The sequence below is a fragment of the Streptomyces sp. MCA2 genome, assembly GCF_023544705.1.
Lineage (GTDB): Bacteria > Actinomycetota > Actinomycetes > Streptomycetales > Streptomycetaceae > Streptomyces > Streptomyces decoyicus.
Map to the genome: position 1 here is coordinate 55,445 of NZ_JAMJFM010000012.1, position 55,235 is coordinate 110,679.

The following is a 55,235-nucleotide window of genomic DNA, read 5'->3' on the forward strand; positions in this document are numbered from 1 at the left end:
GACGGCTGCCGGATGCCGGAGACCGCGGGCCGTAGTCCGCCCAACCGCCCGTCCGGCCGTCCGACCGCCCGTCCGGCGCTAGCGCACCACCGCCATCTCCCGCGCGGTCAAGTTCAGCCGCCGCCCGCCCGAGTCCGTACACGTCACGATGTCCTCGATGCGGACGCCGAACCGCCCCGGCAGATAGATCCCCGGCTCGATCGAGAAGCACATCCCGGGCACCAACGGCAGATGCTCGCCCTCCACCAGATACGGCGGCTCGTGCGTGGTCACCCCGATGCCGTGCCCGGTCCGGTGGATGAAGTACTCGCCGTACCCGGCAGCCTTGATGATCTTCCTGGCCACCCGGTCGATGTCCTGGCACGCGACGCCCGGCCGGACCGCCTCGAACGCCGCCTGCTGCGCCTCCCGCACGATGTCGTGCACCTTGCGCTCCTCGGCGCCCGGCTCCCCGACGTGCACGGTCCGCGAGGTGTCCGACCCGTACCCGTCCTTGAGGCCACCGAAGTCGAGCACGACCATGTCGCCGTCCTCGATGACCCGCTCCCCGGCCTCGTGGTGCGGATTGGCGCCGTTGGGGCCCGATCCGACGACCGTGAAGTCCACCTGGCTGTGCCCGTGTCCGGTCAGCAGCCGCGCCAGGTCCGCCGCCACCTCGGATTCCCGCCGCCCGCCGAAGCGCACCCGCAGGATCTCCTCGTACGTCGCGTCCGCGGCGGCCCCGGCCGCGGCCAGCCGCGCCACCTCATGGGCGTCCTTGACGGCGCGCAGCATCGGCAGCACCTCCGTCAGCGCGGCGTACGCGGTCCCCGGCAGCGACCGCTGGAACCCCAGCAGATGCAGCGCCCAGGTCGCGTCGGACACCCCGTAACGCCCCTGCGGGTCCACCCACTTGGCGACCTCCGCATAGGGTTCCGACCCGTCGGTCCACCCCGACACCTCCAGCGCCCTGGCCCCCGGGGAGAGCTCCGCATCCGGGTACTCCAATACAGGCACCAGCAGCCGCGAGCGCCGCCCCGGCTCGATCACCAGGGCGGTCAGCCGCTCGGTGGCGGCGGGCGGCCGGTAGCCGCACAGCCACACCAGATCAGGACCCGGCGTCACGATCAGCCCGGCCAGCCCGGCGTCGGCCGCGGCCCGGCCCGCCCGGTCCATCCGCCGCTCGTAATCCTCATACGTCATCGAAGTCACCATGCCGGTGAACTTACGCCGGTAGGTCTCCCCCCGCCCGTCAAAACCCTTCCCCCACCGGCCCCTTCACCCCTCCAGTTCAGCCTCCCGTCACCACTCCGGTCCAGCCTCCCCTCACCTCTCCCGTCCAGCGCTCCGGTTCAGCCCTCCGCCGTCGCGAGCGGCGCCGCCTCGCTGCCGATGTGGCTGCGGTACCCGCGCAGGGCGCGTGCGCTGTTCCAGCCGAGCGCGCCCACCACGCGGCCGCGGTCCCGGTAGAGCGCGACGAACTTGCGTGCCCCCGGGTCGCCGTCGACGCATTCGGCCCGCGCACCGGGGGGACACCAGCCGTGAAACTGGATCTTCGCGTCGTACTGGTCGGTCCAGCCGAACGGGACCGGTGCGTAGGGCGTCGCCTCCCCGGGGCCGGCGAGCAGGTTCTTGGCGACGGCCAGGGCCTGTGTGGTGGCGTTCGTGCGTTGTTCGAGGCGGACGCGACCGCCGGTGGCCGGGTGCGGCCAGTTGGCGACGTCCCCTGCCGCGTAGATCCCGGGCGCGGCCCGGCAGTGGCTGTCGCAGAGCACCCCGTCGCCCAACGGGATCCCGGAGCCGGCCAGCCAGTCGGTGGCCGGTACCGAGCCGATCGCGACCACGACCACGTCGGCGGGGAGCCGGCTCCCGTCGTCGAGCACCACCTCGGTGACCCGGCCGCGCTCGCCGGTCAGGCCGCTGACCCCGCGTCCCATACGCAGCCGGACTCCGTGGTCCCGGTGCAGACCGGCCACCAACCCGCCCGCCCAGGTGCCGACTTGCGCGGCCAGCGGGGTGGGCGCGACATCGACGAGCGTGACGTCCAGGCCGAGCCCCCGTGCGGTGGCGGCGGTCTCACTGCCGAGGAATCCGGCGCCGATCACCACGACCCGGGGGCCGCTCAGCAACTGCGTGCGCAACGTCAGAGCGTCGTCGAGGGTGCGCAGCACATGCACACCGGCCAGGTCGTGGCCGAAGGGCAGCCGCCGCGGCCGCAGCCCCGTCGCGATGACCAGGCCGTCGTAGCGCAGCCGGTCCCCGTCCGCGAGGGTGACGGTGCGCGCCGCCGGGTCCAGGCCGGTCGCCCGGCAGCCCAGGCGCAGGTCCAGCGCCAGGCGCCGGAGGTCCGCGTCCTGGCGCAGCACGGTCGTCTCCGGTTCCCGTTCACCGGCCAGGACCTGCTTGGACAGCGGCGGCCGGTCGTACGGGGGCCGCAGTTCCTCGCCGACCATGGTCAGCGTCCCGGTGAAGCCCTCGCGCCGCAGGGCCTCTGCCGTGGTGAGGCCCGCGGCCGAGGCGCCCACCACGACGATCCGGTCCTTCGCGGGCACTACTTCAGCACCTCGATGGCCAGCGCCGGGCAGCGGGCCGCGGCGTCCTCCACCGAGGAGTGCAGCGCGTCCGGCGGGAGGGCGTCCAGGAGGACGACGATGCCGTCATCCTCCCGCTGGTCGAAGACCTCCTCGGCGGCCAGAACGCACTGACCTGCGCCGACGCACTTGTCCTCGTCGATGATGACCTTCATCGGATTTCTCCTTCTCCTGTCTCTCCGGTGATGCGGTGTCGCGTGGCGGCCGTGCCGCCGGCCGTGCGGGCGACGGCTACCAGGTCACGGGCAGTGCGTGGACGCCGTAGATGAGCATGTCGTCGCGCATCGGCACCTGGTCCGCCGGTACGGCCAGCCGCAGGGTGGGGAACCGGTCGAGAAGGGCGGACAGCGCGGCCTTCATCTCCACCCGGGCCAGCTGCTGGCCGATGCACTGGTGGGCGCCGTGCCCGAACGCGAGGTGCGGGCTGTGCTTCCGGTGCACGTCCAACTGGTCGGGGTCGCCGGCGAACTGTTCCGCGTCGCGGTTGCCCGACGTCAGGGAGGCGAGCACGGTGGTGCCGGCCTCGATGTGGTGGCCGTCCAGCTCCAGGTCCTCCCGTACCACGCGGCGCAGGCCGAACTGAATGATCGTCAAGTAGCGCAGGAGCTCCTCGACGGCGTTGTCCCACAGCGAGGCGTCCGCGCGCAGCGCCGCCAGCTGGCCGGGGTTGCCCAGCAGGCACATGGTGCCCAGCGCGATCATGTTCGCCGTGGTCTCGTGCCCGGCGAGCAGCAACAGCGCCCCGACACCGGCCATTTCCTCGTCGCTGAGACTGCCTTCCTGCACCAGGCCGCTGAGGATGTCGTCGGTGGGGCGGGCACGCTTGGCGAGGACCAGCTCGTGGATGTGCCGGTTCATTGCCAGGTGGGCCTGCTGGACCTCCTCCTGGCTCGCGTCGAGCCTGAGCATGGTGCTCGAATTGCGCTGGAAGTCCGCACGATCCTCGTACGGCACGCCGAGCAGCTCGCAGATCACCAGCGAGGGGATGGGCAGCGCGAAGGCCTGGACGAGGTCGACCGTCTGCTCGGCGGACGCCATCGCGTCGAGGTGCTCGGCGACGATCCGCTCCACCGCGGGGGCCAGCTGCCGCATCCGGCGCACCGTGAACTGGCCGGTGAGCAGCCGTCGGATCCGGGTGTGCTCCGGGGCGTCCATCATGATGAACATCCCCGGCGGAGGCGGCGGCACCGGTGTACCGGCGGGCACGGCAGCGGCCCGCGCCGGCCGGCGGTTGGCGCCGAACCGCGGGTCGGACAGCACCGCCCGTACGTCCGCGTGCCGGGTGACCAGCCAGCCGTTCGTGCCGTCCGGGAAGGCCACCGGCGTGATCGGGGCCTCTTCGCGCAGCGTCCGGTACTCCTGCGGCGGGTCGAACGGGCAGGTCCGTACCGTCGGCTGGGGCGTGATGGCGGGCTGGGTCCGGGTGGTGGGCCGGGTGTCGGTCATCGAACGGTCCTTTCCAGAGGGTGTGCAGGGTCGGCGCCGGCAGTGGCGCCTTCACTCAGGGGCGGGTCGCAGCGGTGCGCACCGGCGGAGCGCCGGTAGACGCGCCACCCCAGCAGTGCGCCGAGCGCGAAGACGAGGGGCCCGAAGACATCGACCGAGCCGAGGGCGACGGCCTGGCCGGACAGGAACAGCGGGAGCTGGACGGCCAGCATCAGGACGTTTCCGGTGAAGAGGACCAGGCTGCCCTTGGCGAAGGCCCGGCGGCGCACCGCGCAGCGGCGCCACCGGGTCCGCTCCCCCGTGAGCAGCCCCACCATCAGCCCCAGCGGCGGCCATCCGAGCAGGATCAGCACCGGCGCCACCACGGCCATCGCGCAGTGCAGCAGCAGGTGCGGGAGGAAGAAGGTGGTGGCCTGTCCGGTACGTGCGGCCAGCGCGCCCTGGACGCAGACGACGCCGAGGACGCCGAGTGCGCGCCATACGGGCTCCCCGCGGATCAGCCGGAAGACGAAGACCCCGGCCCCGGCGGCGAAGGCGAGCGCGAGGGCGACGCCGAGGCGATGGGTGAGGGCGAAGGTCACGGTGAATCCGAAGACGGGCGCGAGGTCGACCACGGCGCCGCGCAGCCGGTTCTGCACGGCGGTCCGGACGGCGTCCGCACCGCCGGCTTCGTGAGGTGCGGCAGGGTCCACGGGATCTCCAGGCTTCTCGACGGACGGTGCTCGGGCCGATGTCGTTGGCTCAAGAGAAACCGGCCCCGCTGACCCGCCCCGGTCGACAACCTGACCGTTTCCTGACCGCCTCCGCACGGCCCCGGGGAACGAACGCCGCCCGGGGGAACTGGTGCCCGGGGCGGCTCGTTGTCGTCGCAGACTCCATGACGTGATTGGTGCCTGCCATGCCCTCCGCCTCGCCGACGAGTGACGCACCGTTGCCCCGGGGAAAGGGGCAACGGCTGCTCGTCGTGGACGACGACCCGCGGATGACGGAGCTGCTGGAGACCACCCTGGGCCTTGCGGGGTACACGGTGGCGACCGCCGGGTGCGGCGCCGGGGCCCTGCGCGCGTACGAGGAGCGGCCCCCGGATCTGCTGGTCCTGGACGTCATGCTGCCCGACCTGGACGGCTTCGCCGTGTGCCGGCGGCTGGTGGAGAACGGGGCGCGGCTGCCGGTGCTGTTCCTGACGGCGCGCGACTCCGTCGAGGACCGGGTGACGGGCTTCGCCATGGGCGCGGACGACTACCTCACCAAGCCCTTCAGCCTGCCCGAGCTGCTGGCCAGGGTGCACGCCCTGCTGCGGCGGGCCGGCCGGTCCGCGGAAGCCGGCCCGATGCTGCGGTTCGCCGATCTGACCGTGGACGAGCGCAGCAGGCGGGTGCGGCGCGGGGACCGGCTGATCGCGCTGTCGCCGACCGAGTACAAACTGCTGCGTTATCTGCTCATCAACGCCGACCACGTGATGTCGAAAGAGCAGATCATGGACCACGTGTGGCAGCACCACTTCGGAGAGGGCGTCGTCGAGAAGCTGGTGTCCCGGCTCCGGGCGAAGGTGGACGCGCAGGACCCCGCCCTGATCCACACGATGCGCGGATTCGGCTACAGCCTGCGGCTCCCCGGAGACGGTTGATGGCCGGCGCCTGGCGCGGCTCTTTGCGGGCCCGGCTGATGGTGGGGGTCGTCCTGCTGGCGGCCGGGGGCATGGTGGCCGTCAACGCGGTGTCGCTGATCGGGCTGCGCCTCAACCTCGTCGATGTCGCCGATGCCACTCTCGCCAGGGCCCGCGACACCGTTCAGGACCGGGTACGCCACCAGACCGCCCCGTTCGACGAGGCCGACCTCAACACCCTCATTCCCGACGGCGTCTACATCGCGCTGGTCGACGACCACGGCCGGGTGGTCGCACGCACCTCGGGCCGGGACCTCGACGGGCAGCCCCGGTCCCGCCCCGACCTGCCGACGCCGGTCCCGGACGGATTCGCCGCGCACACCCGCACCGTGTCGGCCCGGGGAGCGCCCGTACCGCGCTACCGCGCCCTGAGCTTCTCCATCGGCCCCTCCGCCACGGTCCGCCACGCGCCGGGCACCGCGCCCCAGCCGTTCAGCAGGGTCGTGGTCGCCAAGAGTCTCCAGCCGGCCGAGGACGTCGTGTACTGGCTGATCGGCGCCGATGCCGCCGCCACCCTGGGCGCGCTCGGCGGCATCGTGCTCCTCAGCCGCGGCGTACTGCGCGTGGGCCTGCGGCCGTTGCGGGACATGGCCGCCACCGCGACGGCGATCGCCGACGGCGACGTCGACCAGCGCATCGAGGTCGCCCGGCCCTGCTCCGAGGTGGGAGAGGTCGGCACCGCCCTCAACCGGGCCTTCGACGAACGGCAGCGGTCCGAGGAACAGCTCCGGCAGTTCGTCGCCAACGCCTCGCACGAGCTGCGCACCCCACTGACCACGATCCGCGGCTGGGCCCAACTCCATCTGCACGGTCTGGCCCAGGACCCCGAGCTGATCGAGCGGGCGATGCAGCGCATCGAGGGCGAGGCCGCCCGCATGCACGCCACCGTCGAGGAGCTGCTGCTGCTCGCCCGCCTCGACCTGGGCCGCCCGCTGGCCGGCGAACCGGTCGATCTCGGCACGATCACCGACGAGGCCGTCACCGACGCCCGCGTCCGCGACCCCGGCACACCGATCACCGCCGAGGTGCAGGGCGAGGTCTTCGCCCGCGGCGACGAGGACCGGCTCCGGCAGGTGCTGCAAAACCTCCTCAGCAACGCCCTGCGCCACACCCCGCCCGGCACACCGGTATCCGTGGCGGCGCGCCCGCTGCCCGGCGGGACGGTGGAGCTGACGGTCGCCGACCGAGGCCCCGGCATGGCCCCCGACATCGCGCACCGCATCTTCGAACGCTTCTACCGCGGCGACGAGTCCCGCGCTCCGGCCGCCGGCGGCGCGGGCCTCGGCCTGAGCATCGTCCAGTCGATCGCCGAAGCCCACAACGGCACGGTGACCGTACGCACCGCCCCCGGCGAGGGCAGCACCTTCACCGTCACCCTGCCCGCGGCACGTTGAACGGGCGGGGGCTTCCCGCCTCGAACACTCGGACGCCGACGCTCTCAGGGGGCGGCTGCCGCCGGCTCGGCTTCGAAGGCCCGCAACGTCAGCCCCGTGACCTGGAGGACAGCGGTCCATTCGGCCTGGCGCAGGTCCGGGAACATCGTGCGCACACCGCTCGGAACAGGCGATCCCTCCGCGGCGAACAGCACCTGCGCACAGGCATGTCCCGAGCGGCCGAGAACCAGCCGCGCCCGCCGACCGGGCTGCCCACCACGCAGCACGGCGAGGTGCCGAACGGCGTCGAGGTTGTCCGGGGTCCGCGACCCGAAGTCGAGCAGGGCGGCGCGCAGTTGTGCGGTGAGTTCGTCCTGGTGGAGGCCCGGATGTTCCGCGACGGCGGTCAGTGCCCGGCAGAGCCGTCCGGCGACCACGGACCGGGCGGGACCCGCCGCGTCCCACAGGTGCGGCCGGGCCTCGTCGGCTCTCCGCCCGGCCTCCGACTCAAGTCCCAGGAGGACGAGCTTGGAGAGCAGCAGCACCGCTTCCCACTCTTCCTGGACCAGCGCCGGGCAGCTCTCCCGTACTTGAGGCGGAAGGTCGCTCTCGTCGGCACGCAGGAGGACCTCCGGCAGCCCGACGTCATAGTCCGCCAGACGAAGGCCCAGGCTCCGGCCCGCACGGTCATCCGCACCGCCGACCGTGACCAGCCCGGCACAAGAGCGCCCGCCCAGCGTCTTCGCGGCCAGTTCACACAACGCCGCACGCACCTCGGCGCCGATGTGCTCCTCGGGAGCATGGAGGTCCCCTCCGATGCGCAGCAGAGCCTCGCGCAGACGCCGCCGCGGTCCCACCACGGCCCTCCTTGTCTCCTGCACGCCCACGCCCTTTCTCCCACCAGCCGGACCGCCCGCACCCCCGGGGCCCTTCCGGCTCCACCGGATCCACGTGCATGTACCGAACAGCTCGGGGCATCCGCACCTCGAACGGGGCACGGCACAAGTACGGACGGGAGCAGACGTGGTCGTCAACAGCACAACGGCAACAAGGACCGGGCACGAAAGCGGGACGACGGCCGACGTGGCCCTCGCTCCGGCTCCGACCCGGGCGCCGGCGGAGGCTCTCCCCCTGATCGAGTCCCCCGAGACGCTCGCTCCGCGCGACGCCCGGGAGATGACCCGCCTGTTCTTCGCGCGGCTCGAAACTCTGGACGAGGGCACCCACGAGTACCAGTACGCGCGCAACACCCTCATCGAGATGAACCTCTCGCTCGTGCGCTACGCCGCCCGCCGGTTCCGCAACCGCGGCGATGACATGGACGACATCATGCAGGTCGGCACGATCGGCCTGATCAAGGCCATCGACCGCTACGAGCTCTCCCGTGAGGTCGAGTTCACCACTCTCGCCATCCCCTACATCACCGGCGAGATGAAGCGGTTCTTCCGCGACACCACCTGGGACGTGCGCGTTCCGCGCCGTCTCCAGGAGCTGCGCGTCGATCTCGCCCGCGCCAACGAGCACCTCGCCTGCGAGCTCGGCCGCGACCCCAAGGTCTGCGAACTCGCCGCGCATCTGGACATCACCGCGGAAGAGGTCGTCGAGGGCCAGGTCGCCGCCAACGGCTACAACGCCTCCTCCATCGACGCGCCCCTCAACGACGACGGCAACGACGCACCGCTCGCCGACCTGCTGGGCGAATGCGACCAGGACATGGACCTCTTCGAGGACCTCCACGCCCTGGCACCCCTCCTGGACCAGCTCGAAGAGCGCGACCGGCAGATCCTGGAGCTGCGCTTCGGCCAGGAGATGACGCAGTCCCAGATCGGCGACGCCCTGGGCATCTCCCAGATGCACGTCTCCCGCCTGCTCACCCGCTGCCTGTCCCAGCTGCGCGACGGCATGGCTGTCACCAGCTGATCCGCCCTTCGCCCGACGGGCGTCTGCGCCGCGGCGCAGACGCCCGTCGGTTCTTTCCCGCGCCCGTCAGTTCCGTCCCGCGCCCGGCAGTTCTGTTCCTCTCCCGGCAGTCCTGTCCCTCGCCCGGCAGTCCTGCTCCCCGCCCGTCAGTCCCGTTCCTGTCCTTGGTCTCCTTGATCTCCTTGGCCTCCCCGGTCTCCCCGGTCTCCCTGATCTCCCTGATCTCCCTGATCTCCTCGGTCGACGTGGCGCTGGAGCACGTCGCAGGTGTGCTGGAACTCCTCCATGAGGCGGGTGGACTCGACGACCAGGACCCCGTACGGGAGGGCCGGGTCGGCGAGCGGCAGTGCGGCCTGTTCCGCCTCCTCGGTCACCTGGCGGCAGCGTTGCTGAGCGGTGTCCGCCAGCCGGCACAGCTGCTGCGCCTGGTCGTGGAGGTCGTCCTCGTCGAGCGTGCCGAGGACCTGGGTGATGTGGGCGATGGCCTCCAGGAAGTCGGCGTAGCGTCCGAGGAAGGACCGGTAAGGGCGGCTCTCCTCCTCCTGCCACTTGTCGATGCTCCGGGTGAGCGACGCCATCTGGTACAGCGCGCGTTCCAGCGCCTCCAGCACCGCGCCGTACCCCTCGAAGGTGGTGTGCCCCCGGTTGCGGCGAAGGAGCCGCCGAGGGTTGTAGTAGAGGCTCTCCCTGGCGGTGCGCAGCCCGGACCTGGCCTGCGAGATCAGCTCTTCGGTCTGTCCGGCCCGGGTCCGCCAGTGGCTGCTGCGCTCCTCGTCGAGTTCGCCCTCGCGCAGCACCGGATACATGTCACTGACCAGGTCGCACAGGGCGTGGGCGAGGGTGCGGATGCTGTGCTCGGCACTGCGGTAGCGCATGGGGGGCACCACCGCGACGTTCACGATGACACCCACGCCGCAGCCGATGAGGACCAGCAGAATGATCTGCCCGAGCTCGGTGACCTTCGCCAGGTCCGAGGTGGCGGAGATGTAGGTCGAGAAGGCGAAGAACGCCGCGGTGACGACCTGGGAGCCCTGCGCCCCGAGTGCCGGCCACCGCCCGATGACCAGCGCGACCAGTGCCACCAGGACGAACGCCGGCAGGCCCGGCCCGACCAGGAACCCCAGGGCGGCCTGCACCGCGACGCCGGTCACCACGGCCCCCACATAGCGCAGCGACTGCAACAGCGACTGGTAGACGGTCACCTGCATGATCAGCACCGCGGAGAACGGCGCGAACGCCGGCGACTGCGCCTGGAGCAGGTAGTACGAGATCACCCAGGCCACCGTGGCGGCCAGCGTGCTCTTGCCGATCAGGAGCAGGGTGTCGCGCTCGTAACCCGCCGATCCCCACGCCCGCCGCCACCACTGGCCCGCCCGGTGGACCCGCCCCTGCTGTGCGGGCCGCTCCCGCCGCTCCTCACCCTCGGCCATACGCCCTCTCCCTTCCTGCCGATCCGGTACCACCGACGGGACGGCACTCGCCCTCGCCACTCTGCTGCGGGATCACTGTTCCCACGGTGCCGGTCCGGTACCGGCCGCCCAGTTACTGAGGGCCGGGTGGCCGAAGCACAAGATGCCGCACCGGTCGGCGTACTCCACCGCCGGTTCGGTGAAGTCGCTGGTGGTGATGACGGCCGCGACATCCGCTCCGTGCACGGCGAAGCAGGTGCCGCCGAAGCGCTGGAGTTCCTGCGAGCCGACCTTGTTGGTTCCGCCGTAGCGCTTGCACTGAAGGACGACCGTGCGGCCGTCGGGGGCCACGGCCACCACATCCGCGCCGAGGTCGTTCGCCCCGCCGACCACGCGGACGTCATGGCAGCCGTCGCGCTCGCACAGCCGGGCCACCGCATCCTCGAACGCGTCGGCATCCATGGCAGCGAAGTCGCCGCCGTCCGTGGCAGCGAAGCCGCCGGCATCCATGACGTCGAAGCCGTCGGCGTCCATGACGTCGAAGTCGTCGGCCCCCGCATCCGGCCCGGGAGGGCTTTCGACGGCACGTGCCTCGGGTGCCACCGGAGCCGGACCGCCAAGAGCGGTGCGGGCGGCGCGCCTTCGCGGTCCCCAGCGCAGGAACGCCACCACCGCCGCCAGCACCACCACGCCGACGATGACGGAAGAGCCCGGGTGGGCGCTCGCCCCCTCGACGGCCTTCTTCAGGGTCAGGCCGACGCCGACGACACCGATCACGACCACGCCGAAGGAGGCCGAAAGCTTCCGCAGGCTGAACGCCTTCCGGGTGGGCGGGGGGCCTGACCGGCGTATGGGGGTCACCATGACTGTGCTGACTCTCCAGAGGTCGACGAAGATCGTTTGAACCGTGTGCCCCCAACTCGCCGGCTCATCGCACCGCCCGGAGCAATCCCGCGCTACGGAGCAATGCCCGCGCTACACGGCATCCGTCTGCCGACGCTCCTCGACCACGTCGTCCAGGTCCTTCCGAGCGCGACGGGCCCGCACCCGGTCGGCGACGGACGCATCCGTGACGTCGAGGAACAGCTGGTCGAGCTCCGGCCACCGCTCGCGCAGCTCCTGCTTGGTGCGCACCAGAGCCTCTTCGACCTCTTCGCTGTCGAGACCCGCCACCAGGTCGACGCGGGCCGCGAGCATCACGGAGTCCGGCCCGAGCCGCATGGTCATCGCGGCGGTGACGGCATCGACCTCCGGCCGGCCGTCCAGGAAGTCGCGGATCTCCTGCTGCATCTCCGGCGCCGCGGCCTCGCCGATCAGCTGCGCACGGGCGCTCTTGCCGAGGATGTACGCGACGTAGACCAGCAGCGCACCGATCAGCAGCGAGGCCCACGCCTCGTAGACGCCGTTCCCGGTGGCCATATGGAGTGCCATGCCGAGGATGGCGAGCAGCACGCCCAGACATGCCGTGCTGTCCTCGGCCAGGACCGTGCGCAGCGTCGGGTCGTCGTTGACCTTGATCTCGTGCAGCGTGCTGCGGTGGTGGGTCTTCGCCTGCGCGCGCACCTGGGACAGCGCCCGCAGCAGCGACGTGCCCTCGGCCAGCAACGCGACGACGAGCACGACCAGGCCGACGACATAGCCGCCGAGCGACTCCGACTCCTCGGACCGGAACGCCTCGATGCCCTGGAGGAACGAGAAGCAGCCGCCCGTCACGAAGATGCCCACGGCGGCGAGCAGGGACCAGAAGAATCGCTCCTTGCCGTAGCCGAAGGGATGGAGCGGGTCCGCCGGGCGCTCACTGCGTCTGAGGGAGGCCAGCAGGAACACTTCGTTGAGGCTGTCGGCCACCGAGTGCGCGGCTTCGGACAGCAGAGCCGGCGAACCGGCGATCGCGCCCCCGACGGCCTTGGCCACCGCAATCCCGAGATTCGCCCCGAGCGCGACCCACACCGTCTTACGGGTCTCCCCGTCCTGCTTGTCCGACCCCTGCTTGCCCGATCCCTGATTCCCTGAGCCCTGCTCGCCCGACTCCGGCTTGCCGGACTCCTTCCCGTCGAGGTCCTGCTTCCCTGCCCCCTGCTCGCCGGACTCCTGCCCGTCGAGATCCTGCTTCCCTGCCCCCTGCTCGCCGGACCTCTGCTCGCCGGGCTCCTGCTCGCCATACGTGGGACCGACCGCATTCCGCGCCTGATCAGCACTCATCTCAGACCTGCTCCGTTCCCGCCGGGGCGTCATGCGCATCCGAAAGACACCGTGAAGGGGGCCGCACTCCGCCGCCCTCAGCGCGGGTGCCCCGCAAGGTGGCTCCCACTCCCCGGCCGCGCGCCGCACGCGCGGGCCGACGGTCAGCGGCGGCGCAGGACCTTCATCCCGTCTCTCCGGTCGGGCGGCCGGCGGGTACGCCGAGCGCGAGGACGGCGGTGTCGTCGTCCAGGCCGTCGCCGAAGCTGTCCAGGAGCTCCCTGACGGCGGTGACGACCGCCTCCGCACCGGCGGGGGCCAGCGCGGTGGCGAAGACATGCAGGGCGTCGTCGCCGTAACGGGCGTCGGCACCGGCGGTCCGGGCCTCGGTCAGCCCGTCCGTGTAGAGCAGCAGCGTGTCGCCGGGCGCGAGTACGGCGGTGGCCGTGGTGAAGCGGGCGTTCGGCACGACGCCCACGAGCAGTCCGCCCGGGGTGGGCAGGTAGGCGGCCGTCCCGTCGGCGCGCAGGTGCAGTGCCGAGGGGTGGCCGCCGCCGGCGAGGGTCACGGTGAAGCCGTCGCCCGCGGCGCGCGGAGTGAGGACGCCGAAGATGAGGGTGCAGTAGCGCGGGTCGTCACCGCTGTAGGCCTCGTGCAGGGCGGTGTTGAGGGTGCCGACCACGGTGACCGGGTCGGGATCGTGGATGGCGGCGGCCCGCAGGGTGTAGCGGACCAGCGACGTCACGGCGGCCGCGGCCGGCCCCTTGCCGCACACATCCCCCAGGAAGAAGCCCCAGCGCCCGTCCCCGAGGGCGAACAGGTCGTAGAAGTCGCCGCCGAGGTTGTCGCGGGAAGCGGTGTGGTAGTGCGCGGCGGCCCGCAGCCCCGGGACCGTCGGCAGGGACGGCGGCAGCAGACTGCGCTGGAGCGTGGCGACCACTTGCTGGAGGCGTGCGCGTTCACGGTCGGCCTCCTGCCGGGCGCGCAGCAGTTCCGTCTCGTAGGCGCGGCGGTCCCGGGCGTCGAAGAGGGTGGTGCGGACCAGCAGGGGTTCCCCCTCGGGACTCGTCTTGAGCGTGGAGGTCACCAGCACCGGAAGCCGGGTGCCGTCCGCGGCCTTGAGCTCCAGGGCGATGCCGCTGACCTCGCCCTGGAGGCGCAGCAGCGGGGCGAAGTGGGTCTCGTGATAGAGCCGTCCGCCGACGGTCAGCAGATCGGCGAAGGGCATCCGGCCGACCAACTGCTCGCGCGAGTGGCCCAGCCAGGTCAGCAGCGTGCTGTTGACCTTGGCGATCTTCCCGTCCAGCAGGGTGGACAGGTAACCGCAGGGGGCGTACTCGTACAGGTCCTCGGCACTGTCCTCGAGCAGAGCGCTGAACGCGGCGTCCTGAAGGGAGCCTCCGGCCGGACTCCCGGGCTGATCCGCCTCCCGTCCGGCGCTGCACATCACGGCGCTGCCGCGACGAAGGACGCGATGGCCTCGGCGGTGATCCCCGGCGCACTGAGCTGGGGGCAGTGCCCGGTGGCGTCGAGGGTGACGCGCGTGCTGTGCGGTATGGACGCCTGGACGTACGCGCCGACCTCGGGGGGTGCGATCGCGTCGTGGGCGCACTCCAGGACCAGCGTGGGGGCGGTGACCTTCGGGAGGTCGGCGCGGTTGTCGGACAAGAACGTGGCGCGGGCGAAAACCCGGGCGATCCGCGGGTCGGTGGCACAGAAGCTGTTCGTCAGCTCCTCGCCGAGTTCGGGACGCTCCGGGTTCCCCATGATCACCGGCGCCATCGACGCCGACCAGCCGAGATAGTTGCTGTCCAGCGACTCCAGCAGCTCGTCGATGTCCCCACGGCTGAAGCCGCCCCGGTAGGTGTCGTCGTCGACGTAGCAGGGGGAGGGGGTGAGCAGCACGAGCTTGGCGAAGAGGTCCGGCTCACGGTTCGCGGCCAGGACCCCGATCATCGCGCTCACCGAATGCCCGACGAAGACCACCTCCCGCAGGTCCAGCTCGCGGCAGATCTCCCGTACGTCGTCCGCGTAACCGTCCAGGGACGCGTACCGCTCCTCCCGCCAGGCCGAGAGGTCCGAGCGGCCCGAACCCACATGGTCGAACAGCACGACCCGGAACCGCTCGGCGAGGACCGGAGCCACCAGACGCCACATGTTCTGGTCGCAGCCGAACCCGTGCGACAGCATGACCACCGGTCCGTCCGCGGGCCCGAGTTCCACGATGTGGTTCCTGCTGCGAACGGTGCTGACGCCCATCGTTCCGCGCTCCTTCATCCTGGTGTGCTGTGGTGGCGCCGATCGCGGCGGACGGTCGCGTGTTGCGCCGTCTACGGCGGGCCGTCGGGGGCCCGCGGCCCGGCAATGCCCCGGCCGGTGGACGGATGGAGATTACATGGACCCGGAAAAAAGATAAATCTGTTGCGGCCGCAGTAGACATTGGACGTCGGCATGGCTAGAATTCCTGGCGTAACGACGAAGTCAGGAAGCTGCGGCAGAGGCGAACTACCGCAGCAGGTTACGGCGCGAATGCGGAGCCCAGGGGCCGGGATGAACAGAGGGTCCCTGGACTGGCTGCCGCGCCGGGCGGCTCGCAGGGCCGCCGTGCAAGATCAGCTGAAGAGAAGGGAGAGGAGCAACCGCCATCAGGATCGCCCGGACCGTGAAGTAGCCGGTTCGGGTACCGCAGACCCCGGATTGGCAGGTGGTCCCCGGTCACGCATCCGCGATCCCCGCATGTCCGCCCTCCCAGGCGATCACGCGGAAAGAAGAAACCGGCGCAGTCAGCCGGTTAGATGGTGTTGATCCGCTCGGGTCCCTGGTGCCGTACGGCACCAGGGACCCTCGACGTGCGTGAAGAAAAGGTGCAATGACTTCCAAATACCCAGCGAGCCTCGCCAACAGCCTTGATGATGACGACTACCCCGCCTACACCATGGGCCGCGCCGCCGAGATGGTCGGCACCACCCCGGCATTCCTCCGGGCGCTGGGCGAAGCGCGTCTGATCACCCCACTGCGCTCCGAGGGCGGCCACCGCCGCTACTCCCGCTACCAACTACGCCTGGCGTCCCGGGTCCGCGAACTCGTCGACAGCGGCACGCCCATCGACGCCGCCTGCCGCATCGTCATCCTGGAAGACCAACTGGAAGAGGCCCAGCGCATCAACGAGGAGCTTCGCCAGGCCGCCGACCCCGCCACGCCCCACGAGGCCTCCTGACGACCGGACGCACGAGAGCTCCAGGCCATGGCCGGCCCCGACGGGGCGACAGCGCGGTCGCGGCGGACCCGCACCCACCGCGCTGCCCCCCAGTTCAGGCACCCCTGGCCACTCCGGCCTACGGCTCGCGGACGCGCACGCGCACGACCGGACGGGCGGCGTCAGCCCTCCGCCAGCAGCCCTTCCCGCAGCGTGCGGCAGGCACGGGACAGGAGGCGCGAGACGTGCATCTGGGAGAGGCCGAGTTCGGCGCCGATCTCGGACTGCGTCCTCTCCGCCCCGAAACGGAGTTCGATGATGCGACGGTCCCGGTCGTCGAGCTGCGCCAGAAGCGGCTTGAGGGCATGGAGGTTCTCGGCGAGAGCCAGCGCGGGGTCCTCGTCACCGATCAGGTCGGCGATCAGCCCGCCGCTCTGCCTGCCGCCGCCGGAGTCAACCGGGCGGTCCAGGGAATCGGCGTGGTAGCCGTTGCCGGCGACGAGCCCCTCGATGACTTCGTCCTCGCCCAGGCGCAGATGCGCGGCGAGGTCGGCCACGCTCGGCTCGTGATTGCCCGCGGCTGCCAGCTCTTCGCGGGCGCGGGCCATGTTGACGCGTAGTTCCTGGAGGCGGCGCGGCACGTGTACGGACCACGTGGTGTCGCGGAAGAAGCGCTTGATCTCGCCGACGATGTAGGGGACGGCGAAGGTGGTGAACTCGTTCCCGAGGGAGATGTCGAAGCGGTCGATGGCCTTGATCAGGCCGATCGTGCCGACCTGCACGATGTCGTCCATCTCCTGGGCGCTGCTGCGGAAGCGGCTCGCGGCGTAGCGCACCAGCGACAGGTTCATCTCGATGAGCGTGTTGCGCGCGTACTGGTGGTCGGCGGTGCCTTCCTCCAGCTCCCCCAGCCGCTCGAAGAACAGCTTCGAGAGCCGGCGCGCGTCCTTGGGTGCGACGCGGTGCGCCTCCTCGATCGAGGGCAAGTCCCCTGCCGGCGGGGCGTCCTGGACCTCTGCCCGGCCCGTAGCCCTCAGATCCTGCGCTGCTGCGGTCGTCATCTCCTGCCCCTCCCTGCTCTTGCCACCCGTGAGCGGCGCTTGCGTGCCCACTCCTCCTCAAGGCCCCGCGCCCCGTCCACACAGGGAACCAACAGCCCCGGGACCTGAAGCAGTGATACCGAAGGGAAGATTACCTCTCACGAGGCAGAAATGAAATCTACTGCCACCACTACAGACATGAGGTTCTGACGCACCGGGCCCCGGCGCCCGCCGCGGAGTGGAGCAGATGCCGGAGTCAGCACGTCCGCCGTACCTGACGCGGGCGCCGCACACGACGCGGCGGTGGCCCGGAGGACAAGCCTCCGGGCCACCGCCTCAATCTCTGAACGCAGGGCCACCTCTGCCGGCCGGGCTGCGTGCCGCCGTCATCGGTGGAAAGCGTCCTTGCCCTTCGCCGCGGCCTGGCGCATATCGCCCTTGGCGCGCTCGGCGCGGCCTTCGGCGGTCATCCGCTCGTTGCCCACGGCACGGCCCACGGCTTCCTTGGCGGCACCCTTGACCTGCTCGGTCTTCGCAGCCTTTTTGTCGGTGGCGGTCATGGTCGCACTCCTCATGGAATCGGCGTGTTTCCCTGACGCAAGATCGCGTGCCCGTGGGGACACCGCTCAAACACCCGGGAACAACCGCCGGGCACCGCTCGTCAGCCGGTGGGTGCGCCTACCAGGGTGACGTAATACGCCCCCACTTCGGTCAGATAGGCGGGGTCGGTGGTCTGGCTGTCGACGACGAACCGGGGCGCGGCCTTGATCTCGTCCTTGGCACGGCCCACGGTCACCTTCTTCGCGTGCCGGTCGATCTGCGTCACGGCTCCGGCCGGAATCAGCACGCTCTTGCCGAAGACCCAAACGCCGGTGTCGACGACCAGATGCTGCCTGCCGGGCTGGTCCACCTGCCGGTCCACGGTTCCGATCGTTCCGTCGGAGGCTTGCACCGTGAACCCCGTCAAGGGCTCCTGGCCCTGGTAGCCACTGTCCTCGGGGTAGGCCCAGATGTAGTCCACGACGTGTCACTCCTCTCTCGCATGTGCCATGGCGGGGCTCGACACAAGCGCGCCATGCAGCCCCGACCGCACCGCCCGTGTACCCAGGTAACGGTCAGGTCACGCCCCCGCGCCGACACGACCTGCCGCGTACCGGCCGGGCGGCATCGACCCGGTGCGGCACACGCTTCGGCCGGCACACCAGGAGACAGGCCGGGCACTCAGAGATCAGGGAGATCAGGCGAGATGAATGTTCTCCGCGTACGGGCCTTTGGGGCTCTGCGCGAGATCGAAATGCACCTGCTGACCTGCTTGCAGTGCAACAAGTTCGGGGGCCGCAATGTGCGAGTAGTGGGCGTACACATCGACGCCTCCCTGCGCCCCTTCGATGAATCCGAAGCCCTTTGCCGCGCTGAACCACTTCACAATTCCGGTAGCCATTTCACCCTCTCCTCACGAGGTAGTGACCGGGGCCCACCTTGTGCGGGCCCGGCGTCGCCGCGATGATCACCTGGCCCGGAGAAACACCGAAGAATGGAAGAACATCCCGGCGAACCGGAAGGTCAGGGGCGTCCTTTTCGGCTGCGCAGGATAAGGCGGCAGCGAATCTCAGACCGTAGCACGGAGCGGACAGCAGGGCGTCAAATGTGATACCCCTCCCCACTCCGACCCATAAACTCTCCGCACACGCTGCGCTAATTCCTGTGCCGAGCGCCGAACATATTCTTCTTCGGACACCCGGCCGGACTCCCGGCGGCCGGCGCCCGCCACGACGGGCGCGAATCGCCCGACGGCTGGTCAGGGGGCCGCCCCGGACAGACCGGAGGGCACCGGCGGACAATATCTGGTTCCGCGACAGTAGAAATAGAGGGCGCAGCATGGGCATTTTCTTGCGGCTCAAAGCGCCGGTGAGAATGTTCGTGCACGGTCGGCCGGGCCGTGCTACCGTCGATCTCAGTTGCAGTTGTGGTTCCCAAAGACTTCAAGTGCCCTCGCCGACTTGCGCGGCGGGAGCGCTTTTGCATTTCCGGGGTATTTCCGGACGGGCAATCATCGCGGCGACGCGGGGTCCGCACAGTGCGGTCCCCGGGCACTGCCCCGAAGGAGATATGACATGGCTACTGGCACCGTGAAGTGGTTCAACGCGGAAAAGGGCTTCGGCTTCATCGAGCAGGACGGTGGCGGCGCTGACGTCTTCGCCCACTACTCGAACATCAACGCCCAGGGCTTCCGCGAGCTCCAGGAAGGCCAGAAGGTGAGCTTCGACGTCACGCAGGGCCAGAAGGGCCCGCAGGCCGAGAACATCGTTCCCGCCTGACGCTGACGCGTAGAACACAGCTGGGGCCCGCACCTTTGGTGCGGGCCCCAGTTCGTTGTCTCCGGGCGTCTCAGTCCGCTGCCTTCAGGCCTCCGGCTCGCCGTCTGTCAGAACCCCGGCCCGCTGCCTTCAGAACGTCAGCCCGCCGTCTCCAGGATCCCGGCCCGCCGCCTTCGGACCCCTCAACTCGCCACCGCCGGCCGCCTCAACTCGCCGCATCCGGAGCCCTCAACTCTCTGTCTCCGGACGCCTCGCGTACGCCTCACGGCACATCAGTCCCCTCACTGCTCAGCGGCAGTCGTGAGGTCTCGCCGAACACCCCCCGCGAAAGGGTGCGCACACCTACCATCCGTAGGTGACGGTCCGTTCATTGAGGGGGGACAGATGGACTCGCAGTCAGAGCCGTCCGGCGGGCATCCGGACGACGACACCGGTGTGCTGGTACGGGACATCGTCCGCGAGGTCGTGGCCGCCACCGCACCGGACGAGATGGTGCTGCTCGAAGGGCTGTTGCGGTCCGACGACGACAGCGCCGTAGCCCGCCTGTCGGGCCGCCGCCGGTCACGCGAACCACTCGGCTTCGGCCTGCACGAGGTCACCGCTCTGGTCACCCCGGTGGTGTGGCTCGTACTGGACGAGGCGGCACGAAAGGTCGTCGGCACCGTCGTCACCGGCGCGGCCACCCGATCGAGGACACTGCTGCGCAGAATCTCGCGCAGGCCCTCGGCCCCCACGGTCATGCCTCCCCTGACTCCGGACCAGCTGGAGTCGGTACGCCTACGGGTTCTGGAGCTGGGCACGGAGAGCGGACTGGAGCCGGATACGGTCACCGCGCTCGCCGAACGAGTGGTGGCGAGACTGGTGCTACGCCCACCGGACCAGCTGACGGGCGGGGGCACCGCGACGGAGGAACCCGAGGCCTAGGGTCTGCTCTTCAAAGTCCCTAGGCGGCGGGCCCCGTGAGCGGCGCACCACGGTCTTACCGCCGCACTCGGGCAGCGTCGACGAGCACACCTTCGGCGCGGGCACCGGCCTGCGCTTCACCCTGCTGTCGCCGTACTCGCCGTCCTCGCCGTACTCCCCAAGAGGCCGCGAAGGCCCGCCCGCCACAGATGCCAGAAGCCCCAGGCAGGTGATGGCCTGGGGCTTCTGGCATCTGCTCCTGCTCCATCACCACCGGGGTGCGTGCCGGTGGCCACGGCCGTCTGTCCGTGCGCCGACAAATCGGGGGGCCGCTCACACCTCTGGGCTCACACTTGGGCTCAGTCCTGGGCTCATCCCTGGGCCCAGGCCTCTTCTTCCTCGCGGGCGGTGTCGTAGGCGCGACGGGCGGCGGATACGGCCGGGAGGTTTGTCACGGACCAATCCGTGATGGCGCTGAAGAGCGGCGTCAGGGTGCGGCCCAGGTCGCTGATCTCGTACTCGACCCGCGGGGGGATTTCGGCGTGGTACGTGCGGATGACCAGGCCGTCGCGTTCGAGCTGGCGCAGACGCTGGGTGAGGACCTTCGGGGTGATGGTCGGCAGGTGCCGCTGTAGCTCGTTGAAGCGGAGCCGGCCGTGGTGATCGAGGACCCACAGGATCGGTGTGGTCCAGCGGCTGAACACCAGGTCGATCACCGGGTTGATCGGGCACGCCTGCTCCACGGCATCCATCGCGGCTCCTCCTCTCCTCCCAGGTCCGTGATCACGACCAGGGCACTTTCCTATGGGAAACCACTATACCCAGGAAACTAGCCTTGGAGTGTGCGCAGCGGACCGGTCACGCCGGAGCCGCAGACGCCGACCGCCCCTCGCAGCCGAGCGGCCCCGTGACACCCAAGGAGGCACCACCATGACGTTCCCGGCACTCCCCACCCGTGAAGGCGACCGGCCGCAAACGGGCCCCGAGGTCCCCCACCTCCAGTTGAGCCAGACCAGCCCCGCCCAGGTCAGGGGCGAGCTGTTGCGGTGGATGGCCGCCACGCTGCCCGGTACCGCCTGGGGACGGAGCAAGGTCTCCGCCCCCAGCTCCCGCGCACTGTTCCTCGACGGCGCGGCCCCCGCCCGGGGTGCGGTGCTGATGCCGCCGCGCGGCGACGAGGAGTTCGCGCACGTGCACGCCGACGGCAGTCTCCACCTGGCGCTGGACCCGGCCGACCATGCGGCTTTCCTGTCCTCCGGCTGGGGCGAGAAGCACCCGCTCTACGACCACGGCATCAACGTCGTGATGCTCTACGCCCCGCGCGACCGGGCCGAATTGGCCGTGGCCAAGAAGGTCATAGGCGCCTCCTACACCTACGCAACGGGCCGCACACCGGCGCCGGACGTAGCTGCGGCCTGACGCCCCTCCCTGCCCGCGCCTACCTCTCTCCCTCTCTCCCCCCGCAAGCCCCCGTCTGTACGCCCCATCCGTGTTCCAGCGGTCGGCCGCGCCCAGCCGCCTGGCCACCCGGCCACCCGGCCACCCGGCCACCCGGCCACCCGGCCACCCAGAACGAATTGAAAGGCCTTTCCCAATGCGTAACTCGTCCCCGTCCGCGCCGGTTTCCGCCGAAGTACTTGCCCGGTCCGCCGTCGGACCACGCACGATGGCCGGCAAGGTGCTGCTCTCGCTGGTCGCCGTCTTCACGGCCGTCTCGCCCTACCTCGCCGACTGGAACGACACGCACGTGCTCAATCCGCTCTGGCCCGCGCACGCCAAGTTCCACAACGGCCAGACCATGGCCATGGGCACCTTGCTCGGCCTGGCCACCCTCTACTTCGCCTGGCGCCGCCACGGCGACGCCGGCTCCAACCTGCGTGCCGCGATCACCTTCGCCGCCCTGTACTGGGTCAGCCAGGCGGCGGCCATCCTCTACCCGGGAGCCGCCTACTTCGACCCCCAATTCGACACCCCGGACATGTACATCGCCGGTCTCCCCGTACAGGCCGCCATCGAGATCGTCGCCTTCGCACTGATCGCGGCCGCGGCCCTGCTCGCGCGTCCGACACCGGCCTCCGAGACCCCGGCGAGCAGCAACTGACTCCCCCAGCAACTGCCCCTCCCCCCACCCGCCCTGCCCGGAGGGTCTGTCGACACTCGGCCTCGCCACGACAAAGCCGCAGGCCGGCTCCGTCAAGAAGCAACTTCGGCAATCGGCCTATGCCGACGCCGTAGTCTGCGGCTGCGGCTGCGTCCGAGCCGGGAAGCCGGGCTGAGTTCCACTGCCCGCACCCGGCCAAGGGGTCCGACCCCGCACGCGCGGGGATGGCGGGCCCCCTATAGCCATCCCTCCAGGGCGTCACGCAGGCGGTTGTCCGGATCGCGCAGGAACGGTGCGGGGATCTCGGTGTCCGGTGCGGTCGCGGGCCGGTCGTCGTCTTCGTCCAGGCCGTCGTCACCAGGGCCGATGATGAACGGCCGGTCGCTGGGGTCGTTGGTGGGGCGCCGTTGCCAGACCATGGCGTGATTGCGGACGAAGACTTCGCCGAAGTACCAGTAGGCGACCTGCACAAACGGGCTGTCCTCGGCGTCCTGGATTTCCTCGTAGCTGGTGAACCGGTCGCGGATCGCCTCTTCCAGCCGGTCAAGGGAGTCCATGGTGAAGTCCCACACTCCGCCCACCTCGGCCTCCCACGCGGCGAAGGCGTCCTTCTGGGCAGCCAGCCAGTTGACCAGTGTGGCGTTTGCGGTCCAGCTCTCGTTCCCCGTCATGCCGGCGACCATACGGACCGCACGCGCGGAACGATAACAACCCATAAATGAAAGTGCGTTGGCCCTCAGCGCATCCGAATTCCCTTGCGAGACCCGCGAGTTGATCCCCTAGGGTGGGGCGCTTGGTGGCGCCAACGACCACGGGGCCCTGGCGCCACACGGAACCACACCACACCTTGCTGGGCCCTCACGGGAGAACCCTGAGCACCGCAACCTGCCGCGCACCACGACCCACAGCATCAAGGTCATGGCCGACGATGCTGAGCACGACAGCATGCTGTACCTGGGCGGGAACACTGCCAACAACGCCACCGGCGGAGGAGGCGCCCCCACCCCCACCCCGACGCCGACACCCACGGACACCGGCAAGACCGGGAAGATCCGCCCGTACCGCTGCCTCTGATCTACCTCGCCGCTCTCCGTCGGCAAAGGCTCCGGCAGACGGACGCCACAGCAAAGCGCGGGGCGCCAAGCTTGATCACGCCGGGCACGTCTTCACCACCCGTGCCCGGCGGCGCCCCTCGCGTCCTCATGGAGATCCTCGGCCACAGCCGAATCAGCTTGACCATGGATGTCTGTACGCACGTGACGCGGGACACCCAACGGGAAGCGATCAGCCACATGAACCGGCTACTGAAGCGGCGGCTCGACCGAGACTGATCACGGCTGACGGCGATCCGACCGCCCCGTTGACGTCACCCATAGATGTCAGAAGCCCCAGGCCACCACCGGCCCGGGGCTTCTTCCCTGTTCAAGCTAAGAGCCCCCTGTCGGATTCGAACCGACGACCTTCGCTTTACAAGAGCGGTGCTCTGGCCAGCTGAGCTAAGGAGGCGTGCGTGAAGCAGTGTACCCAGGCGCGCCGGATGCCGGTTCCCAATTCGTGACTGCCGGGCTACTGACACCGGGGGCCGCCGCGGGTAGCGTCACGGAGAGTCCATATCAGTGGACTACACCACTCCTTTTACTCGGATCGTCCGGCACGTTCCTGCCGGTGAAGGGATTCACCATGGCTACGGTCACATATGACCAGGCAACCCGTATCTACCCGGGTTCCGACAAGCCCGCCGTCGACAAGCTGGACATCGCCATCGAGGACGGCGAGTTCCTCGTCCTGGTCGGCCCCTCCGGATGCGGCAAGTCCACCTCGCTGCGGATGCTCGCGGGGCTGGAGGACGTCGACGGGGGCGCCATCCGCATCGGGGACCGCGATGTCACCCACCTTCCGCCGAAGGACCGGGACATCGCCATGGTGTTCCAGAACTACGCGCTCTACCCGCACATGACGGTCGCCGACAACATGGGCTTCGCGCTCAAGATCGCCGGTGTGCCGAAGGCCGAGATCCGGCAGAAGGTCGAGGACGCGGCCAAGATCCTGGACCTGACCGAGTACCTGGGGCGCAAGCCCAAGGCGCTGTCCGGTGGCCAGCGGCAGCGGGTCGCGATGGGCCGGGCGATCGTCCGGGAGCCGCAGGTCTTCCTGATGGACGAGCCGCTGTCCAACCTGGACGCCAAGCTGCGCGTCCAGACCCGTACGCAGATCGCGGGGCTCCAGCGCCGGCTCGGCATCACGACGGTGTACGTCACGCACGACCAGGTCGAGGCGATGACGATGGGCGACCGCGTCGCCGTGCTCAAGGACGGCCTGCTCCAGCAGATCGACTCACCGCGGAACATGTACGACCGGCCGGCGAACCTGTTCGTGGCGGGCTTCATCGGCTCGCCCGCGATGAACCTCGTCGAGGTGCCGATCACCGACGGCGGTGTGAAGTTCGGCAACAGTGTCGTCCCCGTCAACCGTGAGGCGCTGTCCACGGCCGCCGACAAGGGCGACCGGACGGTGACGGTCGGCGTCCGCCCCGAGCACTTCGAGATCGTCGAGCAGAACGGCGCCGCCGCGAAGTCGCTGTCCAAGGAGTCCGCCGACGCACCGGCCGGTCTGGCCGTCACGGTCAACGTCGTCGAGGAACTCGGCGCCGACGGCTATGTGTACGGCACCGCGGAGGTCGGCGGCGAGGTCAAGGACCTCGTCGTACGGGTCAACGGCCGCCAGGTCCCGGCCAAGGGCACCCAGCTGCACGTCGTGCCGCGGGCGGGCGAGACGCATGTCTTCTCGACGTCGTCCGGGGAGCGCCTCACCGACTGATACGGGATGAGCGATGCGTGAGAGCAGCGCGTGAAAGCGGCGTGTGAGAGCGGCGGCGGTAGCGGGTGGTACCCGGTACCGCCGCCGCTGCGCTGTCGGCCGCGCCGTAACGTCACCATGGGGACATAACCGCACTTTTCGTACCAGTGCGTCAACATCGAAACCGCACCGACGAGCCATTCCGTCCCTCGATAAGGTGACCAAATGTCGCCAAATCATCACTCCTCGCTACCATCTCGACCGTGAACTCCGCAGCCCGCCGCATCGGCAGAACTCTCGCCCTCGTCCTTCCCGTCGTCCTCGTGCTGTCCGGGACCCTCGCGGTCACCCGCGTCCCGTGGGCATCGACGGCCACCGACTCCCAGGTGCTGACCGCCTCCTCCGGAAAGGTCTCCACCAAGGCCGGCCGCCTCGCCCCCGAGGAGGCCCTGCGCAAGCGCCTCCTGGTCGAACTCCAGGAGAAGGACCCCGGCGTCGCCCTGACCCACCTCCAGGAGGCGACCACCAAGCGGCCCTCGCTGGCCAAGCACTGCGTCTCCATCGCCCGTGACCTCGGCCGTGCCGCGGTCACCAAGTACGGTGCCGCGCACCGCGCCCAGGCCTTCTCCCGCCCGGTCTGCGACACCTCCTTCGCCACCGGCGTCGCCGCCGCCCAGTGACCCCCGCTCGCACCGCATAGGGTGCGAACCATGACAGGTGCCCAGCATCAGTACCCCACGCAGGCCGTGGTCCTGGCCGGCGGCCAGGGCTCACGTCTCCGCCCGTACACCGACGACCGCCCCAAGCCGATGGTCGAGATTCCCGGCACCGGGACCCCGATCATCGGCCATCAGCTGAACTGGCTGGCCGAGGAGGGCGTCACGGACGCCGTCATCTCCTGCGGGCATCTCGCCGGGGTACTCCAGGACTGGCTGGAGCGGGCCCGACTGCCGTTGCGCGTCACGACCGTTGTCGAGACCGAGCCACTGGGCCGCGGCGGCGGACTCAAGTACGCGGCCCGATCACTCCCCCGCCCGGACGAGCCCTGGTACGCGACCAACGGGGACATCTGGACCCGCTTCCCGCTCCGTGAGATGGCCGCCTTCCACCACGAGCGCGACGCCGAGGCCACCCTCGCGCTGGCCCGCCCCCGCATCCCCTGGGGCGCCGTGGAGACCGACGCGTTCGGACATGTCCTGGACTTCATCGAGTCGCCGCCCTCGCCGTATCTCATCAACGCCGGCGTCTACGTATTCTCCGCCGCCTTCACGGAGCTGCTCCCCGCCCGCGGCGACCATGAGCGCACGACCTTCCCGCGCCTCGCCCGGGAACGCCGGCTGGCCGGTTTCCCGCTCCCCCAGGGCTCCTACTGGCGCGCCATCGACACCGCCAAGGACCTCACCGAGGCCGCCGAGGAGCTGAACGCGCACGGGGGTTGAGGGCCCGCCGGCCTGCTTCCCCCCGGGGCGCTTGAGAGGCGCCAGGGCCCGTTACGCGACGCCCAGGGACGCCGTCGGGCCACGTGTCGAGCCACGAGGCGGCCCACGTGACGGGACGGGTTCGGGGGCCGCACCTAGGGGTGTTGAGCGGCACGCAGGGACGGACGACACCGGGCCGCATGACGGGACGAGTTCCCACCCCGCCCAGGGGCGTGAGCCACCCCCAGGGGCGTGAGCCACCCAGGAACGTTGAGCCCTCAGGGACGTTGAACCGCCCCCAGGGCCCCGGAAGCGGCACCCGGCGGCTGCTTGCCCAGTGAGTGCGCCCCGGGCCGTCAAGGCCCCGAGGAAGCCCCCAAAGGCCCATCACGGCCCCCAGCCGTCCACCCCAGCGTCCCACCCCGTCGCCTTCAGCCACTCCCACCGCAGCGCCGCCCTCACCGCCTCAGCACCCACGCCCCACTCCCCGCCCCAGACCCGTCGGCCACCCCCACCACGGCCCCGCCAGCCAGCCTGCCCCTCCCCCACACACGCACAGCCCCCGCGCCTCCCTCCCCCAAACACACCCGTCCCCGACCGCTCCCCCTCCCCATAGCGGCCACGCCAGTGATTCCAGGCCACACGGAGAGATCGGGAACGATCGGGGACAGGTGCAGGCAAGCGGGGGAAGCGGAAGGTCAGCCGAGGAGGCCGCCCAGGGCGTTGTCGCGGCCGGAGTCGCCTCCGGAGCCGCCGGTGCCGGTGCTGCCGGTGCCGGTGGTGCCGCCGCCGGTGCCGCCCGTCGACGTCGGTACATGGGTCGGTACCGGGGCGCGGGTCGGCACGCTCTGCTGCGGCGCGCTGGTGGTCGCTCCCGGCTGCTGCGAGAGCCCGCTGGAGCTGCCCGCCGACCGTCCTGTGCCGGAGGTCGACGCGGACGGGGTGCCGGGCTTGCGGGTCTTGTGGGAGGCGTCCGCGGAGGGCGTTCCGGGGCGGGGGGCGGCGCTGCCCTTGTGCCGCTGGCCGGGCCGGGCGGAGTGCTTGCCGGGGCGGGGCAGCGGGGAGCCGGGCAGGTTGTTGATCGCGGGCTCGCCGGGGCGGGGGACGGTCGCGACCGTCGCGGAGCGTACGGCGCCGCCGAGCAGCGAGCCGACGATCAGGGTCAGTCCGGCCACCACCGTGGTCATCACGGCGCCGCGGCGCAGCACCCGGCGCCGCAGGTCGGCCACCTCGACGCGGGGGCCGAGACGCCGCCAGGCCTCGCCGGCCAGCCGTCCGTCCATGGAGTAGACGGGGGCGCCCGCGATGATCAGCGGGCTCCAGGCGGCGAGGTAGATGATGTCGGGGGCGTCGTAGGCGGGGACGGTGCGCCAGGTGACGGTCATCAGCAGCGCCGCGGACAGCAGCGCGCCGATGGACGCGGCGACGCGCTGCCACAGTCCGCAGATGGTCAGGACGCCGACGACGACCTGGAGGAAGGCAACGGTCAGACCGGCGCCGACGGGGTGCGAGACGGCGAAGTCACGCAGCGGTACGGCCAGCGCCCAGGGGTCGAGCGACATCAGCCACTTGACCATCGAGCCCCGCTCGCCGCCGTCGAAGTAGACGGGGTCGCAGAGCTTGCCCATGCCGGCGTAGACGGAGATCAGTCCGAGGAAGATGCGCAGCGGCAGCAGGACGACGCCGAGGTTCATCCGGCGGCCGGGGTAGTACGCGTGGCGCACACTGTCGGTGCCGCGCCGCTTGGCGTCGGGGTCGTAGTCGTCCCGTGCCTCGAACCGGTCGTCGTCGTAACCGTCGTCGGTGGGGCCGCGATCGCCGTAGGGGGGCCGGTAGGGGTGGTCGCGGTAGGTGTCGCCGTATGCGCTGCCCACGGGGCGTACGCCGCGCAGCAGCGGGCTGTCGGGGTCGACGGGGCCGCGCTGGCCGATCACGGTCTGGGCGGGGGCGGCGTCGCCGAGGCGGATCCGGGGCAGGACCTGGGTCGTGCCGACGTCCTCGGCCTGGCCGCCGTCGAGGCCGATGCCCGCGTTGCGCACCGCGTGCAGGAGTTGGGTGGTGGCGCCGGCCGTGCCGCCCGGGTCGGTGCGGCCGCTCCACACCACGGGCGCCCGGCGTCTGGCACCGGCGGACGAGCCCCTGATGACGGGGATGCGCGCGGTGTCGGCCATGGCGCCGCGCGCCGCGGGCGCGGCGAGCTGTACGCGGAAGCTGGCGTGGTTGACGATGACCTGCGCGGGATCGCACGGCACCTTGACCGAGCTCAGGCCCGGCTCGTCATCGAAGCCCGGCGAGCGTCCCCCCGTAGGCGTGCGGGGTGTTCTGGTGTCCACGCTCATCTAACCGAGTGACCCGCGTTTAAGACACTGCCTTGACCGGGTCGATCTGTCCGAGACCCGTCAAAAGATCACGGGATACCGGAAAGACGTACAGAGGGTCAGGTCTTGCCCCGGGGTGTGGCACAGCCGCGTGCCGGCCGCCCCGGGGCACCCGGGTTCAGGCGCGGCGGCGCGCCGCTTCCCACAGGACGACACCGGCCGCGACACCGGCGTTCAGCGACTCCGCGCCGCCCGGCATCGGGATCCGCGCCCGCACGTCACAGGTCTCGCCGACCAGCCGCGACAGGCCCTTGCCCTCGCTGCCGACCACGATGACGACCGGGCCGTCCAGCGCCGCGACGTCCTGGAGCTCCATCTCGCCGTCCGCGGCCAGACCGACGACCGTCAGACCGGCCTTCTGGTACGACTCCAGGGTCCGGGTCAGGTTGGTGGCGCGCGCGACCGGTGTACGGGCCGCGGTGCCCGCCGAGGTCTTCCACGCACCGGCCGTCATGCCGGCCGCCCGGCGCTCCGGCACGACCACGCCGTGGCCGCCGAAGGCACACACGGAGCGGACCACCGCGCCGAGGTTGCGCGGATCGGTGACGCCGTCGAGCGCGACGATCAGCGGGTCGTCACCGTTGTCGAAGGCGGCCGCGGCCAGGTCCTCGGGGTGCGCATAGTCGTACGGCGGGACCTGGAGGACCAGGCCCTGGTGGTTGAGACCGTTGGTCATCCGGTCCAGCTCGGGGCGCGGCGCCTCCATCAGGTTGATGTTGCCGCGCTCCGAGGCGAGCTGGAGCGCCTCGCGCACCCGCTCGTCGGTGTCGATGAACTGCTGGACGTAGAGGTTCGTCGCGGGCACGCCGTCGCGCAGCGCCTCGAAGACCGGGTTACGGCCGACGACGAGCTCGGCGGTGCCCTTCGCCCCGCCGCGGCGGGGCGCGGGACGACGGGTCGCGGCGTGCTTCGCCTTGGCGTTGGCCACGCGGTTCTTGACATGTCCCTTGCGGTCGGAGGCGGGCGGGGTCGGCCCCTTGCCTTCCAGGCCCCGGCGCCGCTTACCGCCGCTGCCGACCTGCGCGCCCTTCTTGTTGGACGTGCGGCGGTTCCTGCGCTGGCTGTTGCCGGCCATGGGTCACCTGTTTCTTCACTGCTCTCGACGTCTCGCGACGTGGAGTGGGTACGTACGTATGGATTGAGTGTCGCCCGCGGCCACCGTGCGGAGCGAATCCGGGTGGCCGACGAGGCGTGGGGCCGAGGTCAGGACAGCGACCAGCGCGGGCCCGAGGGGGTGTCCTCGATGGCGAGTCCGGACTGCTGGAGCTGATCGCGGATGGCGTCGGCGGTGGCGTAGTCCTTGCGGGAGCGGGCGGCCTGGCGCTGTTCGAGGACGAGACGGACCAGCGAGTCCACGACGCCGTGGAGGTCTTCGCCGCGGTCCGTGCCGCCGCCGGACCAGCGCTCGTCGAGCGGGTCCAGACCGAGCACCCCGAGCATCGCACGCAGCTCGGCCAGCCGGGCCACCGCCGCTTCCTTGTCGTCGGCGGTCAGTGCGGAATTGCCCTGCCGGACGGTGGTGTGCACGATCGCCAGCGCCTGCGGGACCCCCAGGTCGTCGTCCATCGCCTCGGCGAAGGCCGGCGGCACCTCGGCCGCGGGCTCGACGGCCCCGGCCTTCTCGACCACCCGCTGGATGAACCCCTCGATCCGCGCGAACGCGGACTCCGCCTCGCGCAGCGCGTCCTCGCTGTACTCGATCATGGAGCGGTAGTGCGGGGTGCCCAGGTAGTAGCGCAGCACGATCGGGCGCCAGCGCTGGACCATCTCCGAGACCAGCACGGAGTTGCCCAGCGACTTGGCCATCTTCTCGCCGCTCATGGTCACCCAGGCGTTGTGGGTCCAGTACGCGGCGAAGTCGTCGCCGTACGCCTTGGCCTGCGCGATCTCGTTCTCGTGGTGCGGGAAGATCAGGTCGATGCCGCCGCCGTGGATGTCGAACGCGGCGCCCAGGTACTTGTGCGCCATCGCCGAGCACTCCAGATGCCAGCCGGGCCGGCCGCGGCCCCAGGGGGTCTCCCAGCTGGGCTCGCCCTCCTTGGCCGCCTTCCACATGGCGAAGTCGCGCGGGTCCCGCTTGCCGGTCTCGCCCTCGCCGGACGGCTGGAGGAGGTTGTCCAACTCCTGGTTGGACAGCTGGAGATACTCCGGGAAGGACCGCACGTCGAAGTAGACGTTGCCGTCGGCCGCGTAGGCGTGACCGCGCTCGATCAGGCCGCGCATCATCTCGATCATCTCGGGGATGTGGCCGGTGGCCCGCGGCTCGTACGTGGGGCGCAGGCAGCCGAGGGTGTCGTAGGCCGTGTTGAAGGCGACCTCGTTCTCGTAGCCGATCGACCACCAGGGGCGGCCCTGTTCCTCCGCCTTCTTGATGATCTTGTCGTCGATGTCCGTGACATTGCGCACGAACGTCACGTCGTAGCCGCGGTACTCGAACCAGCGGCGCATGATGTCGAAGTTCAGTCCCGACCTGATGTGCCCGATATGCGGGGCGGCCTGCACGGTCGCACCACACAGGTAGATCGAGACACAGCCCGGCGTGAGCGGGGTGAAATCGCGAATCTGCCGGGCGCTGGTGTCGTACAGGCGAATCGTCACGGAACCAGGGTAGTCGGAACGAGGCGGTGCCCCGCGACCCATGGGGCCACGGGGTGACGTATCCGTCATAGGTGCCCGATTCGCCGGAAGTGTCGGCGCTTTCCGAGCGGTCCGCGGACCCCGTCAGATGCTGCCGACCACCTTGCGCGGGGTGATCCGGACGACCACCCGCTCGGCGTCGTCGGCCGACGCCGGGTTGAAGTCCGCGTACGGCTTGCCGGTGTACTTCCGCGACAGCTCGTCGATGAGCGCCTGTCCGCCCTCGGTGGTGAGCGTGGCGGTGCCGCGGACCTCGGCATACGTATAGGGGGCGTCGAAGGGCTGGGCGATGACCGTGACCCGCGGGTCACGGCGGAGATTGGCTTCCTTACGCCGGCCGATGGTCGTCGAGAACAGCAGGTCGTCGCCGTCCCTCTTCACCCAGACCGGCGAGACCTGGGGGCTGCCGTCGGGCTGGATGGTCGCCACGGTCACGAAGACCGGAGTATCGAGGAGGTTCTTGAGGTCGTCGGACAGGGTGGCAGTCACGAGGGATCCTTCCTGCGGGCCGTTCCGGGACACGGATACTCCGATCTTCCCCCCAACACCCGTACGGCGCCCGGCATTCCCGCCCCGTACGGGGGGATGCCGGGCGCCGCAGCGGGAAATCCGCGCGCCGCGCCTGCCGCCGTACGGCGACGGGTCAGGCCGTACGGAAGACGATCGCCGTGGCCACCGCGGCCAGGCCCTCGGCGCGGCCCGTCAGGCCCAGCCCGTCCGAGGTCGTCCCGGAGACCGAGACCGGCGCGCCGACAGCCGCCGACAGCGCCTTCTGGGCCTCGTCCCGCCGTTTGCCGACCTTCGGGCGTACGCCGATGACCTGCACCGCGACATTGCCGATGGTGAAGCCCTCGGCCCGTACGATCCGGGCGGCCTCGGCCAGCAGCGTCACTCCGGAGGCGCCGGACCACTCGGGGCGGCTGGTGCCGAAGTGGGCACCCAGGTCGCCGACGCCGGCCGCCGAGAACAGCGCGTCACAGGCGGCGTGCGCGGCCACATCGCCGTCGCTGTGACCGGCCAGACCGTAGCCGTCGCTCTCCGTGGTGTCCCAGAGCAGACCCGCGCACCACAGCTCCCGGCCCTGCTCGAAGGCGTGCACATCCGTGCCGATGCCGACGAGGGGCAGGAGCGGGGCGCCGGGGAGCGCGCCGGAAGGGGTCGGGTCAGACATAGCCATCGGTGGCCCTCCTGCGGGCGAGTACGGCCTCGGCCAGGACCAGGTCCAGCGGCCGGGTCACCTTGAACGCTTCCTCGTGGCCAGGGACGACCACGACCGGCGAACCGAGCCGCTCGACCAGCCCGGCGTCATCGGTGGCGCCCTCGCCCTCGACGACGGTGTCATGCGCCTTGCGCAGGGTCGCCAGGTCGAAGCCCTGCGGGGTCTGCACGGCGCGCAGCAGGGCCCGCTCCGGGGTGCCGACCACCGGCTCCGGGGTGCCCTGCGGCTGCGGGTCGACCTGCTTGACGGTGTCGGCGAGCGGCAGCGCCGGGACGACGGCCGGCGCACCGGCGCGTACGGCCGCGACCACCGTGTCGACCGTGTCGACCGGGACCAGCGGGCGCGCGGCGTCATGCACCAGCACGACGTCGATGGTGTCCGGGAGCGCCGCCAGACCGAGCTGTACGGACTCCTGGCGGGTCTCGCCGCCGGGGACGACCTCGAGCTCGGTGCGTTCGGCGAGCGGGTGCTCGTGGAGCAGGCGGCTGACCTCGGCGGCGCCGTCGGGCGGGGCCACCACCACGATGAGGGAGACCGCGCGCGAGGCGGCCATCGCGCGGACGGCGTGCACCAGCATGGGGGTGCCGCCCAGCGTGCGCAGTGCCTTGGGGGTGCCGGGACCGAGCCGGACACCGCGGCCGGCGGCGGGGATCACCGCGGCGGTGCGGACCGGGCGGGAAGGATCTGACATCGATGACTCCGGAGTCCGGGCCGAGCCCGGAATTGACGCAGACAGGTTTGTTTCCTCGGGCGAGGTGGGTATGGCCTTGGGGGCACCCCCGGGCCGAAGGCCGGGGGGAGTGCCGGGCGCGCCGCCTTGACCGGACCCTTCCGTGACATCGGTCGAGGCAGCTGCCCGGTACCGGTAGGCCACAGGGAATCGGCGGCCCACGCGGCTCCCGGCAGGTCACACCCATAAGTCATGCCGTAGCAGCAGATATGCCGCAGCGCCCGGCAACAGACCGCTCCACAGGGGAAACGGTCGTCACTCGGGCACCGCGGCATTGCTACGTCGTCGCTGCGCCGGCTCTCGCCAGCGCACACGTCGTCAGGACGCGAGTACCTCGTCGAGCAGGGCCTCGGCCTTGTCCTCGTTGGTGTTCTCCGCGAGGGCGAGCTCGCTCACCAGAATCTGGCGCGCCTTCGCGAGCATCCTCTTCTCACCGGCGGACAGTCCGCGCTCACGCTCACGCCGCCACAGGTCGCGAACCACTTCGGCGACCTTGATGACGTCACCGGAAGCGAGCTTCTCGAGATTTGCCTTGTAACGACGGGACCAGTTCGTCGGCTCTTCGGCATACGGTGCACGAAGCACCTCGAAGACCCGGTCCAGCCCGTCCTGACCAACCACGTCGCGTACGCCGACGAACTCCGCATTGTCCGCTGGCACACGAACAGTCAAGTCGCCCTGGGCGACCTTCAGCACCAAGTAGGTCTTGTCCACGCCTTTGATCTGGCGAGTTTCGATGGCCTCGATCAGCGCGGCCCCGTGATGGGGATAGACCACGGTGTCGCCAACCTTGAACGTCATGTGACAGGTACCCCTTCCGTGGCTATCCATGCTAACACGGGAACGGACCGTTCTGAATGGCGTTTTCGCAGGTCAGGGCATATCTCGGGGCTTGACAACAGTGACCGGAACGTGCTGCGAAGGACCCCGGAAGACGGGTATTCGCAGGTCGGAGGGGCTGCACGGGTGAGCGGAAACGTGCCCGTCACGTACCGGGAAGGCCGTGATCGACAGGCCGAACGTCCCGGTTTGCACGGATCCACATGAGCGAGTTCCGCTGCTCCGTTCGGCTGCTCGTGGGCCCTCGGGACCGATTCCCGAATTGATCACGAGCCGGGGTCGCGAAGAGTGTGATCAATTCCGCGAGGCCTTCACATTCCCTGCGAATACTGCATTTCTCCGGGGGAAACCCATCACCCGCCACCCGAACGGCCGCTTGTTGAAAATTCCCTCCCCCTGTCTGTTCTTGAGGAACGTTCTAGGTGGGCAGTCCCGAGGAAGAGGAGGAAGAGGACTGTCGCGAGGAACCTGTGTGCCGGATGTGTCGCGTGGTGTGCCGCGACCGGCGTTCTCCGGGGTATCTCCGGCTCGTTCTCCCGGCCGGTTCCCGGCGGACCGTGAACTGTGGTCGGCTTTGCTTCCGGGAACCCGCTTCCGGGGCCTGGGGACTTGTGCGCGGACAGCGGTCACGGGCACCTGATCGCGCTGGGGGCGGGTCGGGTGCGGCGGCGCGGGGACGGCTCGGTAACCTAGCGGCGCTGACACACCCTTAGGGCGGCTCCACGCACCCGTCGTCATGACGCGTACGCAGTGCCGCCCCAGCCGCCCATCCGCGACCGGGCACGAACGTTCGGCCGCCGTAGCTCGTCAAGGAGATGCCGCCGCCGTGAGCCGCAGCCTTCGACGCGGCGTCCTCGCCGCCACCGTCCTTTCGCTCTCGATCGCCACGCTGTCCGCGTGCGGGGCGGGGAACGACGCACAGACGTTGCAGGTCAAGCCGGACAACGCCGCGACCTCCGTCGGCGACATCAAGATCCAGAACGTCACGGTCATCACCCAGCCGGAGCTGAACGCCAAGGGCCCGGCCGTGGTGGCCGCGACGGTGTTCAACAACGGCGGCAAGGCCCAGAAGCTGACCTCGATCTCCGTGGACGGCACCGGCCAGTCGGCCAAGCTCTCGCCCGCCGGCGGTGGCTCGGGCCCGATCTCCGTGCCGGCCGGCGGCTCCGTCGTGATCGGCGGCAAGGGCAACGCCTCGGCCGTCCTGGCCAGCGGCCGCGAGGCCGTCAAGGACGGGAACATGCAGCCGCTGACGTTCACCTTCAGCGCCACCGGCAAGGTGAAGATGGACGCCGCCGTGGTCCCGGCGAAGAGCTACTTCGAGGGCTACGGCCCGTCGCAGCTGCCGCAGCCGTCCGGCTCGGCGTCCCCGTCCGGCTCCGGCAAGCCCTCCGCGTCGGGCAAGCCGTCCGATTCGGCCAGCCCCTCCGGCTCCGCCGAGCCCGGGTCGGCGCACAGCGCTCACTGACCCGCACGACGACGGCAGCCGGCCGTCACACAGACACGCCTCAGGGGCGCCCGTCCGATCCGGACGGGCGCCCCTGAGGTTTGTTCCCGCGGCGTGCGGGGCGGGGCACCGCTGAGTGCGGCGGGCTCACTGCCGGGTACCGGGGAGCCCACCGCCCAGATGCGGGTGCCTGCCGCTCTTTACGGCTCGAACTTGTAGCCCAGGCCGCGGACCGTGACGAGGTAGCGCGGCGCGCCCGGGTCGGGCTCGATCTTGGCGCGCAGCCGCTTGACGTGCACGTCGAGGGTCTTGGTGTCGCCCACGTAGTCGGCGCCCCAGACCCGGTCGATGAGCTGCATACGGGTCAGCACGCGGCCGGCGTTGCGCAGCAGCATCTCCAGGAGGTCGAACTCCTTGAGGGGGAGGTCGACCTTGCCGCCGGAGACCGTGACGACATGGCGGTCCACGTCCATCCGGACCGGGCCGGCCTCCAGGGCCTGGGGGGCGACCTCCTCCGGCTCGCCGCGGCGGCGGAGCACCGCGCGGATGCGGGCGACCAGTTCACGGGAGGAGAAGGGCTTGGTGACGTAGTCATCGGCCCCTATTTCCAGGCCGACCACCTTGTCGATCTCGCTGTCCTTGGCGGTCACCATGATGACCGGGACATTGGAGCGGCCACGCAGCTGGCGGCAGACCTCCGTACCGGGCAGGCCCGGCAGCATCAGGTCCAGCAGGACGAGGTCGGCGCCGTTGCGCTCGAACTCGTCCAGTCCGTCGGGGCCCGTAGCCGCGATGGCGACCTCGAAACCCTCCTTGCGGAGCATGTACGACAGTGCGTCGCTGAACGATTCCTCGTCCTCGACGACAAGCACTCGGGTCACGGAAGGACCTCCGGGGCTGGGTGAGCTGGGAGCGGATCGTTGAAGGTCTCGTACGGGCGGTCCTCTTCGTCGAGGCCCTCCGCGGACGGGTCGGCGGGCCGTTCGCGGTCGCGTACGGCTCCGGCTTCCGGGAGACGCAGGGTGAAGGTGGAGCCCTGTCCCTCAGCGCTCCACACCGTGACCTCCCCGCCGTGCGAGGCGGCCACGTGCTTGACGATGGCGAGGCCGAGACCGGTCCCGCCGGTGGCGCGCGAGCGCGCCGGGTCCACACGGTAGAACCGCTCGAAGACGCGGTCCCGGTCCCTTTCGGATATCCCGATGCCCTGGTCGGTCACCGCGATCTCGATCAGGTCGCCGCCGGGAGCGGAGACACGGCGCCCGGCGATCCCGACGCGGGTGCGTGCCGGGGAGTAGTTGACGGCGTTCTCGACGAGGTTGCCCAGGGCCGCCGCGAGCTGGCCGCGGTTTCCCCATACGTGCAGGTCATCAGCCCCGCCGACGGCCATGGTGATCTGTTTCGTGCCGGCCTGCTGGCGGCAGCGGTCCATCGCCTCGGCGACCAGCTCGTCGACCCGGACCGGCTCGGCGTCCTCCAGCGGGTTGTCGTTCTGCACCCGGGAGAGGTCGATGAGCTCCTGGACGAGGTTGGTCAGGCGGGTGGCCTCGTTCTGCATCCGGCCGGCGAAGCGCTCGACGGCCTCGGGGTCGTCGCTGGCGTCCATCACGGCCTCGGAGAGCAGCGACAGGGCGCCGACGGGCGTCTTGAGCTCATGGCTGACGTTGGCCACGAAGTCACGGCGGACCGCCTCTATGCGGCGGGCCTCCGTGAGGTCCTCGACCAGCAGCAGGACGAGCCGGGAGCCGAGCGGGGCGACCCGGGCGGAGACCGCGAGGGCCTCGCCGCGGCCGGTGCCGCGGCGTGGCAGATCCAGCTCGACCTGGCGTATCTCGCCGTCCCTGCGGGTGTCGCGGGCCATCTGCATCATCGGCTCGACGGCGAGCTTGCCGCCGCGGACCAGCCCGAGGGCGTAGGCGGCGGAGCTGGCCTTGACGACGGAGTCGGCCTCGTCGAGGACCACGGCGGAGGAGCGGAGCACCGACAGCACGGTGTCGACCCCGGGGGGCAGCACGGCGTCCGTGTGCAGCGAGGTGCGGGTGGGTTTGGCCTGGTCACGCTCGCTCCAGCGGAACGCCAGCATGGCGAAGACACCGGTACAGAGCCCGGCGATCGCAGCCACTGCGGCGACGGCCGCGTCCACGTTCATGACTCCAGGTTATGCGCCGGATCGGACACTTCCCCAGCCATGCGGGGCTCTGCTCGAACACCCGTCGCCCAGAGTTCACCGTGGCGTCCACACCGGTTCACTCCGGAGGCCGGTGCGGGGCGTGCGGCTGCCCGACGGGTGTCCCTAGGGAAACCGGCGCTCGCGCCCTGCCGCTGTGGCGCTCGGCCAGGTGAACCGCGGGGCAGGCCTCGGGGCCGTGGATGCGTCGCCCAGAGTTCACCTTCACGTCTGCGCCGGTTCACCCGCGGTGGCACCGCAGGTCGCGCGGTACCCGCAGGGTGACGGTGCGGGTGGCGGACCGGTTCCCCACCGATGCGCGGCCGGACACCCTGAGCGACCGCGGGGCGACTGCCTCCGGAGCACCGGCACCACGGAGTACCGGCTCCGAGGAGCACCGCCCTTCCGGGGCACGGGCCGCGCGGGCACCGGCCGTGAGAGCGTGGGCACAGGTCACCCTGCACCCCGTTCCACCTCCCACCCACGCCACACCACCACATCGAAGCGAGAGAAGGTCAAGATGCGGGACGCGTACCACGAGGAGCTGGATTCGATCGGCGAGGGCCTGGTCGAGATGGCCCGGCTCGTCGGCTCCGCGATCGGGCGCGCCACCACGGCGATCCTCGACGCGGACCTCAAGCTGGCCGAGAACGTCATCGCCGCCGACGAGAAGGTCGACGATCTCCAGCGCGATCTGGAGGCCCGCGCGATCGCCCTGCTGGCGCGGCAGCAGCCGGTCGCCACCGATCTGCGGATCGTCGTCACCTCGCTGCGGATGAGCGCCGACCTGGAGCGCTCCGGCGACCTGGCCCAGCACGTGGCCAAGCTGGCCCGGCTGCGCTTCCCGGAGACGGCCGTGCCGCGCGACCTGCACGCCACCATCCTGGAGATGGGGCAGCTGGCGCAGCGCCTGATGGCCAAGGCCGCCGAGGTCATCATCACCAAGGACGTCGATCTCGCGCTCCAGCTGGAGCAGGACGACGACGCGATGGACACGATGCACCGCACGCTCTTCCAGCACCTGATGGACGACCGCTGGAAGCACGGCATCGAGACGGCCGTGGACGTGACCCTGCTGGGCCGCTACTACGAGCGCTTCGCGGACCACGCGGTCTCCGTCGCGAAGCGGGTCGTCTACCTCGTGACCGGCGAGCACGCCGACGAGCTGGCCCCGCCGACGGCCGTGGAAGGCGCCTAGCCGAGGCGGCGGGAGAAGGGCGCGAGTCCGCCCCGTGAAGCGCCGTGCGCCGTTGACGTGTGCCTCCACGCGCCGTTGACGCGCCTCGTCCCCCGGGCTTGCAATGGGCACCAGGTGACCCCTAGGAGGCAATGCATGGCACCCATGGCGGACTCCCCCGTTTCCGCGCCCCACGTCGCTCCGCAGCCACCGCACTCGCTGCGCGCCGGCTGCGCCTGCGGTCCCGGCTGTAGCTGCGGCTGCCAGTCGGGCGGATCGTGCCAGTGCGGCGGCGGCTGCTAGCGACCGTCACGGCACGGCGCCCCTACGGCACAGCGCCACCGCGGCCCCGACCGGTCGATCGTCCGGTCGGGGCCGCTGCCGTGTTCCGGATTGCCCGGCCCCCTGCTTACGGGCAGGCCCTGTTGCGGAGCCGGTTCACAGGCTGATCGACAGCGGATGGATCTCGTCCGCCTTATGGCCGGTGCGCTCGTGGATGCGCTGGACGGCGCCCGCCGAGGGCGCTTCCGACAGACAGAACACATCGCCGGAGTCGGTGTCGGCCCAGGCGTGTTCGAAGGTCACGCCTTCCTCGCTCTGGATCGCGAGGTCGGCCTGGTGCGCCGCGTTGAGCTGGTCGGGCGTCACGCCCTTCATGCCGTGATGGATGTCCATGAACTTGGGCATCGCGCTCATCCTTCCGGTTGCAGACGAATGCGGCCCCTCTTCCATGCTGCATCCCCAGGCGCAGGCCGCATCCACAGACGCGGTCCGCCTCTGCCTGCGCGGTCGTCACCTCGGGGCGCCGCCACGGCGCGCCGCCTGGTGCCGTACACGCGAGAACCCCGATTTCCGCAGGGAAACCGGGGTTCCGGGTGGACTCCGGCGCTGGGCGACAACGCCTCGGCAGGAAGACGGGGCCGGAAGACCAGGCCGTCCGTCACTGCGCGTCGTCTTCGATGTCTCGCACGCGGTGGTAGGGGGCGAGGGTGTCACGGAGGTGGTTGTCGGGACCGCGCAGGAACAGGGCGCGCAGCTCGCTCTCAGGGGTCATCAGCGGGCGGCCGTCCTGAGCGGGGTCGTCGTCGGCAGGTGGGTACTCGTCGATGCGTTCATAGGGGATGGTGACGTAGGGCCGGTCGTGCTCGGGGGCGGCAAGGTCGGGTTCCGCCCCGTACTGCCATTGCGCGCCGGCGGTACGCACATGCACCTCGCCCAGGTACCACGTGGCGGCGCCGACCGGGCCGCTGTCCCGCTCGGCCCTGATCTCCTCGCTGGAGGAGAACCGGCGCCGCATGAGGGCTTCAAGACGGTCGAGGGATTCGATACTGAAATCCCAGTCGTCCGCTGCGGGCGGGAAATGGGCGTGGAAGGCTGCGCGCTGTTCGGAGATCCAGGCGTCCAGGCGCGGGTTGTCCGCCCATTCCCGCTCCTGTTCCTGCTGCTGTTCGTCCATGCCGCCGACCCTAACGCCGCCGGTGGCTGCGCCTATAACGATCGCATGTACATGACGAGTTGATGCCCGACACGCCTCAAATCCCTTACACATGCGGGCAGTTGGCGCTCTAGGGTGGGGGAGACCCTTGCGCCGCCAATGACTACGGGGGCCCTGGAGGCGCACGGGACCCCACCCCACTGGGCCCTTGGGGAAGACCTGCCTCACGTGAAGTACCAGATATTAAGCGGCCGTCTGCGCGCCTGGACACAGGCCTCGATTGCCGTCGCCTGTACGGCGGTGCTCTCCATGGGCGCGCTGCCGACTCTCGACACTGCGGCGGCGGCGCCGAAGGAAAAGCCTCTGTCGCCGGGCAAGCGGTGCGACGAACTCTACGGAATCAAGAACACCCCCACCAGGCGCCTCCCGGACGGTGACACCAGTCGTCCGAAGTCGCAATGGGACGAGTTCGACTACGTCAACACCGGCAAGCAGTACGACGGCTTGCAGCTCCCTGAAGACGCTGCCGAACGCGAAGACTTTCTGGACAAGATCGGCAAGAACCCGGACGCGTACGGGAAGGGTGACCCCCGGCGCGTCTACGCCTACTACGCCAAGGAGATCGCCAAGCCGACCAGCCGGTGGAAGACCGACTGGGAAGGCTGGAGGGACGGCGCCTACATTCCGCAGTCCGGGCACGACCCGCGCGGCAAGGCCTATGAGGCGAAGGTCGTCAAGGACTTCGGGCTGACCGGACCGGACTGGATCTGCCAGAAGGAGATCAAGATCCGGGACCCGAAGACCGGCACGGTACACCGCCGGATCCTGGACGCGATCAACAAGAAGACCCGCGAGATCGTGGAGATCAAGTCCAACGACAAGCCGGAGGACACCCAAAAGCCCAAGGACCTGGAGCTGTCCAGGAACAAGAACTGGCAGAAGTCCGGCTACCGGATCCGGTACATCTTCGCTGAAGAGCGCGGCGGCAAGGGACAGAAGTTCTTCGACGAGATGCGCCGCAACCTCGGCAAGGACGCCCTCGGCCGGGAGCGGGTCACGATCCACGAGCACCGCTCGAACGCCATCGAGAAGGCGCCGGCCAAGAGCAACAACAGCCCCTACCGGTACAACGCCCCCTACATGAACGCCGACCCGTCCAAGACGAACGGCTCGCGCGGTGGGGCGGTCGACCAGATCAAGCAGTCCAAGGCGACGCCGAAGGACATGGGCGACTTCCTCAACCGGCGCAACCAGGCGTCGGGCGGCCGATTCCCCAAAGGGCCGGGCGGTATCGACTTCACCTCTCTGGAGCTGAAGTACGTCGGCAAGCCCGTCAAGGGCAAGGGCCTGGACTATGCGTTCTCCGCGAAGAAGGCTCCGGGCGAGACCGGAGGCTGGGGCGGCAAGGCCAAGGCACAGATGCTCTCCGATGCCTTCTTCACGTGGCTGGCGCTCACGCCGGACAAGTTCTGGGTCAACCTCAACCCGGACACTCCCGGCACGATCATGGACGACAAATTCGCCTCCACCGACGCCGGACGTGTCCTGCTGGAAGCCGACCTCCAGCTCAAGCACGACTTCTACAAGGCCATGGACCCCAAGACCGATGTCGGCAAGGCCGCGTGGGACGGCCTGTCCAAGGTCAACGGCTGGCCGTGCCTGCACTCCGGCCGCAACTGGATCGAGCCCAAGCCCGCGAAGGTCCGCGAGCAGGATGGCGGCATCCACATCCTCGACGCACCGTTGAAGCTCCAGTCGGAGTACGCGGAGGTCAACACCCCCGGCCCCGGTGGCGAGAAGCCGTGCAGGCTCACCAAGCCGCAGATCGCACACAACGAACGCGTCCTTCAGCGCACGGTGATCCCCGAAGTCGAGAAGTGGATCAACACCAAGCCGGAATACGCCGACCTGCGCCGCGTCTACACCGCCCGCGTCGCAGCCGAGTGGATCCGCCAGCAGGACGCCGAGCGCCCCACCGACTACCGCAGCATCATCAACAGCAACAACGTCGAGCGGTGGCCGCTGCGCGCCCCCCACCAGGGCTGGAAGAAGACCGACGTCTTCACCAAGTACGCCAAGATCTTCAAGGAAGGCGAGTTCAAGTACGAACTCACCAAGGGCCAAGAGGTCTGGGTCGTCACCGTCGGCGGTGTCGACTTCTCCAAGCAGCCCAAGCGCAACATCACGCGTCTTCAGTTCCTCGCGGAGCGCCCCTACACGCCGCGCACGAAGAACACGGCGATCAAGGCGGCCACGGATGACGCGGACCAGGACGGGATGCTGATGCTCGGCGGCAACAGCGCGGGCAGGAGCGACGACGACGCAGGCACCCCCACCCCGACGCCGACTCCGACGCCGACGGACAAACCCACCGGGAAGCCCACCACGGGCCCGACCCACACCCCGCAGCCCGACCCCACCGGCAGCGGGGACCACACACAGCCTCCTGCCACACCCCCGACCGGCGACGACAACGGCGGGGGCGGTCTCGCCGACACCGGTGCCCAGATCGCCACCATCGCCGCAATCGCCGCGGCCCTGCTGTCCGCCGGCGTGGCGCTCGTGTGGTGGAAGCGCCGCCGCACCACCAGCAGCTAGCCCGGGCTACGCCACGTAGCGCCGGTGTGACAGACGGCCCTTTGCGCTGAGGGCCCACAGAGCGCCCAGAGCGAACGAAGGCCCCTCACCTGCATCAAACGGGCAGGTGAGGGGCCTGATTTCCGTTCTTACTTCTTCTTGCCCTGGTTCTTCACTGCCTCGATGGCGGCCTTGGCGGCCTCCGGGTCGAGGTAGGTGCCGCCGCGCTTGACGGGGCGGAAGTCGGCGTCCAGCTCGTAGGCGAGCGGGATGCCGGTGGGGATGTTCAGGCCGGCGATGTCCTCGTCGGAGACGCCGTCGAGGTGCTTGACCAGGGCGCGCAGGCTGTTGCCGTGGGCGGCGACCAGGACCGTCTTGCCGGCGAGGAGGTCCGGGACGATGCCGTCGTACCAGTACGGCAGCATGCGGTGGACGACGTCCTTGAGGCACTCGGTCCTCGGGCGCAGCTCCGGCGGGATCGACGCGTAGCGCGGGTCGTGGGCCTGGGAGAACTCGGAGTCGTCGTCGAGCGGGGGCGGCGGGGTGTCGTACGAGCGGCGCCAGAGCATGAACTGCTCCTCGCCGAACTCGGCCAGCGTCTGCGCCTTGTCCTTGCCCTGGAGCGCACCGTAGTGGCGCTCGTTCAGCCGCCAGCTGCGGTGGACCGGGATCCAGTGCCGGTCGGCGGACTCCAGCGCCAGCTGCGCGGTGCGGATGGCGCGCTTCTGGAGGGAGGTGTGCACTACGTCGGGGAGCAGGCCGGCGTCCTTGAGCAGCTCTCCGCCGCGGACTGCCTCCTTCTCGCCCTTCTCGTTGAGATTGACGTCCACCCAGCCGGTGAACAGGTTCTTCGCGTTCCACTCGCTCTCGCCGTGGCGGAGGAGGATCAGCTTGTACGGTGCGTCGGCCATGGCGTCGAGCGTAATCCAAGTCCGCGCGGCGCCTTGCGGGGGTCCAGGACCTGGGCGTCCCGGTGCCGATTGACGCTTCGCGTCAAATGAGTGGCGGCGGGGAGCGCCCCGTATGTAGGTTGCGCTCGTAGCTTGAGCCACTTACTTATACGCCCGTACGCCGCGGCCACCGCTCACGCGGAGCCGCTCCCGGCAGTCCGCCGCACCGCCCGCTTCGCTCTCCGCATCTCTGCCACGCGCCGCACCGCACCACATCGTCGCTCCACGGGGGAAATGTCATGTCCGCATCCACAACGAGCCCCTCCGGGCCGGCCCGGCTCCGGCGCGCCGCCAGGGAGAGCGTCTCCGGTCTCCCCCGGCAGTTCTGGTGGCTGTGGACCAGCACCTTGATCAACCGGCTGGGGGCGTTCGTCGCCACCTTCCTCGCCCTCTATCTGACCGTCGAGCGCGGCCACTCGGCCTCGTACGCGGGCCTGGTCGGTGCGCTCTACGGGCTCGGCGGAGTGATCTCGTCCGTGGGCGCCGGGGTACTGACCGACCGGCTCGGCCGCCGGCCCACCATGCTGATCGCCCAGCTGTCGACGGCAGCGTCCGTGGCGCTGCTCGGCTTCATGGAGAGTCCGGTCGCCATCGCGGTGGTGGCGGGCGTGGTCGGCATGGCGACCAACGCCTCCCGCCCCGCCGTACAGGCGATGATGGCGGACATCGTCGCCCCCGAGGACCGGGTCCGCGCCTTCTCCCTCAACTACTGGGCGATCAACCTCGGCTTCGCCATCTCGTCCACCGCCGCCGGACTCATCGCCCAGCACGGCTACCTGATCCTCTTCCTGGGCGAGGCCACGCTCGTCCTGGGCTGCGCGCTGATCGTCTTCTGGAAGCTCCCCGAATCGCGTCCCGCCGCGAGCACGCAGGACGGTCAGGACGACGACGCCCGCACGGCCCCCGCCCCCGTCTCCATGCTGACCGTCCTGCGCGACGGCCGTTTCATGACCGTGGTCGGCCTCAACCTGCTGCTCGCCCTGCTCTTCCAGCAGGCGTACGTGTCGATGCCCGTGTCGATGGGTCAGGACGGCTTCTCCAGCGCTGACTTCGGCCTGGTCGTCGCGGTCAACGGCGTCCTCGTCGTGCTGCTCCAGATCCCCGTGACGCGCTTCATCGAACACCGCAGCCCGGCGATGCTCCTCATCTGCTCGGCCCTGCTCACCGGTTACGGCTTCGGGCTCACCGCGCTGGCGGGCTCGGTCGCCATGTACGCGGTCGCCGTCGCCGTCTGGACCCTCGGCGAGATCATCAACTCCCCCACCCAGATGGGCCTGGTGGTGCGGCTGTCCCCGCTGCACGGCCGCGGCCGCTACCAGGGCATGTACTCCCTGTCCTGGTCGATCGCCTCCCTGGCCGCCCCGTTGCTCGGCGGCACGGTGATCGACCACTACGGCGCCGATGCGCTGTGGACCGGCTGCGCGGTGATCGGCACGGTGGCCGCTCTGGGCTACGGCCTGCTGCTGCGGAGCCTGCCGGGGCAGGCGGGGCAGGCGGGCGCCGGAGCGGTGGCGGGCTCCCCCGCGGCCACGACGGCGGATTCGGCCATGGCTCCGGTGGCGGAGGAGACCACGTCGGGTCCGGCAGCCAGGGTCGCAGCCGCGACTTCCGCTGCGGTCGCGGCCGCGGCTCCGGCTACGGCCACGGTTCCCGCCCAGGCGTCGGTGCGGCCTTCGAAGGTGGAGTAAAGGTGGAGTAGGGGCCGGTGGTCGGAACGGGCGGGTGCCCGGCCGGAGCGGTCCGGCCGGGCACCCGCCCGTCGTCGTGGCGTCCAGGCGTGTGCGGAACGCTCAGGCCGCGGTGCCGAAGTGCACGGTCTTCGCGGTGAGGAGGAAGACGTCGGGGCGCCGGTCGACGCCCTCCGGGTCGGCCGGGTCGAGGAGCCGGTCCAGGGTCGTCAGGTCCACGTCGTCCAGGAGGTCGGCGAGCGTGTCGCGGCAGCGCTCCAGGGACCGCCGGGCCGAGAGCCGTACGGGCTGCTCCGGGCCGTCGGCCTGCGGCGCGGGGTGGTCCACGAGGAAGGTCTTGCTCCGTACGCCGGTGAGCCCCGCGGCCCGCAGCATGCCGGACCAGCTCTCGACCACCGGCACCGCGCCGGGCAGCTCGGCCCGCATCCGGCTGAAGCGGTCGGCCATCGCCACGTCGAGCCGCTCCTGTAGGCCGGGGCGGCCGAAGCCCAGGTCGCGCGGCAGCCAGCGGGGCGGCAGACCGCCCTCGACGACGGCCAGCACACCGCCGGGGGCGAGCAGCCCGGCCAGCTGGTCCAGCGCACCCTGCTGGTCGCCCACGTGATGCACGACCTGCGCGGTCCACACCAGGTCCGCCGGGCCCAGGCCGGCGAGCCCGGCCGGGAACTCGGCCGCCTGGGTCCGCAGCCGGACACTGAGCCGCTCGGCCCGTTCCGCGGCGCGGGCCAGCAGCTCCGGTGTGCCGTCCACCGCGGTGACCTCGGCCCCGGGGAAGACCGACGCCATCCGGCAGGCCGCGACGCCCGGGCCGCTGCCGATGTCCAGGATGCGGCGCGGGCTCAGATCGCCGAGCTCCGCCAGGGCCTGGCGGACGTAGGGGCTGTGGGTCTCGCCCTCCAGCTCCAGCAGGTCGGCCATCGCGGCCCAGTCGAAGTCGTCGTCGTGGCCGTGGTGGTGGGGGTGGCCGTGATCGTGGGAGTGGTCGTCGTGCCGGGCCTGTGTCGTGGTCATCGCCTCTGCTCCAGCCGCTCGATCGCCATCAGTACGTCTCGTCCCGCCGGTCCGGGTGACCAGTGCGTCTTCCATGGGTGAGCACCTCCTGGCGCCGACCATGCGCTCAGGAGGAAGAGAGGAGCAAACTTTGATGCCGCTTCGGCAACAACGTCCCGTACGCGGGGCTTATGCCTCCGCACCGCCGTTCCGCGTCAGATGCGTGAACGCGTCCAGGTTGCGGGTGGATTCGCCGCGGGAGACCCGCCAGGCGTACTCCTTGCGGATGGCGGTGGCGAAGCCCATTTCCAGCAGGGTGTTGAAGCTGCCGTCGGCGTTCTCCAGCACCGTGCCGAGGATGCGGTCGAGTTCGTCGGGGGTGACGGCGGCCAGCGGGAGCTTGCCCACGAGGTAGATGTCACCGAGCTTGTCGATCGCGTAACTGACGCCGTAGAGACGGGTGTTGCGTTCGAGGAGCCAGCGGTGCACGGCCTCGTGGTTCTCGTCGGGGTGCCGGACGACGAAGGCGTTGATGGAGAGGGAGTGCCTGCCGACGATGAGCGAACAGGTCGTGGAGAGCTTGCGGGTGCCGGGGAGCTTGATGACGTAGGTGCCCTCGGAGGGCGACTCCCATTCGAGCTCGGCGTCGGCCAGGGTCCGCTCGATCACGGTCCGCGCCGTCGGAACCGCCTCGGCCGTGGTGCTGCCCGCCACACCGTTCGTCTCTCGCTCGTCACCCATGGAGGGATCGTAGGTGACGGCGGTGTTCCTGCATGGCGGCGGTGTAGACGTCGCCCGTGGCCGCGGCAGCGGTGTCCCAGCCGAAGGACTGGGCATGGCGCGCGGCGTCGGTGCCCATACGGGTGGGCAGGGCCGGGTCCGCGACGAAACGGCCGAGTGCGCGGGCGTAGTCGGCCGGGTCGTGGCCGGCGACGAGGAAACCGCTGACGCCGTCGCGTACGGCCACCGGCAGACCGCCGACCGAGGCCGCGACGACCGGGGTGCCACAGGCCTGGGCCTCGATGGCGACCAGTCCGAAGGATTCGCTGTACGAGGGCATGACCAGCACGGATGCGGCGCGGTACCAGTCGGCGAGCTGTTCCTGGCCGACCGGCGGGCGGAACTGCACCAGGTCGGCGATGCCGAGCCGGGCGGCCAGCTTCTGGAGCCCCTCCGGCTTGGCCAGGCCGCTGCCGCTGGGCCCGCCGACCACGGGCACGACCAGCCGCGAGCGCAGCGAGGGGTCCTCGGTCACCAGGGCGGCGGCGGCGCGCAGCAGGATGTCGGGAGCCTTCAGCGGCTGTATGCGGCCGGCGAAGAGCGGAATGATCGCGTCCTGCGGCAGGCCGAGGCGGGCGCGGGCGGCGGCCCGGCTCTCGGCGACCTCGCCGCCGGTGGGCCGGAAGCGGTCGAGGTTGACGCCGGGGTGCACCACGGCGACCTTGCCGGGCTCGGCCTCGTAATGCCGGGCGAGTTCGCCGGCCTCCTCGGCGGTGTTGGCTATCAGACGGTCCGCGGCGCGGACGATCTGTGTCTCGCCGATCACCCGGGCGGCCGGTTCGGGGGTGTCGCCGACGGCCAGCGCGGCGTTCTTGACCTTGGCCATGGTGTGCATCGCATGCACCAGCGGGACGCCCCAGCGCTCGGCGGCCAGCCAGCCGACATGGCCGGAGAGCCAGTAGTGGGAGTGCACCAGGTCGTAGTAACCGGGGCGGTGGCCGGCCCAGGCCTGCATCACGCCATGGGTGAAGGCGCACAGCTGGGCGGGCAGCTCCTCCTTCGCCAGGCCCTCGTACGGGCCGGCGTCCACATGCCGTACGAGGACGCCCGGGGCGAGCTCGACGGCGGGCGGGAGGGTGCCGGTGGTGGCGCGGGTGAAGATCTCCACCTCGATGTTGATCGAGGCGAGCTTCCTGGCCAGCTCGACGATGTAGACGTTCATGCCGCCGGCGTCGCCCGTACCGGGCTGGTGCAGCGGGGAGGTGTGCACGCTGAGCATGGCCACCCGGCGGGGGCGGCGCGGGCTGCCGGGCAGGCGCAGGCGGCCCTGGCCCGCGAACTGGCCGGGGGGCCGACTGCGGAGCCGGGACACGTATTGGCTCACGTCGAGCTACCTCCTAGGCGAGGCGGGCGGCACGCCTCCGACCCCCTGCAACAACACACCCCGGCCATCCATTTCCGTCCGGCGCACTCCGGCCGCACTTTGCCAAAGCGTGACCAAGTGTGGCCCGGGTACCGAGACGGGCGACCACGGCGGGCGACCGGGGCGGGCGGGCTTCCCGGGTCCACCCCATACCCTCGATGGCATGGTCCGCCGCCCCACGGTCTCCGCCGCCGCCCTCATACCCCCGCAGTCCCGGCCCGTCGGAACCGCCACCCGCGGGACCACCAACCCCAACCGGCTGCGCCGCATGGACCGCTGGATAGCGGCCGAACACGGCGCCGAGCTGCGCCGCGCCGCCGACCCCGTGGCGGTCGACCTCGGCTACGGCGCCGCGCCCTGGACCGCGGTGGAGCTGCTGGGCCGGCTGCGTACGGTCCGCCCGGACGCCCGGGTCGTCGGCATAGAGATAGATCCGGGGCGGGTCGAGGCCGCCCGGCCGTACGAGCGGCCGGGGCTGGACTTCCTCCACGGCGGCTTCGAGGTGCCGCTGCCGGGGCAGCGCAAGCGGGCACCGGTCCTCATCCGGGCCGCGAATGTGCTGCGGCAGTACGACGAGGACGAGGTGGCCGCCGTGTGGCGGCGGCTGTGCGCACGGCTGGCGCCCGGCGGGCTGCTGATAGAGGGCACCTGCGACGAGATCGGGCGGCGGCACGTCTGGGTGGCGCTGGGCCCCGAAGGGCCGCGCACGGTCACCTTCGCCGCCCGGCTCGGCTCCCTCCAGACACCCTCCGACCTGGCGGAACGTCTCCCGAAGGCGCTGATCCACCGCAATGTGCCGGGCGAGCCGGTCCATGCCTTCCTGCGGGACTTCGACCGCGCCTGGGCCAGCGCCGCCCCGCTCGGCGCCCTCGGCGCCCGCCAGCGGTGGCGCGCCGCCGTACAGGCGCTGGCCACGGACTGGCCGCTGACCGGCGACCCGCGGCGCCGGCGCCAGGGGGAGGTCACGGTGCGGTGGGAGGCGCTGGCTCCCCGGGGCGGGGCAGTGGCACACGCCCATCCGTAGGGGCGGGCGTATCTCGACTCCATAAGGGGCGGGCGCATCTCGACAGGGGCGGGCGCGTCTCCGCCGGGGCGCGTGCGTCTCCACACGGGCGGGCGCGTCTGCACACGGGCGGGCGCACCCCGTTTCTCTCGGTCAGGACCGGCTTCTACGCGGTCCTGACCGGTTCCTACGCCGTCAAGACCGACTTCTACGCGGTCAGCACCGGGTGCCCCAGTGCCCCCAGCTCCCGCAGCCGCCGCTCCGTCTGCGACCCGCGCTCGGCCGTGTACGTCACCAGCACCTGGTCCGGGTCGGTGCTCAGCCGGAAGCTCTCGAAGGTGACGAAGAGCTCGCCGACGTGCGGATGCACGAGGCGCTTGGCGCCGCGCAGGCACTCGTGCACCGACTGTGTCTCCCAGATCCGCCGGAAGTCCCGGCTGTGCAGGAGGAGTTCGTTGACCACCTCACAGATCCGCGGGTCCTCGGGGTGCCGGCCGCTCTCGGCGCGCAGATTGCCGACCACCTCCACCGCCTTCGCCTCCCAGTCCGGGTGCAGGTCGCGCGCCGCCGGGTCGAGGAAGACCAGCAGCGCGGTGTTCCGCCGGTCCGGGGCGAGCGCCGGCAGGTCGAAGGCGACCCGGCCGCCGAGCGCGTTCCAGGCCAGGATGTCCAGGCCGCGGCCGAGGACCATGGCCGGGACGGTGGTCTCCATCGCGTCCAGGAGCTGCTGGATCTCGGGGCGTACGGTCTGCCGGGGGCCGGCGCACGGGCCGCGGTCCGCGCCCGGGGCGGCGACGCAGTCCGCCGTACGGCGCCGGGGGACGGCGATATTGCGCAGATACGTCACTTCGCCGCCGGACAGCCGCAGCGCCCGCGCGATCGCGTCCAGGACGGAGTCGGAGATGGCGGGCGCACGGCCCTGCTCGATCCGGGTGTAGTAGTCGACGCTGATGCCGGCGAGCTGGGCGACCTCCTCGCGCCGCAGCCCGCGCACCCGGCGGCGGCCGACCCCGCCGGGCAGGCCGAGGTCCGCCGGGTCGAGCGCCGCCCGGCGCGCCTTGAGGAACGAACTGATCTCGATTTCGGCGTGCAGCATCGGTCCAGTATGCGACGCACGGCCGGTCGGGTGGTTCCACCGGACCCAGGCTGTGACGGGCCTGGTCCGCTCCTCGTACGGACCGCAAGGTGGTGCACATACGGCTCAGGGGCGCCCCGGAGGCCGCTCCGGCACGCCCCGGGGACGGCCCCTGAGAACTCGCATAAGGAGCAGCTCATGCAGCGCAGGATCCTCGGCGGTACCGGCATCTCGGTCAGCGAGTACGCGCTCGGCGCGATGATGCTCGGCGCCTGGGGCAACACCGATCACGACGACTGCGTACGAATCGTGCACCGTGCGCTGGACGCCGGCATCAACTTCGTGGACACCGCGGACGTGTACGCCGCGGGCGAGTCCGAGGAGATCGTCGGCAAGGCGCTCAAGGGGCGCCGCGAGGACGTCGTCCTGGCCACGAAGTTCTTCAACCCGATGGGGACGGACGCCAACCACGGCGGCAACTCCCGGCGTTGGATCATCCGCGCGGTGGAGGACAGCCTGCGCCGGCTGGGCACCGACCACCTCGACCTCTACCAGGTGCACCGCCCCGACCCGGCCACCGACATCGACGAGACGCTCTCCGCGCTCTCCGACCTCGTACGGTCCGGCAAGGTGCGGGCGATCGGGACCTCCACCTTCCCCGCCGAGCAGCTCGTCGAGGCGCAGTGGACCGCCGAGCGCCGCGGCCACCTCCGCTTCCGTACCGAGCAGCCGCCGTATTCGATGCTGGCGCGCGGGGCGGAGCGGGCGGTGCTGCCGACCGCGCAGCGCTACGGCATGGGCGTGCTGACCTGGGGCCCGCTCAGCGCCGGCTGGCTCTCCGGCCGCGATCTCTCGGCCAGTTCGCGCGCGGGGCTGGAGAGCCAGAAGTTCGATCTGTCGGTGCCGGAGAACGCCCGTAAGGCGGAGGCGGTCGCCGCGCTCTCGAAGCTCGCGGCGGAAGCGGGTCTGACGCTGCCGCATCTGGCGACCGCCTTCGTACGGTCCCACCCGGCGGTGACCTCCGTGATCATCGGCCCGCGCACCCTCGACCAGCTCGACAGCATGCTGGAGGGCTCCGAGGTGACGCTCGGCGCGGACGTCCTGGACCGGATCGACGCGATCGTCCCGCCGGGCACCGACCTCAACCCGGCCGACAGCTACTACCTGCCGCCGGCCCTCGCGGACGCCTCCCTGCGGCGCCGCTGAACCACGAGCGGGGGCCGCCCATGGGCACGGGGCGGCCCCGGCCGCCGCTCCCCCTCCCCGCAATGCGCGGCGGCCAGGGGTGTTCGGCAACGACAGGCCCTAATCCACGGAAATGAATGCCTTCTTGTTTGTCCTTTTCCCTTGCCCGGAACGCCGGGCCGCCACTGCCCCCGCGGACAGCCCACCCCCGCCGGAACCGGACACAAAGAAGCCCCTCACACGTGGTGAGGGGCTTCCGGTTTATGCAAAAAATTCACTTGGCCTTTTGGTAAGCCTCACGAATCTCGGCGGGCACCCGGCCACGGTCGCTGACGTTGTACCCGCTCGACTTGGCCCAGGCCCGGATCGCGGCAGTGTCCTCATTACCGGCGGCTGCCGCCTTGCGCGGCTTACGGCCCTTCCCGGTCTTGCGGCCGGCCTTCAAGAACGGCCCCACCGCTTCCAGCAGCTGGTCGTAACTGTCCGGACTCAAATCGATCTCGTAAGTCACACCGTCAAGAGAAAGAGTGTGCGTAGCGGCCTCGGTGGACTCTTCGCCCGTGAGGTCGTCCGTGTAGATGGTGATTACCTTCTGTGCCATGCAGGCAGTGTAAACCCCTGAAATTAGCAGGCCGGCCCTTTCCCCGGCCTGCTGGTGCGACGAACTGGTTGACGGGAAAAATCCTCCGGTCCGGGCTTCGTTGCGGCCGGTGGCACTTCAAGGGACCGGCGCAGAAACAGGACAGGACGTACGGGGGACATGGCCCAATTGAGGAGACCTGGTCACGATTCCCGATCGCCCGTCAGCCGCCCGTCAGCCGCCCGTCAGCGTCGAATCGTGGCCGATGCGGCGAGTGGCGGAGCCGCTGACCGCAGAGGTTCTCCGCTCACCACCGCACGCTCAGCTGGCGGCAGCGCCGAACCACTTGGGCAGCTGGTCGAGCAGACTCTGCTGATCTTCGCCGACCCACGCCACATGGCCGTCCGGCCGCAGCAGCACCGCGGGCACGTCCAGTTCCTCGCTGACGTCGACGACGTGGTCGACCCGGTCCGCCCAGCCCGCCACCGAGAGCCGGCCGGTCTGGTCGAGCAGCAGTCCGCGGCCGCCGTGCATCAGCCCGTAGAGGCGTCCGCGCTTCAGCCCCACGTCCCGCATCCGGCGGCCGAGCAGTTCATGGCCCGCGCCGAAGTCGTAGCGGACCCCGATCGCGATGATCTTCTCCGTCAGATGCCGGTTCACGTCCTCGAAGTCCATCAGCTCCGCCACCAGCCGGCGCACCGACCGGGCACCCGCGTCGGTGGACATCAGCACCATCTGCGCACGGGTGTTGTCCAGCACGTCGGCGGCCACCGGGTGCCGTTCGGCGTGGTAGCTGTCCAGCAGACCCTCCGGTGCCCAGCCGTTGACCGTGGCGGCCAGCTTCCAGCCGAGGTTGAACGCGTCCTGGATCCCGAGGTTGAGCCCCTGCCCGCCGGTCGGCGGGTGGATGTGCGCCGCGTCGCCGGCCAGCAGCACCCGGTCGACCCGGTAGCGCTCGGCCTGCCGGGTGGCGTCGCCGAAGCGGGAGAGCCAGCGCGGCGAGTGCACGCCGAAGTCGGTGCCGGCGGTGGCCCGCAGCTGTTGCTTGAACTCCTCCAGGGTCGGCGGGACCGTGCGGTCCTCGGCCACCCCCTCGGCGGGCACGACGACGCGGTACACCCCGTCGTCCCCCATGGGCCCGGCGCCGAACCGAAGCTGGGTCTTGCGGACCTCGGCCATCACGGCGGCCAGCGTCTCCGGCGGCACGGCCACCTCCATCTCGCCCAGCAGCGTCTCGACCCGGCTGGGCTCACCCGGGAAGCCGACGCCGAGCAGCTTGCGCACCGCGCTGCGGCCGCCGTCGCAGCCGACGAGGTAGCGCGAGCGCAGCTGCGTGGAGTCGGCCAGCTCGACGGTCACCCCCTGGTCGTCCTGGCTCAGCCCGACCAGTTCGCAGCCGCGCCGGATCTCGACGCCGGCTTCGAGGGCGTGCTCGGTCAGCAAGCGATCGGTGGTGGGCTGCGGGATACCGAGGACGTACGCATGCGCGCTGTCCAGCCGCTCCGGCGACGGCTTGGCGATGCCGGCGAAGAAACCACCGGCCGGGTACTGCTTGCCGAGCGCGAGGAACCGCTCCAGCAGACCGCGCTGGTCCATCACCTCGATGCTGCGCGCATGCAGGCCGAGCGCACGGACATATGCGGTCGGCTCCGTCTCCTTCTCCAGCACGACCACGTGCACACCGTGCAGCCGCAACTCGCACGCCAGCATCAACCCGGTCGGTCCACCGCCGGCAATGATCACGTCGATCATCAAAACCCCCGCCTCACCACGTCGCATTCTCCGAAGCCGACTCCGCCTGTTCTGGCTTCGGCCGGTGATTCTGCGGCACGACCGGGGTCTTGCCGCAAGCCCCCCGGTGCGCTATACGTTAAGAGTGGCGAGGAGTGGGTGCTCTTCTTTCCTTCGCGGGGCTCCTATCGAGCCCTTTATCGCGGTCCTCATCGAGCCCCTCCGTGGGCCCGGCGTCCTGGCGCATCGCGCCGCACCGCATCTCCCCCGCATCCGCATCTCCCCCGCGTCCGCGTCACCCTCGCAGGCCCTCCCCGGTGGCGTGGAAGGCACTGAGCAGTGCGTCGACCAGCTCCTTGTCCCGCTCCTGCGTGAGGTAGCCGCGGGCAGCGGCAGGGGGCGCCCACAGCATCCGGTCGACCTCGTCATTCGGCTCGAACGCGCCGCCGGTGGCTTCGGCCGCCCAATAGCGGACCTCCTTGGGGCGGCCGTCGACCAAGTACCGGAGGGTGGCCAGCTCCGGGCCGAGTTCGCAGGTCATGCCGGTCTCTTCGAGCGTTTCCCGCACCGCCGCGTGCCGGGGGTCCTCCCCGCGCTTCAGCTTGCCCTTGGGGTGGGACCAGTCTCCCCACTTCGGGCGTCTGATCAGGGCAAGTTCGATGCCGTCGCCTGACGATGACCGGCGCCACAGGACGCATCCCGCCGCGCGAATTGGTTTCTGAGGCACCGTCACATCATCACCTCCTCCCGGTCCGTCGTGCCGTTCGCCGTTCCGTTCGCCGTTCCGATTCCCCGGCGTTCTCCTCGGTCCTCGCTCCTCGCTCCTCGGCCCTTTCCGGTCTTCGGTCCGTCCTCCGGTCTTCCGTCCGTCCTCCGGTCTTCCGTCCGTGCTCAGCTCTTGCGTTCCGGGGTCCGCGGCAGCCATACCCGGCCGAAGGCGAACCGGGCC

The 55,235-nt window shown here is 70.7% G+C and carries 55 protein-coding genes and 1 tRNA gene (1 of these 56 cut by a window edge); 18 read left to right on the forward strand and 38 right to left on the reverse strand.

Annotated features, from left to right (window positions below):
- Nucleotides 1–78: 78 nt before the first annotated feature.
- The 5 genes from M8I34_RS12460 to M8I34_RS12480 form a co-directional block, all read right to left on the reverse strand.
- Complete coding sequence (locus tag M8I34_RS12460; RefSeq protein ID WP_250049508.1) at nt 79–1,182, reverse strand: aminopeptidase P family protein; 1,104 nt, start codon at nt 1,180–1,182, stop codon at nt 79–81.
- Nucleotides 1,183–1,331: 149 nt separating this feature from the next.
- Nucleotides 1,332–2,531, reverse strand: coding sequence for an FAD-dependent oxidoreductase (locus M8I34_RS12465; protein ID WP_250049511.1), 1,200 nt, complete (start codon nt 2,529–2,531; stop codon nt 1,332–1,334).
- Nucleotides 2,531–2,725 (reverse strand): ferredoxin, encoded by a 195-nt coding sequence (locus M8I34_RS12470; RefSeq protein ID WP_250049513.1) that lies wholly within the window; start codon nt 2,723–2,725, stop codon nt 2,531–2,533. The genes M8I34_RS12465 and M8I34_RS12470 overlap by 1 nt, the downstream gene beginning before the upstream one ends.
- Before the next feature lie 76 nt (nt 2,726–2,801).
- On the reverse strand, nt 2,802–4,016 hold the full coding sequence (locus tag M8I34_RS12475) for a cytochrome P450 (RefSeq protein WP_250049521.1): 1,215 nt from the start codon (nt 4,014–4,016) through the stop codon (nt 2,802–2,804).
- Nucleotides 4,013–4,708 (reverse strand): DUF3159 domain-containing protein, encoded by a 696-nt coding sequence (locus M8I34_RS12480; RefSeq protein WP_250049523.1) that lies wholly within the window; start codon nt 4,706–4,708, stop codon nt 4,013–4,015. Before M8I34_RS12480 ends, M8I34_RS12475 begins: the two co-directional genes overlap by 4 nt.
- 206 nt (nt 4,709–4,914) lie before the next feature.
- Here M8I34_RS12480 and M8I34_RS12485 point away from each other — a divergent pair, with 206 nt between their 5' ends.
- Entirely contained in the window at nt 4,915–5,643 is a 729-nt protein-coding gene (locus M8I34_RS12485; RefSeq protein ID WP_250049525.1) for a response regulator transcription factor, read from the forward strand.
- Nucleotides 5,643–7,076 (forward strand): cell wall metabolism sensor histidine kinase WalK, encoded by a 1,434-nt coding sequence (locus tag M8I34_RS12490; protein WP_250049527.1) that lies wholly within the window; start codon nt 5,643–5,645, stop codon nt 7,074–7,076. The genes M8I34_RS12485 and M8I34_RS12490 overlap by 1 nt, the downstream gene beginning before the upstream one ends.
- A gap of 44 nt (nt 7,077–7,120) precedes the next feature.
- On the opposite strand, the gene M8I34_RS12495 is transcribed toward M8I34_RS12490, so the two are convergent.
- Nucleotides 7,121–7,915 (reverse strand): hypothetical protein, encoded by a 795-nt coding sequence (locus M8I34_RS12495; RefSeq protein WP_250049529.1) that lies wholly within the window; start codon nt 7,913–7,915, stop codon nt 7,121–7,123.
- 223 nt (nt 7,916–8,138) lie between these two features.
- On the opposite strand from M8I34_RS12495, the gene M8I34_RS12500 reads away from it, so the two are divergent.
- Nucleotides 8,139–8,975, forward strand: coding sequence for a SigB/SigF/SigG family RNA polymerase sigma factor (locus tag M8I34_RS12500; protein WP_374210900.1), 837 nt, complete (start codon nt 8,139–8,141; stop codon nt 8,973–8,975).
- 146 nt (nt 8,976–9,121) lie between these two features.
- On the opposite strand, the gene M8I34_RS12505 is transcribed toward M8I34_RS12500, so the two are convergent.
- From M8I34_RS12505 to M8I34_RS12525, 5 genes are all read right to left on the reverse strand, one after another.
- Nucleotides 9,122–10,405 (reverse strand): aromatic acid exporter family protein, encoded by a 1,284-nt coding sequence (locus M8I34_RS12505; protein WP_250049530.1) that lies wholly within the window; start codon nt 10,403–10,405, stop codon nt 9,122–9,124.
- 72 nt (nt 10,406–10,477) lie between these two features.
- Entirely contained in the window at nt 10,478–11,248 is a 771-nt protein-coding gene (locus tag M8I34_RS12510; RefSeq protein WP_250049532.1) for a restriction endonuclease, read from the reverse strand.
- A 111-nt stretch (nt 11,249–11,359) separates the two neighbouring features.
- A complete protein-coding gene (locus tag M8I34_RS12515; protein WP_250049534.1) occupies nt 11,360–12,586 on the reverse strand; it encodes a cation diffusion facilitator family transporter in 1,227 nt (408 codons plus the stop codon).
- Between the two features lie 163 nt (nt 12,587–12,749).
- A complete protein-coding gene (locus M8I34_RS12520; protein ID WP_250049536.1) occupies nt 12,750–14,012 on the reverse strand; it encodes a PP2C family protein-serine/threonine phosphatase in 1,263 nt (420 codons plus the stop codon).
- Nucleotides 14,012–14,824, reverse strand: coding sequence for an alpha/beta fold hydrolase (locus M8I34_RS12525; protein ID WP_284050252.1), 813 nt, complete (start codon nt 14,822–14,824; stop codon nt 14,012–14,014). The genes M8I34_RS12520 and M8I34_RS12525 overlap by 1 nt, the downstream gene beginning before the upstream one ends.
- Nucleotides 14,825–15,434: 610 nt before the next feature.
- Here M8I34_RS12525 and M8I34_RS12530 point away from each other — a divergent pair.
- Nucleotides 15,435–15,782: a MerR family transcriptional regulator gene (locus M8I34_RS12530; RefSeq protein WP_244419331.1), complete on the forward strand. Its 348-nt coding sequence runs from the start codon at nt 15,435–15,437 to the stop codon at nt 15,780–15,782.
- A 161-nt stretch (nt 15,783–15,943) separates the two neighbouring features.
- Here the strand turns inward: M8I34_RS12530 and M8I34_RS12535 are convergent, their stop codons facing one another.
- The 4 genes from M8I34_RS12535 to M8I34_RS12550 all read right to left on the reverse strand — a co-directional run bounded on the left by M8I34_RS12535 (nt 15,944) and on the right by M8I34_RS12550 (nt 18,242).
- Nucleotides 15,944–16,822, reverse strand: coding sequence for a SigB/SigF/SigG family RNA polymerase sigma factor (locus M8I34_RS12535; protein WP_250049538.1), 879 nt, complete (start codon nt 16,820–16,822; stop codon nt 15,944–15,946).
- Between the two features lie 365 nt (nt 16,823–17,187).
- Nucleotides 17,188–17,361: a CsbD family protein gene (locus M8I34_RS12540; protein WP_250049546.1), complete on the reverse strand. Its 174-nt coding sequence runs from the start codon at nt 17,359–17,361 to the stop codon at nt 17,188–17,190.
- A gap of 101 nt (nt 17,362–17,462) precedes the next feature.
- Nucleotides 17,463–17,822 (reverse strand): hypothetical protein, encoded by a 360-nt coding sequence (locus tag M8I34_RS12545; protein WP_030991135.1) that lies wholly within the window; start codon nt 17,820–17,822, stop codon nt 17,463–17,465.
- Between the two features lie 216 nt (nt 17,823–18,038).
- Nucleotides 18,039–18,242: a cold-shock protein gene (locus M8I34_RS12550; RefSeq protein WP_250049548.1), complete on the reverse strand. Its 204-nt coding sequence runs from the start codon at nt 18,240–18,242 to the stop codon at nt 18,039–18,041.
- Nucleotides 18,243–18,915: 673 nt separating this feature from the next.
- On the opposite strand from M8I34_RS12550, the gene M8I34_RS12555 reads away from it, so the two are divergent.
- Together M8I34_RS12555 and M8I34_RS12560 are read left to right on the forward strand one after the other, a co-directional pair.
- Nucleotides 18,916–19,119 (forward strand): cold-shock protein, encoded by a 204-nt coding sequence (locus tag M8I34_RS12555; RefSeq protein ID WP_030991131.1) that lies wholly within the window; start codon nt 18,916–18,918, stop codon nt 19,117–19,119.
- A gap of 384 nt (nt 19,120–19,503) precedes the next feature.
- Nucleotides 19,504–20,043, forward strand: coding sequence for a hypothetical protein (locus M8I34_RS12560; protein WP_250049550.1), 540 nt, complete (start codon nt 19,504–19,506; stop codon nt 20,041–20,043).
- Between the two features lie 350 nt (nt 20,044–20,393).
- Here M8I34_RS12560 and M8I34_RS12565 read toward each other — a convergent pair whose 3' ends face one another.
- A complete protein-coding gene (locus M8I34_RS12565; protein WP_250049552.1) occupies nt 20,394–20,774 on the reverse strand; it encodes a helix-turn-helix domain-containing protein in 381 nt (126 codons plus the stop codon).
- 178 nt (nt 20,775–20,952) lie between these two features.
- On the opposite strand from M8I34_RS12565, the gene M8I34_RS12570 reads away from it, so the two are divergent.
- Together M8I34_RS12570 and M8I34_RS12575 are read left to right on the forward strand one after the other, a co-directional pair.
- Complete coding sequence (locus M8I34_RS12570) at nt 20,953–21,441, forward strand: luciferase family protein (RefSeq protein WP_250049554.1); 489 nt, start codon at nt 20,953–20,955, stop codon at nt 21,439–21,441.
- A gap of 247 nt (nt 21,442–21,688) precedes the next feature.
- Nucleotides 21,689–22,123 (forward strand): DUF6640 family protein, encoded by a 435-nt coding sequence (locus M8I34_RS12575; RefSeq protein ID WP_250049556.1) that lies wholly within the window; start codon nt 21,689–21,691, stop codon nt 22,121–22,123.
- Nucleotides 22,124–22,359: 236 nt separating this feature from the next.
- On the opposite strand, the gene M8I34_RS12580 is transcribed toward M8I34_RS12575, so the two are convergent.
- A complete protein-coding gene (locus M8I34_RS12580) occupies nt 22,360–22,794 on the reverse strand; it encodes a hypothetical protein (protein WP_250049558.1) in 435 nt (144 codons plus the stop codon).
- 247 nt (nt 22,795–23,041) lie between these two features.
- On the opposite strand from M8I34_RS12580, the gene M8I34_RS12585 reads away from it, so the two are divergent.
- Nucleotides 23,042–23,197, forward strand: a complete 156-nt coding sequence (locus M8I34_RS12585; RefSeq protein WP_250049559.1) for a hypothetical protein — start codon at nt 23,042–23,044, stop codon at nt 23,195–23,197.
- Nucleotides 23,198–23,555: 358 nt separating this feature from the next.
- On the opposite strand, the gene M8I34_RS12595 is transcribed toward M8I34_RS12585, so the two are convergent.
- Nucleotides 23,556–23,629 (reverse strand) — tRNA-Thr (locus M8I34_RS12595).
- A gap of 174 nt (nt 23,630–23,803) precedes the next feature.
- Here M8I34_RS12595 and M8I34_RS12600 point away from each other — a divergent pair.
- The 3 genes from M8I34_RS12600 (at nt 23,804) to M8I34_RS12610 (ending at nt 26,358) form a co-directional block, all read left to right on the forward strand.
- On the forward strand, nt 23,804–24,940 hold the full coding sequence (locus M8I34_RS12600) for an ABC transporter ATP-binding protein (protein WP_244419372.1): 1,137 nt from the start codon (nt 23,804–23,806) through the stop codon (nt 24,938–24,940).
- A gap of 242 nt (nt 24,941–25,182) precedes the next feature.
- Nucleotides 25,183–25,599, forward strand: a complete 417-nt coding sequence (locus tag M8I34_RS12605) for a hypothetical protein (protein WP_244419373.1) — start codon at nt 25,183–25,185, stop codon at nt 25,597–25,599.
- 30 nt (nt 25,600–25,629) lie between these two features.
- Entirely contained in the window at nt 25,630–26,358 is a 729-nt protein-coding gene (locus M8I34_RS12610) for a nucleotidyltransferase family protein (RefSeq protein ID WP_250049560.1), read from the forward strand.
- Nucleotides 26,359–27,035: 677 nt separating this feature from the next.
- Here the strand turns inward: M8I34_RS12610 and M8I34_RS12615 are convergent.
- From M8I34_RS12615 to M8I34_RS12645, 7 genes are all read right to left on the reverse strand, one after another.
- Complete coding sequence (locus M8I34_RS12615; RefSeq protein ID WP_244419375.1) at nt 27,036–28,676, reverse strand: DoxX family protein; 1,641 nt, start codon at nt 28,674–28,676, stop codon at nt 27,036–27,038.
- Between the two features lie 157 nt (nt 28,677–28,833).
- A complete protein-coding gene (gene rlmB, locus M8I34_RS12620; RefSeq protein ID WP_250049561.1) occupies nt 28,834–29,790 on the reverse strand; it encodes a 23S rRNA (guanosine(2251)-2'-O)-methyltransferase RlmB in 957 nt (318 codons plus the stop codon).
- 128 nt (nt 29,791–29,918) lie between these two features.
- Nucleotides 29,919–31,313, reverse strand: a complete 1,395-nt coding sequence (gene cysS / locus M8I34_RS12625; RefSeq protein WP_250049562.1) for a cysteine--tRNA ligase — start codon at nt 31,311–31,313, stop codon at nt 29,919–29,921.
- A gap of 123 nt (nt 31,314–31,436) precedes the next feature.
- Nucleotides 31,437–31,841 (reverse strand): PPOX class F420-dependent oxidoreductase, encoded by a 405-nt coding sequence (locus M8I34_RS12630; protein ID WP_244419378.1) that lies wholly within the window; start codon nt 31,839–31,841, stop codon nt 31,437–31,439.
- A gap of 154 nt (nt 31,842–31,995) precedes the next feature.
- Nucleotides 31,996–32,529, reverse strand: coding sequence for a 2-C-methyl-D-erythritol 2,4-cyclodiphosphate synthase (ispF, locus tag M8I34_RS12635; protein WP_078953593.1), 534 nt, complete (start codon nt 32,527–32,529; stop codon nt 31,996–31,998).
- Entirely contained in the window at nt 32,516–33,262 is a 747-nt protein-coding gene (gene ispD / locus M8I34_RS12640; RefSeq protein WP_244419379.1) for a 2-C-methyl-D-erythritol 4-phosphate cytidylyltransferase, read from the reverse strand. The genes ispF and ispD overlap by 14 nt, the downstream gene beginning before the upstream one ends.
- A 357-nt stretch (nt 33,263–33,619) precedes the next feature.
- A complete protein-coding gene (locus M8I34_RS12645; protein ID WP_003953493.1) occupies nt 33,620–34,102 on the reverse strand; it encodes a CarD family transcriptional regulator in 483 nt (160 codons plus the stop codon).
- Between the two features lie 865 nt (nt 34,103–34,967).
- On the opposite strand from M8I34_RS12645, the gene M8I34_RS12650 reads away from it, so the two are divergent.
- Nucleotides 34,968–35,609 carry a copper chaperone PCu(A)C gene (locus M8I34_RS12650; RefSeq protein ID WP_250049563.1) on the forward strand — a complete coding sequence of 214 codons (642 nt, stop codon included), beginning with the start codon at nt 34,968–34,970 and terminating at the stop codon, nt 35,607–35,609.
- Nucleotides 35,610–35,788: 179 nt separating this feature from the next.
- Here the strand turns inward: M8I34_RS12650 and M8I34_RS12655 are convergent, their stop codons facing one another.
- The gene (locus tag M8I34_RS12655; protein ID WP_030063828.1) at nt 35,789–36,469 is read right to left on the reverse strand and encodes a response regulator transcription factor; all 681 of its coding nucleotides are present in this window, start codon (nt 36,467–36,469) and stop codon (nt 35,789–35,791) included.
- Nucleotides 36,466–37,734 (reverse strand): cell wall metabolism sensor histidine kinase WalK, encoded by a 1,269-nt coding sequence (locus tag M8I34_RS12660; RefSeq protein WP_250049564.1) that lies wholly within the window; start codon nt 37,732–37,734, stop codon nt 36,466–36,468. The genes M8I34_RS12655 and M8I34_RS12660 overlap by 4 nt, the downstream gene beginning before the upstream one ends.
- A gap of 538 nt (nt 37,735–38,272) precedes the next feature.
- Between M8I34_RS12660 and phoU the strand changes: the two genes are divergently transcribed.
- Nucleotides 38,273–38,950 carry a phosphate signaling complex protein PhoU gene (phoU, locus tag M8I34_RS12665; RefSeq protein WP_030080899.1) on the forward strand — a complete coding sequence of 226 codons (678 nt, stop codon included), beginning with the start codon at nt 38,273–38,275 and terminating at the stop codon, nt 38,948–38,950.
- Nucleotides 38,951–39,367: 417 nt separating this feature from the next.
- On the opposite strand, the gene M8I34_RS12670 is transcribed toward phoU, so the two are convergent.
- Both M8I34_RS12670 and M8I34_RS12675 read right to left on the reverse strand, forming a co-directional pair.
- Nucleotides 39,368–39,616, reverse strand: coding sequence for an SCO4226 family nickel-binding protein (locus M8I34_RS12670; protein WP_030992890.1), 249 nt, complete (start codon nt 39,614–39,616; stop codon nt 39,368–39,370).
- A 253-nt stretch (nt 39,617–39,869) separates the two neighbouring features.
- On the reverse strand, nt 39,870–40,385 hold the full coding sequence (locus M8I34_RS12675; RefSeq protein WP_250049565.1) for a hypothetical protein: 516 nt from the start codon (nt 40,383–40,385) through the stop codon (nt 39,870–39,872).
- Nucleotides 40,386–40,592: 207 nt separating this feature from the next.
- Between M8I34_RS12675 and M8I34_RS12680 the strand changes: the two genes are divergently transcribed.
- The gene (locus tag M8I34_RS12680; protein ID WP_250049566.1) at nt 40,593–42,962 is read left to right on the forward strand and encodes an LPXTG cell wall anchor domain-containing protein; all 2,370 of its coding nucleotides are present in this window, start codon (nt 40,593–40,595) and stop codon (nt 42,960–42,962) included.
- Nucleotides 42,963–43,090: 128 nt separating this feature from the next.
- Here M8I34_RS12680 and M8I34_RS12685 read toward each other — a convergent pair whose 3' ends face one another.
- Nucleotides 43,091–43,852 (reverse strand): phosphoglyceromutase, encoded by a 762-nt coding sequence (locus M8I34_RS12685; protein ID WP_030992888.1) that lies wholly within the window; start codon nt 43,850–43,852, stop codon nt 43,091–43,093.
- A gap of 278 nt (nt 43,853–44,130) precedes the next feature.
- On the opposite strand from M8I34_RS12685, the gene M8I34_RS12690 reads away from it, so the two are divergent.
- Nucleotides 44,131–45,579: an MFS transporter gene (locus M8I34_RS12690; protein ID WP_250049567.1), complete on the forward strand. Its 1,449-nt coding sequence runs from the start codon at nt 44,131–44,133 to the stop codon at nt 45,577–45,579.
- Between the two features lie 102 nt (nt 45,580–45,681).
- On the opposite strand, the gene M8I34_RS12695 is transcribed toward M8I34_RS12690, so the two are convergent.
- From M8I34_RS12695 to mshA, 3 genes are all read right to left on the reverse strand, one after another.
- Nucleotides 45,682–46,590, reverse strand: coding sequence for a class I SAM-dependent methyltransferase (locus tag M8I34_RS12695; protein WP_284050253.1), 909 nt, complete (start codon nt 46,588–46,590; stop codon nt 45,682–45,684).
- 168 nt (nt 46,591–46,758) lie between these two features.
- A complete protein-coding gene (locus tag M8I34_RS12700) occupies nt 46,759–47,310 on the reverse strand; it encodes a YbjN domain-containing protein (protein ID WP_250049568.1) in 552 nt (183 codons plus the stop codon).
- On the reverse strand, nt 47,303–48,673 hold the full coding sequence (gene mshA / locus M8I34_RS12705; RefSeq protein WP_250049569.1) for a D-inositol-3-phosphate glycosyltransferase: 1,371 nt from the start codon (nt 48,671–48,673) through the stop codon (nt 47,303–47,305). The genes M8I34_RS12700 and mshA overlap by 8 nt, the downstream gene beginning before the upstream one ends.
- A gap of 202 nt (nt 48,674–48,875) precedes the next feature.
- Between mshA and M8I34_RS12710 the strand changes: the two genes are divergently transcribed.
- On the forward strand, nt 48,876–49,736 hold the full coding sequence (locus M8I34_RS12710; RefSeq protein ID WP_250049570.1) for a class I SAM-dependent methyltransferase: 861 nt from the start codon (nt 48,876–48,878) through the stop codon (nt 49,734–49,736).
- A gap of 187 nt (nt 49,737–49,923) precedes the next feature.
- Here M8I34_RS12710 and M8I34_RS12715 read toward each other — a convergent pair whose 3' ends face one another.
- Entirely contained in the window at nt 49,924–50,811 is an 888-nt protein-coding gene (locus tag M8I34_RS12715) for a helix-turn-helix domain-containing protein (RefSeq protein WP_250049571.1), read from the reverse strand.
- 177 nt (nt 50,812–50,988) lie between these two features.
- Between M8I34_RS12715 and M8I34_RS12720 the strand changes: the two genes are divergently transcribed.
- Nucleotides 50,989–51,996 carry an aldo/keto reductase gene (locus M8I34_RS12720; protein WP_250049572.1) on the forward strand — a complete coding sequence of 336 codons (1,008 nt, stop codon included), beginning with the start codon at nt 50,989–50,991 and terminating at the stop codon, nt 51,994–51,996.
- A 253-nt stretch (nt 51,997–52,249) separates the two neighbouring features.
- Here M8I34_RS12720 and M8I34_RS12725 read toward each other — a convergent pair whose 3' ends face one another.
- The 4 genes from M8I34_RS12725 to M8I34_RS12740 form a co-directional block, all read right to left on the reverse strand.
- Complete coding sequence (locus M8I34_RS12725) at nt 52,250–52,576, reverse strand: Lsr2 family protein (protein ID WP_030080924.1); 327 nt, start codon at nt 52,574–52,576, stop codon at nt 52,250–52,252.
- 300 nt (nt 52,577–52,876) lie between these two features.
- Nucleotides 52,877–54,307: a rifampin monooxygenase gene (gene rox, locus M8I34_RS12730; protein ID WP_250049573.1), complete on the reverse strand. Its 1,431-nt coding sequence runs from the start codon at nt 54,305–54,307 to the stop codon at nt 52,877–52,879.
- Nucleotides 54,308–54,581: 274 nt separating this feature from the next.
- On the reverse strand, nt 54,582–55,019 hold the full coding sequence (locus M8I34_RS12735; RefSeq protein ID WP_244419393.1) for an NUDIX hydrolase: 438 nt from the start codon (nt 55,017–55,019) through the stop codon (nt 54,582–54,584).
- A 158-nt stretch (nt 55,020–55,177) separates the two neighbouring features.
- Nucleotides 55,178–55,235, reverse strand: the end of a protein-coding gene (locus M8I34_RS12740; protein ID WP_250049574.1) for a CHAD domain-containing protein. Its footprint extends 1,283 nt past the window's final position; only the last 58 of its 1,341 coding nucleotides appear in the window; its start codon lies beyond the right edge, outside the window; it ends in the stop codon at nt 55,178–55,180.

What these genes read in the sequence shown, in the direction of transcription:
- M8I34_RS12460 (WP_250049508.1), bottom strand. Translation starts at nt 1,182, where the DNA reads ATGACGTATGAGGATTACGAGCGGCGGATGGACCGGGCGGGCCGGGCC.
- M8I34_RS12470 (WP_250049513.1), bottom strand. Translation starts at nt 2,725, where the DNA reads ATGAAGGTCATCATCGACGAGGACAAGTGCGTCGGCGCAGGTCAGTGC.
- M8I34_RS12475 (WP_250049521.1), bottom strand. Translation starts at nt 4,016, where the DNA reads ATGACCGACACCCGGCCCACCACCCGGACCCAGCCCGCCATCACGCCC.
- M8I34_RS12485 (WP_250049525.1), top strand. Translation starts at nt 4,915, where the DNA reads ATGCCCTCCGCCTCGCCGACGAGTGACGCACCGTTGCCCCGGGGAAAG.
- M8I34_RS12490 (WP_250049527.1), top strand. Translation starts at nt 5,643, where the DNA reads ATGGCCGGCGCCTGGCGCGGCTCTTTGCGGGCCCGGCTGATGGTGGGG.
- M8I34_RS12505 (WP_250049530.1), bottom strand. Translation starts at nt 10,405, where the DNA reads ATGGCCGAGGGTGAGGAGCGGCGGGAGCGGCCCGCACAGCAGGGGCGG.
- M8I34_RS12510 (WP_250049532.1), bottom strand. Translation starts at nt 11,248, where the DNA reads ATGGTGACCCCCATACGCCGGTCAGGCCCCCCGCCCACCCGGAAGGCG.
- M8I34_RS12515 (WP_250049534.1), bottom strand. Translation starts at nt 12,586, where the DNA reads ATGAGTGCTGATCAGGCGCGGAATGCGGTCGGTCCCACGTATGGCGAG.
- M8I34_RS12520 (WP_250049536.1), bottom strand. Translation starts at nt 14,012, where the DNA reads ATGTGCAGCGCCGGACGGGAGGCGGATCAGCCCGGGAGTCCGGCCGGA.
- M8I34_RS12525 (WP_284050252.1), bottom strand. Translation starts at nt 14,824, where the DNA reads ATGGGCGTCAGCACCGTTCGCAGCAGGAACCACATCGTGGAACTCGGG.
- M8I34_RS12530 (WP_244419331.1), top strand. Translation starts at nt 15,435, where the DNA reads ATGACTTCCAAATACCCAGCGAGCCTCGCCAACAGCCTTGATGATGAC.
- M8I34_RS12535 (WP_250049538.1), bottom strand. Translation starts at nt 16,822, where the DNA reads ATGACGACCGCAGCAGCGCAGGATCTGAGGGCTACGGGCCGGGCAGAG.
- M8I34_RS12540 (WP_250049546.1), bottom strand. Translation starts at nt 17,361, where the DNA reads ATGACCGCCACCGACAAAAAGGCTGCGAAGACCGAGCAGGTCAAGGGT.
- M8I34_RS12550 (WP_250049548.1), bottom strand. Translation starts at nt 18,242, where the DNA reads ATGGCTACCGGAATTGTGAAGTGGTTCAGCGCGGCAAAGGGCTTCGGA.
- M8I34_RS12555 (WP_030991131.1), top strand. Translation starts at nt 18,916, where the DNA reads ATGGCTACTGGCACCGTGAAGTGGTTCAACGCGGAAAAGGGCTTCGGC.
- M8I34_RS12560 (WP_250049550.1), top strand. Translation starts at nt 19,504, where the DNA reads ATGGACTCGCAGTCAGAGCCGTCCGGCGGGCATCCGGACGACGACACC.
- M8I34_RS12565 (WP_250049552.1), bottom strand. Translation starts at nt 20,774, where the DNA reads ATGGATGCCGTGGAGCAGGCGTGCCCGATCAACCCGGTGATCGACCTG.
- M8I34_RS12570 (WP_250049554.1), top strand. Translation starts at nt 20,953, where the DNA reads ATGACGTTCCCGGCACTCCCCACCCGTGAAGGCGACCGGCCGCAAACG.
- M8I34_RS12575 (WP_250049556.1), top strand. Translation starts at nt 21,689, where the DNA reads ATGGCCGGCAAGGTGCTGCTCTCGCTGGTCGCCGTCTTCACGGCCGTC.
- M8I34_RS12580 (WP_250049558.1), bottom strand. Translation starts at nt 22,794, where the DNA reads ATGACGGGGAACGAGAGCTGGACCGCAAACGCCACACTGGTCAACTGG.
- M8I34_RS12585 (WP_250049559.1), top strand. Translation starts at nt 23,042, where the DNA reads ATGGCCGACGATGCTGAGCACGACAGCATGCTGTACCTGGGCGGGAAC.
- M8I34_RS12600 (WP_244419372.1), top strand. Translation starts at nt 23,804, where the DNA reads ATGGCTACGGTCACATATGACCAGGCAACCCGTATCTACCCGGGTTCC.
- M8I34_RS12610 (WP_250049560.1), top strand. Translation starts at nt 25,630, where the DNA reads ATGACAGGTGCCCAGCATCAGTACCCCACGCAGGCCGTGGTCCTGGCC.
- M8I34_RS12615 (WP_244419375.1), bottom strand. Translation starts at nt 28,676, where the DNA reads ATGAGCGTGGACACCAGAACACCCCGCACGCCTACGGGGGGACGCTCG.
- rlmB (WP_250049561.1), bottom strand. Translation starts at nt 29,790, where the DNA reads ATGGCCGGCAACAGCCAGCGCAGGAACCGCCGCACGTCCAACAAGAAG.
- ispF (WP_078953593.1), bottom strand. Translation starts at nt 32,529, where the DNA reads ATGGCTATGTCTGACCCGACCCCTTCCGGCGCGCTCCCCGGCGCCCCG.
- ispD (WP_244419379.1), bottom strand. Translation starts at nt 33,262, where the DNA reads ATGTCAGATCCTTCCCGCCCGGTCCGCACCGCCGCGGTGATCCCCGCC.
- M8I34_RS12645 (WP_003953493.1), bottom strand. Translation starts at nt 34,102, where the DNA reads ATGACGTTCAAGGTTGGCGACACCGTGGTCTATCCCCATCACGGGGCC.
- M8I34_RS12660 (WP_250049564.1), bottom strand. Translation starts at nt 37,734, where the DNA reads ATGAACGTGGACGCGGCCGTCGCCGCAGTGGCTGCGATCGCCGGGCTC.
- phoU (WP_030080899.1), top strand. Translation starts at nt 38,273, where the DNA reads ATGCGGGACGCGTACCACGAGGAGCTGGATTCGATCGGCGAGGGCCTG.
- M8I34_RS12670 (WP_030992890.1), bottom strand. Translation starts at nt 39,616, where the DNA reads ATGCCCAAGTTCATGGACATCCATCACGGCATGAAGGGCGTGACGCCC.
- M8I34_RS12675 (WP_250049565.1), bottom strand. Translation starts at nt 40,385, where the DNA reads ATGGACGAACAGCAGCAGGAACAGGAGCGGGAATGGGCGGACAACCCG.
- M8I34_RS12685 (WP_030992888.1), bottom strand. Translation starts at nt 43,852, where the DNA reads ATGGCCGACGCACCGTACAAGCTGATCCTCCTCCGCCACGGCGAGAGC.
- M8I34_RS12690 (WP_250049567.1), top strand. Translation starts at nt 44,131, where the DNA reads ATGTCCGCATCCACAACGAGCCCCTCCGGGCCGGCCCGGCTCCGGCGC.
- M8I34_RS12695 (WP_284050253.1), bottom strand. Translation starts at nt 46,590, where the DNA reads ATGACCACGACACAGGCCCGGCACGACGACCACTCCCACGATCACGGC.
- M8I34_RS12700 (WP_250049568.1), bottom strand. Translation starts at nt 47,310, where the DNA reads ATGGGTGACGAGCGAGAGACGAACGGTGTGGCGGGCAGCACCACGGCC.
- M8I34_RS12710 (WP_250049570.1), top strand. Translation starts at nt 48,876, where the DNA reads ATGGTCCGCCGCCCCACGGTCTCCGCCGCCGCCCTCATACCCCCGCAG.
- M8I34_RS12715 (WP_250049571.1), bottom strand. Translation starts at nt 50,811, where the DNA reads ATGCTGCACGCCGAAATCGAGATCAGTTCGTTCCTCAAGGCGCGCCGG.
- M8I34_RS12720 (WP_250049572.1), top strand. Translation starts at nt 50,989, where the DNA reads ATGCAGCGCAGGATCCTCGGCGGTACCGGCATCTCGGTCAGCGAGTAC.
- M8I34_RS12725 (WP_030080924.1), bottom strand. Translation starts at nt 52,576, where the DNA reads ATGGCACAGAAGGTAATCACCATCTACACGGACGACCTCACGGGCGAA.
- rox (WP_250049573.1), bottom strand. Translation starts at nt 54,307, where the DNA reads ATGATCGACGTGATCATTGCCGGCGGTGGACCGACCGGGTTGATGCTG.